The organism is Aeromicrobium sp. Root495 (assembly GCF_001426755.1).
GTDB lineage: Bacteria > Actinomycetota > Actinomycetes > Propionibacteriales > Nocardioidaceae > Aeromicrobium.
On the sequence record NZ_LMFJ01000002.1, the window covers coordinates 348,038 to 403,932 of the forward strand.

Genomic DNA, 55,895 nt, shown 5'->3' on the forward strand with positions numbered 1-55,895 from the left:
TCGAGAGCGACGGCATGAGTCCCTCATGGTTCGCTCGCTGGCGCTCGCTCATGCGCAGCTCTCCCTAGCCTCGGCGCTTCATGTATAGCGTGAACGCGCGGTGCAGCACGCGGTTGAGCGGGAGGTCCCACTCCCCGAGGTACTCCACCGCCTCGCCGCCCGTTCCCACCTTGAACTGGATGAGACCCACGTGCGAGTCGTCGGCGTCGAGGGTGTCGGTGATGCCGCGCAGGTCGTAGACGGTGGCACCGGCCGCAAGGGCGTCGCGCATCATCTGCCACTGCACGGCGTTGGAGCCGCGGACGTCGCGCTTGGCCGTCGTGGACGCGCCGTACGAGTACCAGGCGTGCTGCCCCACGCGCACGAGCGTGGTGGCGGCGACGAGGTCGCCCTCGTGGTGCGCGAGGTAGAGCGCCATGCGACTCGGGTCCTCGCCGTTGAGCGCGTCCCACATCGTCTCGAAGTAGTGGAGCGGTCGCGGCGTGAAGTGGTCGCGCTCGGCGGTCTCGGTGTAGACGCGGTGGAAGTCGGCCAGCTGCTCGCGGCTGCCGAGGGTGACCTCGACGCCGGCCTTGGCCGCCTTCTTGATGTTGCGGCGCCAGAGCTGGTTCATCCCGGCGAGGACCTCGTCCTCGGTCTTGGGGGTTCCGTCGTCGTGCGCCAGCGGTAGCTGGAAGTTGTACTTGGGCTGGCCGGCGGAGAACCCACCCTCAGTGGGGAGCTCGGACCAGCCCAGGCTGCTCAGACGGCCGGCCACGGCGAGGGCATCCTCGTCGAGGACGTCGGCGGGGACGTCGGAGAGCGTGCCGAGCGCAGGGTCGGCGACAGCCTGCTTGACCGTGCCGGCGTGCCACCGACGTGTGACGACGGGCGGGCCGATGCGGATGCCGAAAGCGCCCTGCTTCGTGAGGTGCTGGGCGAGCGGGCTCAGCCACGCGCCGAGGTCGGGGTCGGTCCAGTCGATGTCGGGACCCTCGGGCAGGTAGGCCAGGTAGCGCTTCACCTTGGGCACCTGGCGGTAGAGGACGAGCGCGGAGCCGACCAGGCGATCACCCTGGAACCAGCCCACGGACTCGCCCCGCCACTCCCGCTTCACCTCGGCCCACGCGGGAGTCTGGAGGAAGCTGACCGACGGCCGCGAGTCGACGAAGCGTCGGTGCTCGGCGGCGTCGATGGTCCGGACCACGAGCTGGGCTGACGTCACCACCCGAGGCTACCAACGGACCTGTGCTGCGCCCGCCGGCCATCAGTTAGGCTGTCCTAACACGGTGCAGGACGCCGATGCCACCACGCAGTCGAGGGAAGGTCTCCCGTGAACACGTACGCCGCCACGGTCCGCAGCCGCAAGCAGCTGTCGCCGCACCTGGTCACCATCACGCTGGGTCTGGACGCGTTCCCCACCACCGGCATCCCCGACGAGTACGTCCGGATCCTCATCCCGGCTGCCGGAGAGGAGCTCGTGCTCCCCCAGATCGGCGACGACTACTCCTGGACCTATCCCGAAGGAACGGTGGAGCCGGCGGCGCGGGTGTACACGATCTCCGACCACCGGATGGTCGAGGGACGGGTCGAGGTCGACCTCGACGTCGCGCTCCACGACGAGGGTGTCGGCTCGGACTGGGCCCGCACCTGCGCCGCGGGTCAGCGGGTGGGCATCGTCGAGCCGCACGGGCTGTACAAGGCCGCCGCCGACGTCGCCTGGCAGCTCCTGGTCTGCGACATCACGGGTCTCCCGGCCCTGGCGCGCATCCTGCGGTGCCTCGGTCCCGACCAGCGGGCCGACGTCGTCGTGGTGCTGACCGACGCCGCCGACCAGATCGCCCTGCCGAGCCTCGCCGACGTCTCCGTGCGGTGGGTGGTGGTGGACCGCGTGGTCGACGTCTCCGACGCCCTGGCCGCCGCCGTGCTCGAGGCCGAGCTGCCCGCCGAGGGCCCACGCTACGTCTGGCTCGCGGGCGAGGCCCGCTCCAGCCGCACCGTGCGCCGCCACCTGCGCCGCACGCTCGGCTGGCCGCAGTCCGACTTCTACACGTGCGGCTACTGGCAGGTCGACGCCGAGAAGTGGCTCGCCCGCTACGAGGAGGTGGCCGACGAGGTCATTGCCGAGGCGGCCGAGGTGCAGCGGTCCGTGGGCGACGACGAGGGCGCCTACCTCGATGCCCTCGACGACATCTACGAGCGCGTCGGCCTCTAGGGCGCATGGTCCGTGCGCTGCGGGGTACGTGCCTGGCATGACTGCTCAGCCCGAAGAAGCGCCCGCGCCCGATCCCGACACCGGCACCTCCCAGGAGGAGGCGGACCCGCCCACCGAGTCCACGCAGCCGCTGGACCGGGCTGTCGAGCCCGGCACCGAAGTGATCGAGGCAGGCGCCCATGCCTGACGTCGAGCGCACGGTCACCACGACGGCGCCCCTCTCCACCGTGTTCACCTACCTCTCGGACTTCACGAACACCGAGGAGTGGGACCCACCCACCGTCAGGACGACGCGTGAGAGCGGCGACGGCGGACCCGGCACCGTGTACCGCAACGTCTCCAAGATCCTGGGTCACGAGACCGAGGTGGAGTACACGGTGGAGCAGGTCGTCCCCGACCAGCTCTTCCAGCTGCGCGGCAAGGCCACGGGCGTCGAGCTCCTCGACACCATGACGTTCGAGTCTGTGCCCGAGGGCACCAAGGTCACCTATCACGCGGAGTTCATGCCGCAGGGCGCCGCCAAGCTGGGCGAGTTCCTCCTGCCGCCCGCACTCAAGAAGCTGGGCGACGACACGGCCGAGAGCCTCGAGAAGGCGCTCGCGAAGCTCGGCTGACCGGTGATGTGGCCGGCCCTCTGACCTGGCTCAGCCCGCTGGCTGCGTGAGCGCCGGGGGCAGCCAGGCCAGTCCGGGCGAGGGGGGAGCCGGCACGAACCGCAGCACCATGCCCGCCTCCTCCGGGGTCCGGTCGGCCTTGCGATGGTTGCAGCGCAGGCACGCCGCCACGGCGTTCTCCCACGTGAGACCGCCTCCGCGGCTCCGCGGCACCACGTGGTCGACGGTCTCGGCCGACCCGCCGCAGTAGGCGCACGACCGGTCGCGAGCCTTGATGGCCGACTTGGTGCACAGGTGTCCGCGGCGGTGGATCCACCGCGCCACGACGTACTTCACGAGCCGCAGGACCCGCGGACGCGGGAACGGCCCGAACGACTCGTCGTCGCTCTCCTCGACGACGGCCACCTCGCGCACCAGCATCTTGATGGCGTGGCGCAGCGACACGCGTTGCAGGGGTTCATAGCTGGCATTGAGGACCAGCACGGAGCCATCAGTCATCGCTACGACCTTTCGGCGTACTGGAGCCAGGCTAGCCGTTGAAGCCTCAGAACTCGCGGGAGTCGGCGCGATTGGATATCAAGGGACGAGCGCGAAACATCCAGGAGACATCGCCGACCTAAGGTGAAGACGTGACTGAGACGCACCTGTTCGACGACTACGGTCCGGTGTCGGGGTTCGACGAGATGTACGGCGGTGCGGAGGTCAGGTCGGAGTACCAGGCCGTCCACGCGGCGTTCTCGGCCATGGGTGACGACGAGATCCGGCTGCGCGCCGACTCGCTCGCCTCGGCCTACCTCGAGCAGGGGGTCACGTTCGGCGTCGGCGGCGAGGAGCGGCCCTTCCCGCTCGACATCGTGCCGCGCATCATCGAGGCCGCCGACTGGCGGCACGTCGACACCGGTGTCCGGCAGCGGGTCAAGGCCCTCGAGGCCTTCCTGGCCGACGTCTACGGACCGGGCGAGGTGTTCGCCGACGGCGTGGTCCCGCGGGAGACCGTCCTCACCTCGCCGCACTACCACCGGGTCGTGAGCGGCATCGAGCCTCCCAACGGCGTGCGCGTGCACATCTCGGGCATCGACCTCATCCGCGACGGCAACGGTGAGTTCCGGGTGCTCGAGGACAACTGCCGCGTCCCCTCCGGCGTCTCCTACGTCATGACCAACCGGCCGGCCATGTCGGCCGCGCTCCCCGAGGTCTTCGCCGACCACCGCATCCGGCCGGTCCAGCAGTACTCGCGCAACCTGCTCGCGGCCCTGCGCGCCGCAGCGCCGTCGGGCGTGAGCGACCCCACCGTCGTGGTCCTCACCCCCGGCGTCTTCAACTCCGCCTACTTCGAGCACACGCTGCTCGCGCGCACGATGGGCGTCGAGCTCGTCGAGGGGCGCGACCTCGTGTGCCGGCAGGGCCGGGTGCTCATGCGCACCACGCGTGGCCTGGAGCCGGTGCACGTCATCTACCGCCGCATCGACGACGAGTTCCTCGACCCGATGCAGTTCTTCCCCGAGTCGGTGCTCGGCGTGCCGGGACTCATCAACGCGGCGCGGGCCGGCACGGTCACCATCGCCAACGCGGTGGGCAACGGTGTCGCCGACGACAAGCTCATCTACACGTACGTGCCCGACCTCATCCGGTACTACCTCAACGAGGAGCCCATCCTCCAGAACGTCGACACCTGGCGCCTGGGCGAGGCGGAGCAGCGCGAGGAGGTGCTCGACCGGCTCGACGAGCTGGTCCTCAAGCCGGTCGACGGGTCCGGAGGCAAGGGCATCGTGATCGGCCCCGCCGCCTCCCGCGAGGAGCTCGACGAGCTGCGCGGCAAGATCCACGCGGACCCCCGCGCCTGGATCGCCCAGCCGGTCATCTCGCTCTCCACGGTCCCCACGCTCGTGGAGAAGGGCATCCGCCCGCGCCACGTCGACCTCCGTCCGTTCGCCGTCAACGACGGCGACGACGTCTACGTCCTGCCCGGCGGTCTGACCCGCGTGGCGCTCCCGGAGGGCGAGCTCATCGTGAACTCCAGCCGCGGCGGAGGGTCCAAGGACACCTGGGTGCTGGCCGACCCGTTCGTCCCGGCCGACCCCAAGGACACCGTCGACGAGGACGAGGAGGCCGAGAAGGCCAAGCGCGCCCGCAGCGCCTCCGACGAGACCGGCGAGATCCCGCGCGTCACCCAGACCCAGAGCCAGGCACAGGGCCGGACGCAGGAGCAGACGCGCCAGAGCCAGACCCAGCAGCAGTCCCAGAGCCAGGACGGGGAGGTGGCCTGATGCTGAGCCGCATCGGTGAGTCGCTCTTCTGGATCGGCCGCTACCTCGAGCGGGCCGACGACACCGCCCGCATCCTCGACGTCCAGCTGCAGGTCCTCGTCGAGGACCCCTCCATCGACGAGGCCACCTCGTGCGAGCAGCTGCTCCAGGTCATGGGGGTCGACGACTACTCCGGCACCGTGAACCGCTGGACCATCCTCGACCTCCTGGCTCACAACCCCGACTCGGGCACCTCCATCGCTGCGGCCATCGACGCCGCCCGCGAGAGCGCCCGCGGCGCCCGAGAGACGCTCTCCACCGACATGTGGACGGCCATCAACACCACGTGGCGCGGTCTGCCGGCCGCCCGCTCCAAGCGTGCGCCCGACCTCTTCGCCTGGGTGCGCAACCGGGCCGCCATGATCAACGGCATCGCCGACTCCACCATGACGCGCGACGAGGGCTGGAACTTCTTCATGCTGGGGCGGAGCATCGAGCGGGTCGACATGACCGCCCGCCTGCTCTCCACGGCGGCCCTCGCGGCGGGTGCCCAGCTGGCCTGGCCCACCACGCTGCGGGCCTGCGGAGCTTACGAGGCCTTCATCCGCGCCTACCGCGGGCTCGACGGCGACCGCCAGGCCGCGGAGTTCCTGCTCCTCGACCGCTGGTTCCCGCGCTCGGTCGTCAGCTCGCTCCTCGAGGCCGAGCGTGCGCTGGGCCGGCTGGAGGCGCGCGGCCAGCGGTCGGGCTTCACGGACGAGGCCCAGCGACTCCTGGGCCGGGCCCGCACCGAGCTCGAGTACCGCCCCCTCACCGAGATCATCGAGGAGATGCCCACCGAGATGGAACGCATCCAGCGCAGCTGCGCCGCCGCGAGCGACGCCGTGAGCACCCGGTACTTCTCCCGCGCGGAGTCCCACGCCTGGACCGGCGGGGTGCTCCTGTGAACCAGGCGAGCACCGGGACCGGACGGCCCGAGTCGATGCAGCTCCGCATCCGTCACACCACGGGGTACCAGTACGCCGAGGGGGCGGCGGCGTCGTACAACGAGGCGCGTATGACGCCCCTCACCACGAGCGACCAGTACGTGCTGCGCTCACGGCTCGACGTCACGCCCACGGCCTGGTCCGTGGAGTACCGCGACTACTGGGGCAGCACCGTCACGAGCTTCGAGGTGCACGAGCCGCACGAGACCCTCTCGGTCGTCTCCACCAGCACGGTCGAGACGTCGGCCCACACGCAGGAGCCCGGGGAGGTGGCGTGGGACGACCTCGCCGCGGTGCAGGACGAGTGGTGCGAGTACCTCGTCGCGTCGCGTTGGGTCGAGCCGCCGGCCGACCTCGTCCCCGAGCTGGAGCGCCTCCGGGCAGCGTCCGGGACGCCCGGTGCCTACGCCACCGCTGTCTCCGACCTGGTCCACGAGCGCATCACCTACCTGCCGGGTGCCACCGAGGTGTCCTCCACGGCGAGCGACGCCTGGGCCGCAGGAGCCGGCGTCTGCCAGGACATGGCCCACCTCGTGGTGGGCGCCCTGCGCTGGGCGCGCATCCCGGCCCGCTACGTCTCGGGCTACCTGCACCCGTCCACCGACCCCGTCGTCGGGGAGACGGTGGAGGGCGAGTCGCACGCGTGGGTCGAGTGGTGGGACGGCGACTGGGTCGCCCACGACCCGACCAACGCCATCACCCCCGGGGCGCGGCACGTCATCGTCGGACGCGGTCGCGACTACGCCGACATCCCGCCCCTGCGCGGCATCTACTCCACGCAGGGCGAGTCCGAGCTCTTCGTGAACGTCGAGATCACGCGCCTGCGCTGACGCTGCGGCCACGACGCCGGGGAAGCTCCTCGGGGCTCAGCGGCACGACGTCGAGCAGACGGACGGGACCGACCTCCAGCACCCCGTCGTCGAGCGGCTCGGTGCGGATGCCCGCGTGCCGACGCAGGCCGCGGTGCGAGCCCTCGGCGTACACGACGTCCATCCAGGCGCAGGGGTTGGCGCGGGTGAGCGAGCGGAACCGGGCGGGACCGTGTCCTGCGTCGATCGTGAAGGTCGTGTGGAGCAGCGACTCCACGTCCACGCCGGAGAGCACCACGTTGCGCCGGGCCAGGCGGGTGTCCACGGTCTCCACACCCAGGGGCACGAGCACGGACTCCAGCTCCTCACGGCTGACGAAGGTCACCGCCGCCCGGCGGTGCCGGGCGCCGAAGTACCGGTCGCCGACGATCCCGCGGTGCGCCCGGACGTCGACCCGGGTGGGCGCCTCGTCGACGCCCTCGCCCATGGGCGCGACGCCATCGGTCGGGCGGCCGGCGTACCGGTGGCCCGGCGAGACGACGAGCTCGAGGATCTCCACGCCGCCAGGCTACGGACGAGGCCCTTCGGCCAGCACGGCCACCTGGGTGGCCTCGGCGCGCCCGCGCAGGGTGACCGGCTCCGAGGCGACCCAGTGGCCGGCCTCGTCGTCGCCGGCCTTGTCGACCGTCTCCTGCATCACGAGGAGCTGCCCGGGCACCTTCTTGGCCAGGTCGGTGAGGCGCGACGCGGAGTTCACGGCGTCGCCGATCACGGTGTACTCGAATCGTGTGGTGTCGCCGATGTTCCCGGCCACGACCTCGCCGGTGGCCACTCCGATGCCGGCTCCCACCTCGGGCACCTCGGCGGCCAGGCGGGTCGCCATGGTCCGGGCCGCGGACAGCGCGCGCTCGGCGTGATCGGGCAGGTCGACGGGGGCACCGAAGATGGCCAGCACGGCGTCGCCCATGAACTTGTTGACGAGCCCTTGGTGCGCCGCCACCTCCTCCACCACGACCCCGAAGAACCGGTTGAGCACGCCCACGACCTCGGTGGGCGAGTGCTCCGTGGCGTAGGTCGTGGACGAGACGAGGTCGACGAAGAGGACGGAGACGAAGCGCGTCTCCCCGCCCAGCTCGACGTCGCCGCGCGAGGCGGCCTCGGCCACCTCGCGACCGACGTGACGTCCGAACATGTCACGGATGGCCTCGCGCTCACGGAGCCCCGCGACCATGTCGTTGAAGCCGGCCTGGAGCATGCCGAGCTCCGTGCCGTCGTAGACCACGACCTCGGTGTCGTAGCTGCCGTCGCGCACCTGCGGGAGCGCGTCGGTGACCGAGCGCAGCGGGTTGACGACGGAGCGGGCGGTGAGCGCGGTGACGAGCAGGCCGAACAGCAGGATGACGCCGGCGAGCCCGAGGACGACGATCGCGAACTGGTTGGACGACGCCTCGGGGAACGTGAGGACCACGAGCGCACCCACGACGAGCCCGAGGACGGGTGCCGCGGTGCCGAGGCCCCAGAAGATGAGCAGGCGACGCTGCACGCCCATGCCGGAGGGCCGCACGTGCTCGTGACCCTCGAGGGCCTGGGCCGCGACGGGGCGCAGGACGAACTCGGCGATGAGGTAGGCGATGGTGCTCACCACGAGACCGGCGATGACCACCGCGAAGGCGACGCTCAGGACGGCCTTGGGCTGGAGCAGCAGCGCGAGGACGGTGTAGAGCACCGCCGCGACGCCCCACAAGGAGGCCTGCATGACGCTGAGACGCCACGGGAGCCGGAGCGCGGCGCGGCGCTCCGCGTCCGTCGGGTCCTCCTCGGCGATGGCCCAGCGCAGGCCGCGGATGGCGCTCACGGTGCCGTAGGTGGCGCCGAACAGCACGGCCACGAGGACGTAGGTGGGCGTCGCGATGGTCATCGCGATGCCGAACTCGTGGTTGATCTCCTCGCCGGGGATGATCACCACGGTGAGCGCGGCCACCACGACGGCGCCCACCACGTTGGTCACGATGAGGAGCACGGTCAGGAGCACCTGGACCCGGACGCGGAGCCGGCGGGTGCCCTGGTCGGCCGTCCCGAGCAGCAGGGACCCGAAGGCCGAGGACTGCTGTTCCGTCATGGCGTCCCGTCTGTTCGTGCGAGGTGTGGCCCCCGACGCTAGCGTCGATCCTATGAGCGAAGAGCGCTATTACGCCGATCCCGTGCCCGAGACCCACCGTCCGTACGTCGCCGCGGAGGATCGTTACACCCACCTGGACTACCGGCGAGTGGGCACGAGCGGCCTGCTCCTGCCCCCCATCTCGCTGGGCCTGTGGTGGAACTTCGGCGACGACCGGCCGTTCGAGACCCAGCGCGAGGTCCTGCGTCACGCGTTCGACCGAGGCATCACGCACTTCGACCTCGCCAACAACTACGGCCCGCCCTACGGCTCGGCCGAGGAGAACTTCGGCCGCATGATGCGGACCGACTTCAAGCCCTACCGTCACGAGCTCGTGCTGTCGTCCAAGGCCGGCTGGGACATGTACCCCGGTCCCTACGGCAAGCTCGGCAGCCGCAAGTACCTCCTGAACAGCCTCGACGAGTCGCTCCAGCGGATGAGCGTCGACCACGTCGACATCTTCTACTCGCACCGGGCCGACTCCGGCACGCCCGTCGAGGAGACCATCGGCGCGCTCGACACCGCCGTCCGCCAGGGCAAGGCCCTCTACGTCGGCATCTCCTCCTACTCGCCCGAGCGCACCGCCCGCGCCGTGGCGGTGGCCAAGGAGCTCGGCACGCCGCTCGTCATCCACCAGCCCTCCTACGCGATGGTGAACCGCTGGATCGAGGACGGTCTCCTCACGGTGCTCGACGAGCACGGGCTGGGATCCATCGGGTTCTCGCCCCTCGCGCAGGGCCTGCTCACGAGCAAGTACCTCGGCGAGGAGCCCGGTGAGCGCTCCGGCCGTCGGGGCTCCTTCACCGACGACGTGCTCACGCCCGAGAACGTCGAGCGGCTGCGCGGACTCAACGCCATCGCCGAGGAGCGCGGGCAGTCGCTCGCCCAGATGGCGCTGTCGTGGACCCTGCGTCCCGGTGGGGTCACGTCGGCCCTCATCGGCGCCTCCTCGGTGGAGCAGCTCGACGAGAACCTCGCGGCCGCGGCCAACGTCGAGTTCAGCGACGATGAGCTCGCGCGCATCGACGAGCTGTCGGGCACCACGGAGGGCGTCGACATCTGGAAGGTCTCCTCGGTCGTCGAGTGAGGCCGGGGGGCGGGGATTGGCCTTTCGCCCTGGCATCCCCGTAGACTTGTCCGGTTGCCACTCGGCAGCACCTCCTGTTGCAGAGAGAAGTCTGCAGCCGCTTCAGTCCGAAGGAGGACGCACCTTGTCGTTGCGTCAGTACGAAGTCATGGTCATCCTGGATCCCGATCTCGATGAGCGCACGGTCGCTCCGAGCCTCGAGACCTTCCTCAACGTGGTCCGTCAGGACGGCGGAACCGTCGACGAGGTCGACGTCTGGGGCAAGCGTCGCCTGTCCTACGAGATCAACAAGAAGAACGAAGGCATCTACGCCGTGCTGCAGCTCTCCGCCGAGCCCGCCACGGTCAAGGAGCTCGATCGTCAGCTGGGTCTCAACGAGTCCGTCGTGCGCACCAAGGTGACGCGCCCGGACGTCAAGTAGTCCTCTGACCTGATTCAAGGCCCGCTTGTGGACGACGTCGCCCGCGACGTCTGAACCGTGCGGTTCACTGGCATCGACCACCACCCACCTCTCGAAAGGCCCCGACATGGCAGGCGAGACCGTCATCACCGTCGTCGGCAACATCACGGACGACCCCGAGCTCAAGTTCACCCCGTCCGGTGCGGCCGTCGCCAACTTCACCGTGGCGTCGACCCCGCGTTCCTTCGACCGCCAGACCAACGAGTGGAAGGACGGCAACCCGCTGTTCATCCGCTGCTCGGTGTGGCGCCAGATGGCTGAGAACGTCGCAGAGTCGCTGCAGAAGGGCCAGCACGTCATCGTGCAGGGCGCACTCAACGTGCGTCAGTACGAGCGCCAGGACGGCGGACGTGGCACGAGCGTCGAGATGAACGTCTACGAGGTGGGTGCGTCCCTGCGCTTCGCCACGGCCAAGGTCACCAAGGCCAACCGCTCCGGCGGTGGCGGTGGCGGCGGCTTCGGTGGCGGCAGCGGTGGCGGCGGCGGCGACTTCGGTGGGGGCAGCGCTCCCTCCGGTGGCGGCGCGGCAGCCAACCCGTGGTCCACGCAGCCCGCGGCCGGCGGCAACGCCGGTGGGAACGATGCCTGGGGCGGCTCGCCCGAAGAGCCCCCCTTCTGATCACCACCCGTTTTTTGAGCAAGATCCTCAAGGAGAACCATGGCTAAGCCCGTTGTCCGGAAGCCGAAGAAGAAGAGCAACCCGCTCGCGGCCGCCGGCGTCACCACGATCAACTACAAGGACACCGCGCTCCTGCGCAAGTTCATCTCGGACCGCGGCAAGATCCGCGCGCGCCGGGTGACCGGTGTCAGCGTCCAGGAGCAGCGTCAGATCGCCAAGGCCATCAAGAACGCCCGCGAGATGGCGCTCCTGCCGTACACGTCCAGCAGCCGCTGAGAGAGGAAGAGATCATGGCAAAGCTCATCCTCACGAACGAGGTCACCAACCTCGGAGAGCCCGGCGACATCGTCGAGGTCAAGGACGGATACGCGCGCAACTATCTGCTGCCGCGTAACGTCGCCATCCGCTGGAGCAAGGGCGCGGCCAAGCAGGTCGAGTCCATCAAGGCTGCCCGCGAGGCGCACGCCGTGCACGACCTCGAGGACGCCAAGCAGATCAAGGGCCGCCTCGAGGCCGACGCCGTCAACGTCTCGGTCCGCGCCGGTGAGGGTGGCCGTCTCTTCGGCGCCGTCACGGTGACCGATGTCGCCGAGGCCCTCGCGGCCATCGGCGTCACGGTCGACAAGCGTCGCATCGAGACCGGCAACCCCATCAAGTCGCTCGGCTCGCACGAGGTCAGCGTCCGCGTCCACCCCGAGGTCGTCGCCCAGGTGCGCCTCAACGTGGTCGCCTCCAAGTAAGGCTCCGCAGAGCGGGGCCCGGATCCGTCCGGGCCCCGCTCGCGCCTTTTCCACCATGAGTGCCCCCCGCACCCGCCTCCACCGCTGCGTCGCCGCGGTGATGCTGGCGACCCTCGTGACCGGGTGCTCGCTGTTCGGCTCCGACGACGAGCCCGTCGCATCGGGGTCGCGTGACCGGGTCACGAAGCTGCCCGTCACCGACACCGACCGCACGAAGCTGTCGTCGGTCCGTGACGGCGGCACGCTTCGCCTGGCCGTGCGGTCGCTCCCGCAGAACTTCAACCCCGTCCAGGTCGACGGGCTGCTCGGCGACGCCGCCAGCGTGCTCGAGCCGACGGCCGGCAACGCCGTCCGTCTGGAGGACGACGGCTCCTGGTCGACCGACCCCGACTACGCGCGATCGGTCGAGGTCGTCGACGAGGACCCGCTCACCGTCGAGGTGAAGCTCAACCCCGAGGCCGTCTGGCAGGGCGGGTCTCCCATCACCTCCGCGGACATGGAGGCGTACTGGAAGGTCATGAGCGGCGCGGAGTCCAAGGCCGAGGTGGGGACCTCCGAGGGCTGGGACGACATCGAGGACGTCGACAAGGACGGCAAGCTCTCGTACCGCGTGGTGTTCGACGAGCCCCGATCCGACTGGCCCCTGTACGTCTACCCGCGCCTGGCCTCGGTCGTCTCCGAGGACCCCAAGATCTTCAACAACTACTTCAAGCGCCGTGCCGTGTCCTCCAACGGCCCGTTCGTCGTGCGCTCCATCGTCGAGAAGACCGGCACCATCACGCTCGTGCGCAACCCGCGCTGGTGGGGCGCCGCACCACGGCTGAACCGGATCGTGTTCCGCACCGCTGCGCCCGACGTCGCGGCCAAGGCCTTCGTGGCCGGCGAGCTCGACGCCGTCGACCTCACCGAGGAGACGGCGCGCTCCGTCCTGAAGGGGGCCCCTGACGACACCGTCGTGCGGCGCACCTCGGGCACGGGCACCGCGCAGCTGACGCTCAACGCCGGTCAGGGCGCCCTGCGCGACGACGAGGTCCGACGCGCCCTGCGGCTCGCGCTCGACCGCCCGGCTCTCGCCAAGGCCCAGGCCGCGCGGCTCGGGACGCTCGCCACCACGGCCGACAGCCTGCTCGTGGCGCCCGGCCAGCCCGGCTACCGCGCCCGCCAGGTGCCTTCGCCCGACGGGAGCCGGGCGAAGGCGGTGCTCGCCAAGGCCGGCTACTCGGCGTCGAAGCCGCTCACGCTCAGGCTTCGCATCCCGGCCGACGAGCCCACGGTCGCGAGTCGTGCTGCTGCCCTGGCGGCCCAGCTGAAGACGGTGGGTGTCGTCGTCGAGGTCTCCACCGTGCCGGCCGAGCGGTTCTACACCGACGTCCTGCTGCCCCTCGACTTCGACCTGACGCTTCTCACGTGGGACGGCACGCCACTCGGCGTCCGCCCCGCCGAGCTGCGCTTCCGTCCCAAGGACTCGCCGCTCAACTTCACCGGTGTCGCCGACGACCACGCCAAGCTCTGGGACGCCGCCTCGGAGGAGCTCGACACCGCCGCCCGGTCCAGGGCGGTCCAGAAGCTCGATGACGCCCTCCTCGACGACGACGTCAGCATCCCCTTGCTCGCGGTCCCGCAGGTCATGGCGCTGCGCCCGCAGGTGGCCAACCTCGGCGCCCACGCCCTCGCCCCCGTCGACTGGACCCGCGTCGGCCTGCGCACGACGAAGAAGGACTGAGTCGGAGCTCAGAAGCAGGTGCATTAGGGTTGCCTTACCTTAAGAAGGAGGCGACCGTGGCCAAGGCCAGCAAGCTCGTGAAGCCGGACCGCACGCGACTCATCAAGCTGCAGGTGCTCCGCACCGAGCGGATCTCCACCCACTTCCAGCGGGTGACCGTGGGTGGCGGCTCCATCGAGCACTTCGTGCCGATGGGCTACGACCAGTGGTTCCGGCTCTTCATCCCCACGACCGACGACGCGGCGCTCGACCGGCTGCCCGACAAGGTCAGCACGATCGGCTACCTCAAGTACCTGCGCATCAACGCGGAGATTCGGCCCGTCCTGCGCAACTACACGGTCCGGGCGTACCGGGCCGAGGGTCCGCAGGGCCCGGAGATCGACATCGACCTCGTCCTGCACGGAAGCGCCGCCGACGGCACGGCGGGACCGGGCTCCTCCTGGGCCGAGACGTGCGTCGAGGGCGACTGGATCGGGATCGTCGACGAAGGTCTCGTCTTCGACCCGGGTGTGGGTCAGGACGACGTGCTGCTCGTGGCCGACGAGACGGGCGTGCCGGCCGTCGCCGGTGTGCTCGCGTCTCTGCCCGACGACGCCCAGGGCCTCGCGGTCCTGGAGGTCCAGGCCGACGACGACGTGCTCGACCTGCCCGGTCCGCCCGGGGTGGAGCAGCGCTGGATCGTCCGTGGGCCCGATGCCGTACCGGGTGCCCAGGCCCTGGCCGAGGTGGAGAAGCTCGACGTCCGACCCACGTGGCACGCCTTCGCGGTGGGCGAGTCCGGACTCGCGACAGGAACCCGTCGCCACCTCGTGGCCCGGGGCCTGGCGAAGGACCGGGTCAACTTCTGCGGCTTCTGGAAGATCGGCGTCGCGGGCTAGCCAGACGAACCGCCCTACTAGGGTCGTCCTGTGCCCAGGCTGCGACGAGAGACCACGACGCACGTCGCCGTCCTTCGGGCCCTCACCGTGGCGGCGGTCCGTGACCTGACGCCGGGCATGCGACGCATCACGCTGGCCGGTGAAGAGCTCCGCGAGCGCGAGCACGACGGGGTGGTCCTTCCGGCGTTGAGCTCGCCGGGCTTCGACGACCACGTCAAGGTCTTCGTGCCGTTGCACGGTGCCGAGCTCCCGGTCCTGCCCCACCAGCGGGTCGACGGGCTCGACTGGACCACCGAGGGCACCCGGCCGACGGCGTCGGACTACACACCGCGCCGGATCGACCTGCCGGCCGGCGAGATCGACCTCGACTTCGTGCGGCACGGCCACGGGAACGCAGCCGGGTGGGCCGAGCGGGCCACCGTGGGTGCACCGGCCTGGATCGCGGGCCCGACCATCGGGCAGGCGCTTCCACACGACGTGGACTGGTTCATGGTGGCGGGCGACGAGACGGCCCTCCCGGCCATCGGGCGGCTGCTCGAGGAGCTCCCGGCCGGCGCCCGGGTGCAGGCCGTCATCGAGGTGTCCGACGCGGGCGACGAGCAGGAGCTCCCGACACGGGCCGACGCCCACGTCACCTGGTTGCACCGCGACGGCGCGGAGGCCGGTGCCACGACCTTGCTCGCCGATGCCGTGCGCGACGCCACCTGGTGGGACGGCGAGGTCTACGCCTGGATGGCGGGCGAGTCCTCGGCCGCCCGCGCCGTGCGCACGTTCTGGCGCACCGAGCGTCACGTCCCGCGCGACTGCCTCGACGTCTCCGGCTACTGGCGCCGCTGACGGTCTGCCACGGTCCCACGGCACGCTGGGGTGTCGGCGCGACGCCCCACGGCAAGTATCGACTCCGCACGGCTTGCAGGCCGTGGGGAGTCAAGTTCTCCGTGGGACCGTGGTGAACCGGTCAGGAGCCGGTGACGAGCCACGCGTCGGAGCGCTGGCGGAGCCACAGGGTGACCAGCCGCGCCGCGATGTAGCCGCCGTAGGCCACCCACAGCCAGGTGAAGCTCGCCCCGAGGTGTCCGACCAGAAGGGCCAGCGGGACGTAGGGGACGAGGGCGAGGAGGCCGGCCCACGCGAGGTACACCGCGTCGCCGGCCCCGATGAGGATGCCGTCCAGCACGTAGACCACGCCGGCCGGCACCTGCACGAGAGCCGCCACGAGGAGGGCCGGCGCCAGGACGTCGGCCACGGCCCCGTCCCCCGGAGCGAAGACCGACCCGGCGAAGGGCACGAGGCCGGCCATGACCACGGCGGCCACCGCGCCGCAGCCGAGCCCCCAGCCGACCATGCGACGGGTCAGGTCGCGGGCCAGCGTGCGGTCCCCCGCCCCCAGCGCATGACCCACGAGGGTCTGCGCCGCGATGGCTATGGCGTCGAGGGCGAAGGCGAAGAACGTCACGAGCGCGGTCACCACCTGCTGCGCCGCCAAGGGCGCGTCGCCGAGCCCCGCGGCGACGGCCGTCCCCAGCACGAGACCGGCCCGCAGCGCCAGGGTCCGCACGAACAGCGGCACCCCGTCGAGGCCCGCGCGCAGGACGGCGCCGGCCCGGACCCGCAGCGGTGCGCCCGAACGACGGGCGCCGCGGACCACCACCGCGGTCAGCCACAGCGCTCCGAACCACTGCGCGAGCACCGTGCCCACGGCGGAGCCGGTGATCCCCCAGCCGGGCCGGTCGGCGACGCCGTGGACGAGCGCGAGGTTGAGGACGACGTTCAGGAGGTTGGCCACCACCGTGACGACGACCGGGGTGCGTAGGTCCATCACGCCGCGCAGGGCCCCCGTGGCGGCCAGCGCCACCAGGAGCGCCGGCACTGCGAGGGAGGACACGACGAGGTAGCGCTCGGCCCGGTCGGCGACGGCCGAGGAGCTCGAGAGGGCCTGGGCGAGCGGGCCGGCCGACGCCGCCAGCGCCCCACCCAGGACGACGCCCAGCCCGCCCGCCAGCCAGATGCCGCTCACGGCGTAGGAGTACGCGCCGGCGGTGTCGCCCGCTCCCCGCCTCCGGGCGACCGTCGCGGTGCTGCCATAGGCGAGGAAGACACACAGACCCACGACGGTGGACAGGACGACCGACGCGGCGCTGAGGCCGCCGAGCGAGGAACGCCCGAGGTGCCCCACGATCGCCGTGTCCGCCAGCAGCATGAGCGGCTCGCTCACGAGGGCGAAGAAGGCAGGGACCGCGACGGCCACGATCTGGCGGTCCGTGCTCCGAGGACTAGGCACCTCGGACCACCTCGACCTGTGGATGACCGGGCTTCCGGGCGTGTCGTGTCGACATGTCGATGCCGCCGACGGGGTCGAGCCGGAAGATGTGAATCTTTCTTCGCTCCACATGCTGTGTGCGACGTCTGCGCAGGTCAGAGGGGGTAGACGATCGTCCAGCTCTCCTTCGTCCACAGGTTGGTCCACCAGGTGTGCACAGGCCCCACGGCGTTTTCCACAGAACCACGCCAACTGTCCACAGGGGGTGTGCGAACCGGGCTTTCATCGCTCTCCGCACCCGCCTAGTGTGACGCGTCGGAGGCGATCTCCGCGCGGGGGCGCGAGAGTGTCCGAAGTCCTCCGTACCGTGCTGAGCAGGTGCCGTGCACGGGTCCCGGTCCGGGCCAGCCCGGACCACTGTCGATGAGGAGCTGTCTGCCTGTGAGCGTGTCCGACCTCTACCCCGAGGCCCCCGAGCAGGAGGAGCGCGGAGCACCGAGTCGCGTGCCCCCGCAGGACATCCCCGCGGAGCAGAGCGTGCTGGGCGCCATGCTCATGAGCAAGCAGGCCATCGACCCCGCTGCCGACGTGCTCCAGGGTCGCGACTTCTACCGCCCGGCCCACGAGCTGGTCTTCGAGGTCATCACCGACCTCGCCGGTCGGGGCGAGCCCGCCGACGCCATCACCGTGGCTGCCGAGCTCCAGCGTCGTGGCGAGATCGTCCGGGTGGGTGGCGCCCCGTACCTCCACACGCTCGTGGCCTCCGTGCCCATCGCCTCCAACGTCGACTACTACGCCCAGATCGTCCGCGAGAAGGCCGTGCTCCGCCGCCTCATCGAGGTCGGCCAGAAGATCGCCGGCCTGGGCTGGGCCGAGGAGGGCGAGGTCGAGCACCTCGTCAGCACGGCGCAGGCCGAGGTGCTCGACGTCGACGGCGGCAGCGGCACCGACGACTACCGCGCCATCGCCGACCTCATGCCGCGCACCGTCCAGGAGATCGAGGACATCCAGGGTCGCGACGGCGAGATGGCCGGCCTGCCCTCGGGCTTCCCCGACCTCGACAAGCTCACCACCGGCTTCCGCGGCGGCCAGATGATCGTGGTCGCGGCGCGTCCCGGTGTCGGCAAGTCCACCCTCGGGCTCGACTTCTGTCGCGCGGCCTCCATCAAGCACGGCATCCCGTCGGCCATCTTCAGCCTGGAGATGACGGGCGAGGAGATCGCCATGCGCCTGCTCTCCGCCGAGGCGAGGGTCGCCATCCACCACATGCGTGGCGGCGGCATGACCGACCCCGACTGGGATCGCATCGGCCAGGTCATGACCCGCGTGCAGAGCGCCCCCATCACCATCGACGACTCGCCCAACATGACCATGCCCGAGATCCGTTCCAAGGCCCGACGCATCGCCAAGACCGTCGACGGCAAGCTCGGTCTCATCGTCCTCGACTACCTGCAGCTCATGACGTCGGGCAAGCGGGTCGAGAACCGTCAGGTCGAGGTCTCGGAGTTCAGCCGTCAGATCAAGCTCCTGGCCAAGGAGCTCGACGTGCCCATCGTGGCCATCAGCCAGCTGAACCGAGGCGCCGAGCAGCGCACCGACAAGACCCCGCAGCTCTCCGACCTGCGTGAGTCGGGCTCCATCGAGCAGGACGCCGACATCGTCATCCTGCTCAACCGGCCCGACACCCACGGTCACGGCGAGTCCGAGCGCCCCGGCGAGGCCGACGTGATCGTGGCCAAGAACCGTTCCGGACCCGTCAACAAGGTCGCCGTGAGCTTCCAGGGCCACTACTCGCGCTTCACCCCCATGGCCCGCGAGGCCGAGGTCCCCGGCGCCGCCGCCGGCGAGTTCTACTGATCGACCGTCCGGTCACGGCCCGGAGGCCGGGGTTCCCACCCGGCCGAACGCCCGCGCGCTGACGAGCACGAAGGGCACGAGGACGAGCGGCACGAGGAACGCCCAACGCAGTGCGCCGCCCTCGGCCACCGCGCCGATGACCCCGCCGCCGAGGATCGCTCCCACGTAGTTGGCGATGTTCATCCGGGCGATGGCCACGTCGAGCGACGGCGCCGGCACCGAGGCTGCCAGTGCGGCGAAGGCCAGGGGGGCCAGCACGGCGGTGCCGAGAGCCGCGAGGAAGAACGCCGCGATCGCCACAGCGGGGTCCTGCGCCAGCACGACCGCGAGGTAGCCGAGCGTGCCCACCGCGGTGCCACCCACGACGACGCGGACGAGTCCCAGCCTCTGCACCAGGTGGTCGCCCGAGAACCGGGAGACGAGGGCCCCCACCTGGTAGGCCGCGTACGCGAGAGGCGCCACCGTGGTGGAGGCGTCGAGCGCGTCCTCGAGGTAGACGCTGCTCCACGTGAGCGAGCCGGTGTCGGCGGCGTAGAACAGCAGGATCACGAGCCCGAAGACGAGGACCGGGCGCCACGGCAGCTGCAGGCCCTGGGCGGACAGGCCCGGGTCGTGCTCCTGGCTCCGGATGAAGTGCGGCCCGCTCACCGCCACGACGGCGAGCACGACGACGCCGACGACCGGGAGGTTGGCGGCCAGCGGGACGTCGAGGGCCGCGGCGAGCGAGGCGTACCCGGCGCCCACGATGCCGCCCACGCTCCACATGCCGTGCAGGCCCGTCATGAGGCTCCGGCCGTAGGCGGCCTGGACCCGGACGCCCTGCATGTTCATGGTGGCGTCCACGCCGCCGAGTCCGAGGCCGTAGACCACGAACCCGAGATACAGCACGGCCATGGACGGCGCGAGGCCGATGACGGCGGCACCCAGGGCGATGGTCCCGAGCGCGAGCCGGAAGGCCACGGCACTGTCGCGTCGCTCCGCCACGACGCCGGCCAGCACGCTGCCCACCCCGGACACCACGGCGACGAGCACGAGGATCACGGTCACGAGGCCCTCGTCGAACCCGAACCGGTCCTGCTGACGGGGAGTCTGCGTCACGATCGCGGCGAACACGAAGCCCTGCAGGAAGAACCCCGCCGAGATCGCAGCCCGCGTCCGTGTCACCTGCGCAGCGTAGGACGCCGGGAGGCCAACGGCGACGTCACAGGCGACAGCCGTCTGGTTCATGCCGGAGTCATGGCTTCCTTCGTTAGGCTCCACCCGTGAGCATGCTGATGACCCTGGCCCTGGAGACCACCACGGTCCCCGACTCGGGCCTGACGGGGTTCGTGGCCGACCTCATCAACGACATGGGGCTCCTCGGCGCCGGTCTCGTGCTCGCGATCGAGACGATCTTCCCGTTCCTGCCCAGCGAGGTGGCGCTCCCGCTCGCCGGCTTCACCGCGAGCGTCCCGGGGAACTTCAGCTACGTCGGCGTCATCGTGGCCACGACCATCGGGTCCGTCGTCGGCGCGTGGGTCCTGTACGGCCTGTCGCGCGCCTTCGGCCGCGACCGCACCCGCGCCTGGATGCTCAAGGTCCCCCTCGTGACGGCCAAGGACATCGACAAGGGCGAGGCGTGGTTCGAGCGCAACGACTCGCGCGCCGTCTTCTTCGGCCGGATGGTGCCGGGCGTCCGCAGCCTCGTCTCGGTCCCGGCCGGCGTCGAGAAGATGGACTTCTGGCGGTTCACCGTCTACACCACCGCGGGCAGCCTCATCTGGAACCTCATCTGGGTGACCGCCGGGTACCAGCTGGGCAGCAACTGGACCGAGGTCGAGAAGTACGCCGGCTACCTCAAGTACGCGCTCGTCGTCGCCGTCGCGGCCGGTCTGGGCTGGTTCCTCTGGACCCACCTCAAGTCCCGTCGCGGTGCTGCCGAGGGCCCGGTCGAGCCCACCGAGTGAGCTCGCCCCGGCGCATCGCGTCGCTCCTGCCGTCGGCCACCGAGATCGTCTACGCGCTGGGGCTCGAGGACCGGCTCGTCGCCGTCACCTTCGAGTGCGACGAGCCGGAGCGGGCCCGGCTCGACCACACGGTCGTCGTCTCCGGTGCCGACACCTCGCAGATGACTCCGGCCGAGATCGACGCCTACGTGCGGGATCAGCGTGCCGCCGGCGCCGACCTCTACACCCTCGACGAGGGAGCGTTCGGCGCCCTCGCGCCCGACCTCGTGCTCACCCAGGACCTGTGCCGGGTGTGCGCCCTCCCCACGGGCCAGGTCGACGCCGCCCTCGACCACCTGGGCTGCAAGGCCGACGTGGTCACGCTCGACCCACACACGCTCGAGGAGGTGCTGGCGAGCATCGGTGACGTCGCTGTCGCTGCCGGCGTCCCGCAGCGCGGGCACGAGCTCGTCGCGACGCTGCGTGGCAGGCTCGACGCGGTGGCGCAGGCGGTGGCCGGCCGGCCGCGGCGTCGCGTCGCGGTGGTGGAGTGGGTGGACCCGCTGTTCTGCGGCGGGCACTGGATCTCCGACATGCTCGCCGCTGCGGGCGGCGAGCCCGTGGCAGGTCATCCCGGCGCGGCCTCCGGCCCCACGTCGTGGGAGCGCCTGCGCGAGTCCCGGCCTGAGGTCGTGGTCGTGGCGCCGTGCGGCTTCGGTCTCGAGGGCGCCGCGGAACAGGCGCGCAGCGTGCTGGCGCAGGTTCCGGGCGCGGAGGTCTGGGCCATCGACGGCGACGGGCTGGTGGTCCGTCCGGGCCCGCGGCTGGTCGACGGCGTCGAGGCCATGGCGAGCATCGTGCACCCGGGAGTCGTGCCGGCCGCTGCGGGTGTGCGTCGCGTCGTCCCGGACTAGCCTCGGGAGCATGAGCAACCCCACTGAAGAGAGCGTCCTGCAGTCCGTCCACCCGCAGCTGTTCATCGGCGGTCAGTGGCGTGACGCCGAGGGCGGCAAGACCTTCTCGGTCGAGGACCCCTCCACCGGGCGCGAGCTCGTGCAGGTGGCTGACGCGAGCGTGGCCGACGGCAAGGCGGCCATCGACGCCGCCGTGGCCGCGCAGGCCGGCTGGGCCGCCACCCCACCGCGTGACCGCGGCGAGATCCTGCGGAAGGCGTTCGAGACCGTCACCGAGCGCACCGACGAGCTGGCGCTGCTGATGACCCTCGAGATGGGCAAGCCCCTCAAGGAGAGCAAGGCCGAGATCGCCTACGGCTCGGAGTTCTTCCGCTGGTTCTCGGAGGAGGCCGTGCGCATCTCGGGCCGTTACTCGGTGGCCCCCAACGGCGCCACGCGCCTGCTCACCCTCAAGCAGCCCGTCGGGCCGTGCCTCATGATCACGCCCTGGAACTTCCCGCTCGCCATGGGCACGCGCAAGATCGGCCCGGCCGTCGCGGCCGGCTGCACCATGGTGGTCAAGCCGGCGGGACTCACGCCGCTGACCATGCTGTGGCTCGCGCAGGTGCTGGCCGACTCCGGCCTGCCCGACGGGGTCCTCAACGTCGTCACCACCACGACCACGGGCGACGTCATGGAGCCGATCATCCGCGACCCGCGGTTGCGCAAGCTCACCTTCACCGGCTCCACCGAGGTGGGTCGTTCGCTCGTCGAGCAGAGCGCCGAGGGCCTGCTGCGGGTCTCCATGGAGCTGGGCGGCAACGCCCCGTTCCTGGTGTTCGACGACGCCGACCTCGACGCTGCGGTGGACGGGGCGATGCTCGCCAAGATGCGCAACATCGGCGAGGCCTGCACGGCCGCCAACCGCTTCATCGTCCACGCCGACGTCGCCGACGAGTTCGGCCGCAGGCTCACCGAGCGCATGGAGGCGCTCAGCGTGGGACGCGGCGTGAGCGAGAGCGTCGACGTCGGACCGCTCGTGGAGGAGAAGCAGCGCACCAAGGTGGCCGAGCTCGTCGACGACGCGGTGTCGGCCGGGGCGACCGTGCTCACCGGCGGCCAGGTGCCGGACGGGGAGGGCTGGTTCTACCCGCCCACCGTCCTCACCGACGTCCCCGACACTGCGCGGCTGCGCCAGGAGGAGATCTTCGGCCCGGTGGCCCCCATCTTCACGTTCACCGAGGAGGCCGAGGCGCTGCGCATGGCCAACGACACCGAGTTCGGGCTCGTGGCCTACGCGTTCACCCGCGACCACGCCCGCGTCGTCCGGGTGTACGAGGGGCTCGAGACCGGAATGGTCGGCATCAACCAGGGCATCGTCTCCAACCCGGCCGCCCCCTTCGGCGGCGTCAAGGCCTCCGGCTTCGGCCGCGAAGGCGGAGCCGAGGGCATCGAGGAGTACCTCGAGACCAAGTACGTCGGCCTCGGCGGCCTCTGACCCCTACCGGCCGGGTCAGAGGGGGACGTCGGCGCGGCGGTCGTCGCGGTTCCGCACGGTGGAGCCGTCGACGAGCCGGACGCCGTCGGTGAAACGCTGCTCGATCTGGCCCGACCCGAACTGCTCCACGTACAGACGCGCGTAGAGCCCACCCGCCGCCAGCAGCTCGTCGTGCGTGCCGTGCTCGACGAGCCGACCGTCCTGCAGCCCGAAGATCACGTCGGCCGAGCGGATGGTGGAGAGCCGGTGCGCGATCGCGATGGTGGTGCGTGAGTGGGTGGCGCGCTCGAGCGCCTCCTGCACGAGCCGCTCGGTCTCGGAGTCGAGCGCCGACGTGGCCTCGTCGAGGATCAGGATCCGGGGGTCGGCGAGGAGCACCCGCGCGATGGCGATGCGCTGCTTCTCACCGCCCGAGAGCCGGAAGCCGCGCTCCCCGGTGATCGTCTCGTAGCCCGTGGGGAAGCTCATGATGCGCTCGTGGATGTTGGCGTCGCGCGCGGCCTGCTCGATCTCCTCGGCCGTGGCGCCCGGCTTGGCGTACGCCAGGTTGTCGCGGATGCTGCCGTGGAAGAGGTACGGCTCCTGCGTGACCATCCCGACCGCACCGGTCACCGAGTCGAGCGTCAGGTCGCGCACGTCGTGACCGTCGACCAGCACGGCACCGCGCGTGACGTCGTAGAAGCGCGGCACGAGGTAGGTGGTGGTGGTCTTGCCCGACCCCGACGGTCCGACGATCGCCGCCAGCTGGCCGGGCTCGATCATCATCGAGACCTGCTGCAACGCCCACCCGGGCTCGTCCTGCGGAGCGGGGGTGGGCATCACGGCGCCGTCCTCGGCGAAGCGGTCGCCGGAGCGCCCGCCGGACAGCTCGCGCGGCTCGGGGTAGCGGAACCACACGTCACGCAGCTCCACCCGACCCTCCACGCGCTCGGAGGGGAGCACCTGGGCACCGGGCTTCTCCACGATGGCCGGCTCGAGGTCGAGGTACTCGAAGATCCGGCGGAACAGGGCGAGCGACGTCTGCACGTCGAGCGTGACCCGCATGAGCTGCAGGAGCGGCATCTGCAGCCGCGCCTGGAGCGTCGTGAAGGCCACGATGGTGCCCGCCGAGAGCGACGTGGTCCCGCCGCTGATCATGAGTCCCGCGGCCAGGTAGATGAGGGCGGGCGTGATGGCGAAGAACGTCTGCACGGTGGCGAAGAAGGTGCGACCCGTCATGGCCTGGTCGACCTGCAGACGCACCTGCTCCCGGTTGGCGTCGCGGTACCGCTCCGTCTCGGACTCGGCCCGGCCGAAGACCTTGGACAGCAGGATGCCCGAGACGCTGAGCGCCTCCTCGGTGATGGCTGTCATCTCCGACAGCGACTCCTGCGTACGGCGGGCCAGGCGTTGGCGCCGGCGCCCCACGCGCAGCTGCACGGCGATGAAGACGGGCATGAGCACGAGCGTCAGGATCGTGAGCTGCCACGAGAGCAGCAGCATCGAGACGAAGGCCGCGGCGACGGTCACCGAGTTCTGCAGGATCGACGTCGCCGTGTCGGTCAGGACCGTCCGCACGCCCGCGACGTCGTTGGCCAGCCTCGACTGGATGGCACCGGTCTTGGTGGCGGTGAAGAACGCGAGCTCCATCTTCTGCAGGTGCTCGAACAGCTCGCTGCGCAGGTCGGCCATGGCCGAGTTGCCGATGGTGGAGGTGAGCCAGTTCTGGCCCACGGAGATGAGCGCGGTGATGACCGGGATGAGGCACATGAAGCCCACGAGCCACGCGAGCAGGTCGAGGCGCGGCTCGCGGTCGGGCGGGAAGAGCGCGTCGTCGAACACGGCCTTCGTGAGGAACGGCAGGACCGACGTGAGGGCCGCCGCCACCACGACGGCGAGGCCGACGAGCACGAGCCGACCTCGGTAGGGCCGCAGGAGCCGGGCGATGCGCCCGAGCACGGGGGAGCCGGCCGCTGTGAGGTCGGCGTCGCTCAGGTGCGTGACCTGGGCCCCGCGGGGCATCAGTCGTCGACCCGGCGCAGGATGAGGTCCTCGCGGATGGAGACGAGCTCGGGGGTGCCCCACACGCCGACGTCGGTGCGCAGCATGGCCCACAGCCGCAGCGTCTCGGGCTGGGGGGCGAGCACGGCATCGACGACGAGCTCGAACGGCGTCTCGCCGGCGTTGGCCAGCACGGCGGTGGCCGCGAGGACCTCGCCGTCGTTGGTCACGAGCTTCACGGTGAGCACGGAGCCGTCGGGCAGGGCGATCTTCTCGCGGATGCCTGCCGTGCCGGAGAGGGTGAGGAGGGTGCTCATGGCGTCGATGCTAGGTCCTGGCCGCACGCAGCGCGTCCTCGAGCGACCGGGCCGGTCGACCGAGGACGGCCTCGACGGCGCCGGACACACCCTCGAGCTCGCCGTCGCGGATCGCGGTGTAGGTGCTCACCCACGCCTCCACCTGCCAGTCGGGCGCGCCGAAGTGGGCGCGGCTCGCGTGCGCCTCCTCCTCGGTCTCGTCGTGGAAGGTGACGGTGGAGCCCAGGACCTGGCTGAGGGTCTGTGCCGCCTCGGCGAGGGTGAAGGCCTGCGGCCCGGTGAGGTCGTGGACCGCACCCAGGTGGGAGCCCGGGTCGACGAGGACGGCCGCGGCCACCTCGGCGACGTCGCGCTGGGACACGGCGGCCACCCGGCCCTGGCCCGCGGGGCCGCGGATCACGCCGTTCTCGTCGGCGAAGTGCGGGAAGATCTCGCTGTAGAAGTTGTCGCGCAGGAACGTGAAGTCGAGCCCCGCGTCGCGGATGATCTCCTCGGTGGCGCCGTGGTCGCGGCCCAGCGTGAAGGTGGAGTCGCCGCCGGCGCCCACGAACGAGGTGTAGACGACGTGCTTCACGCCGGAGTCGGCAGCGGCTTCCACGACGGTCCGGTGGTCCTCCACACGGTGGTCGCTCTCGTGGGCCGACACGAGCAGCAGGACGTCGACCCCGGCCAACGCCTCGCGCAGGGCGGCGCCCTGGTCGTACGCGCACTCCCAGAGGCTGAAGCCCAGGTCGGGGGCCCGCGACGGGTCGCGCACGAGCAGCCTCGCCTCGTGCCCGGCCTCGGCCAGGTGGCGCGCGGCGAGTCCGCCGATCGTTCCGGTCGCGCCCGTGAGCGCCAAGGTGGTCATGCCAGCACAACTCCGCGCAGGCCCCGCAGCATTCCCGGGCTCAGCGTCCGAACCGGCGCAGCCGCAGGCTGTTCGTCACCACGAACACCGAGCTGAACGCCATGGCCAGGCCGGCCACCATGGGGTTGAGGTAGCCCGACATCGCGAGCGGGATGGCGGCCACGTTGTACGCGAAGGCCCAGAACAGGTTGAGCCGGATGGTGCGCAGCGTGGCCCGCGAGAGCCGCACGGCGGTGGCCGCGGCCCGGAGGTCGCCCGACGTGAGGGTCAGGTCGGAGGCAGCCATCGCCACGTCGGTCCCGGTGCCCATCGCGATGCCGAGGTCGGCGGCGGCAAGGGCGGCCGCGTCGTTCACGCCGTCGCCCACCATGGCCACCACATGACCCTCGGCCTGCAGGCGCTGCACGGTGCGCAGCTTGTCGTCGGGGGTCACCTCGGCCTCCACCCGGTCGATGCCGACCTGGCGGGCCACGTCGTTCGCCACCTGGGCGTTGTCGCCCGTGAGCAGCACCGGCTCGAGGCCGAGCTCGCGGAGCTCCTGGACGGCGCGGGCCGACGACTCCTTCACGGCGTCCGCGACCGAGATGGTCCCGATCGCCCGACCCTGGGACTCGACGGCCACCACGGTGCCGAGGTCGCCCTCGGGGACGGTCACGCCCAGCCAGGAGGGCCGCCCGACCCGGACGTTCGCTCCGTCGACGACGCCGCTCACGCCCTGGCCCGGGTGGTTCTGGAAGTCGCTCACCGGGGCGAGGTCCTCGGCCGCAGCCGTGATGGCGCGGGCGACGGGGTGCTCGGAGCCGTGCTCCAGGCTCGCCGCCACGCGCAAGAGCTCGTCGCGCGAGACACCGTCGGCGGGAGAGACCTCGGCGACGGTCATGACGCCGGTGGTGACGGTGCCGGTCTTGTCGAGGACGACGGTGTCGACGGTGCGCGTGGACTCGAGCACCTGCGGACCCTTGATGAGGATGCCCAGCTGGGCGCCGCGACCCGTGCCCACCATGAGGGCCGTGGGCGTCGCGAGCCCCAGGGCGCAGGGGCACGCGATGATGAGCACGGCGATCCCTGCGGTGAAGGCCTGCAGCAGGCTGCCGCCCAGCAGGAGCCAGGCCCCGAACGTGGCGAGGGCGAGCCCGATGACGACGGGCACGAACCAGGCCGAGACCCGGTCGGCCAGGCGCTGGACGTCGGCCTTGCCCTCCTGCGCCTCCTCGACGAGACGCGCCATCTGCGCGAGCCGGGTGTCCGAGCCGACGGCGGTGGCGCGCACCACGAGCAGCCCGTCGGTGTTGACCGTGCCGCCGGTGACCTCGTCGCCGGCGGTCTTGTCGACCGGGAGCGACTCCCCGGTGATCATCGACTCGTCCACGCTGGAGGCGCCGGAGACGACGACGCCGTCCGTCGCGATGCGCTCGCCCGGGCGGACCGTGATCTCCTCGCCGACCTCCACGTCGACGGACGGCTGCAGCTCCATGAGCGCCCGCAGCGCCGCGCTCGAGCGGTGCTTGGCGTCGGCCTCGAGGTAGTGGCCGGCGAGCACGAAGACCGTGACGGCCGACGCGACCTCGAGGTAGATCTCGTGCGTGCCGCTGCCCTGCGCCAGCCAGCTCCAGTGCATCGTCATGCCGGTCATGCCGGCGTCGCCGAGGAAGAGCGCCCAGAGCGACCACAGGTACGCGGCGCCCACGCCCACGCTGACGAGGGTGTCCATCGTGGCGGCGCCGTGGCGCGCGTTGAGCGCGGCTGACCAGTGGAAGGGGTAGGCGCCCCACGTGACCACGGGGGTGGCCAGGGCGAGCGCGATCCACTGCCAGTAGTCGACCTGCAGGGCCGGGACCATGGAGAGCAGCACGACCGGGACGGTCAGCACCACGGAGACCCGGAGGCGGTCACGCATGGACTCGGCGCCGTGCAGGCCGGCGTGGCCGGCCCCGTGCTCGTCGTGCTGCTTGCCCTCCTCGTGGAGGTGCGCGGTGTACCCGGTCTTCTCGACGGTCTCGACGAGGAGAGCGGGATCGACGGTGCCGTCGGTGGTGACGATCGCCTTCTCCGTGGCGTAGTTGACCGACGCCTCCACACCCTCGAGGCGGTTGAGCTTCTTCTCGATGCGCAGTGCGCACGAGGTGCAGCTCATCCCGCCGATGTCGATGCGGTGCTGGGTGTCGGTGCTGTGGGTGCTGCTCATGGTGGCTCCTAGGCGAGCGGCAGGTCGCGGTCGCCGGCGAGCGCGTAGCCCGCCTCGTCGACCGCGGCCGCGACGGCCTCGCGGCTCAGGGTGGTGTCGCTGGTGACGTGGACGGTGGAGGTGCCGCCGGCGACGAGGTCGACGGTGACGTCCTGCACGCCGTCGAGGGCGGAGACCTCCTCGGTGACCGCGCCGACGCAGTGCGCGCACGTCAGTCCGGTGACCTTCCAGGTGCTGGTGCTCATGGTGGTTCCTCTCGTGGGTGGACGCTCAGGACCGCACGAGGCGGGCTATGGCGTCGGTGGCTTCCTTGACCTTGATCTCCGCCTCCGGACCGCCGGCCCGGGCGGCGTCGACGACGCAGTGCGCCAGGTGCTCCTCCAGGAGCTTGAGCGCCACGGCCTCGAGGGCCTTGGTGGTGGCGCTGACCTGGGTGAGGACGTCGATGCAGTACGTGTCCTCCTCGACCATGCGCGTGATGCCCTTGACCTGCCCCTGCACGCGCGCGAGGCGCTTGAGGACGGCGGCCTTGTCGTCGCTGTAGCCGGGGTGGGCGCTGTGGTCGTGCGTCTCGGTCATGCCTCAACCATACCCCTGGGGGGTATCCCCTTCAAGTCGCGACCGGGGACCCCGGGTCTAGGCTCGCGGCATGAGTGAAGTTCCTGGACTGGACGGAGTGCTCGGCGTCGAGCACGTGAAGGTGACCGCGGACGAGGTGGTGGTCCGGTTCACGATCACCGACCAGCACCTGCAGCCCTTCGGCATCCCGCACGGCGGCATCTACTGCGCGGTGCACGAGTCGACGGCCTCCGTCGCCGGCCAGGTGTGGCTCGGCACGAAGGGCGTGGTGGTGGGAACCAACAACTCCACCGACTTCATCCGCCAGGCCAAGCCGGGCGACACGATCACCGTCACCGCGACCCCCATCCACCGCGGCCGCTCGCAGCAGCTGTGGCACCTGGACTCGGTGAACCAGGACGACAAGCTCATCGCCCAGGGGCAGGTGCGCCTGGCCAACCTCGACCAGGAGATCCCGCCCGAGGCGCTCGCCAAGTTCACCGGCGCGATCCCCGAGTGACCCGCTGGGTGTGACGTTCCGGGGGTCGGATCACCGATTCCACCCCTCAAACGTCACACCCACGGGGTCGGCGAGGGCGAGTAGACTGAGCGTGTCGTCGCGACTGGCGCTGAGGTGGACACCCACCAGGGAGCGACGACGAGCACGACGTCGGGACCGTCCGCCTGGGCCCCGTGTCAGCCCGCTATCCATGCTGACCGGAGGAACAGAGATGATGATGTCCATGACCCGCACGACGCCGCTCACCCCGCCCGTGGCCGATGCCGACGTGAAGGTTCTCCTGCTCGAGAACATCCACACCGACGGCGCCGACCTGCTCCGCGACAAGGGCTACCAGGTCGAGACCCGCGACGGCGCCCTCGGCGAGGACGACCTGATCGAGGCCATCCAGGGCGTGCACCTGCTCGGGATTCGCTCCACCACGTACATCACCCCCAAGGTGCTCGACGCCGCGCAAGACCTCCTGGCCATCGGCGCGTTCTGCATCGGCACCAACCAGATCGACCTCGAGGCCACCAGCGAGCGTGGCATCGCCGTGTTCAACGCGCCCTACTCCAACACGCGCTCCGTCGTGGAGCTGGCCATCGCCGAGATCATCTCCCTCGCGCGCCGCCTCCACGAGAAGACCACCGACATGCACGCCGGCGTGTGGAACAAGTCGGCCGCAGGGAGCCACGAGGTCCGCGGCCGCACGCTCGGCATCGTCGGCTACGGCAACATCGGCAGCCAGCTCTCCGTCATCGCCGAGGCGCTCGGCCTCAAGGTCATCTTCTTCGACATCGACGACAAGCTGGCGCTCGGCAACGCGCGCCGCTGCGCCTCCATCGAGGAGCTGCTGAGCGAGGCCGACGTCGTCTCGCTCCACGTCGACGGACGACCCGGCAACGCCGGCCTGTTCGGTGCCGAGCAGATCAAGCTCATGAAGCCGCGCTCGCTCTTCCTCAACCTGTCCCGCGGCATCGCGGTCGACACGGTGGCCCTGCGCGAGGCCATCGAGTCCGGCCACATCGCCGGCGCTGCCATCGACGTCTTCCCCATCGAGCCCAAGCGGCAGGGCGACGAGTTCGAGTCCGAGCTGCGTGGCCTCAAGAACGTCATCCTCACGCCGCACGTCGGCGGCTCCACCGAGGAGGCCCAGCAGGACATCGGCCGGTTCGTCGCCTCCAAGCTCAAGGGGTATGCGGCCTTCGGGTCCACGTCGCTCAGCGTCACGTTCCCCGAGCTCACGCTGCCGGCCGGCGTCGACGTCCATCGCCTCGCGCTCGTGCACCAGAACGCGCCCGGCGTGCTGGCCAGCATCAACGCGGTGCTCGGCGAGCACGCCGTCAACATCGAGAAGCAGTCCCTGGCCACGCGCGGCCAGATCGGCTACGTCGTCACCGACGTCGCGCAGACCGTCCCCGACGCGGTCCTCACCGAGCTGGCCGGCCTGCCGGAGACGATCAGCCTGCGCCAGATCAGCTGACCCGGCTGAGCCGGCACGGTCGGCTGCCGGGTCGTCCGGTCAGTGCTTCTTCTTGATCGGGAGGAAGTGCAGGACGGTCACGACGACCGCTCCGACCACGGCCCCCACCACGGCGGAGGCCGCGGTGTTGGTGAGCCAGGCCAGGGCGCTGCCGAGCGTGCCGTGCACGGCGTGGTGCACCTCCTCCTCGAGGTGGTGCACCAGGTCGTACGGTCCGTTCCAGCCCAGGTCGTCGGCCCCGACGAGCAGGATGTGCCCGCCCACCCAGAGCATCGCCACGATGCCGACGGTGGCCAGGGTGGCCAAGACCTTGGGCATCGCCTTCACCAGTCCGCGGCCGACGGTCTGGGTGAACGTCGACTTCTTCTGCGCCAGGGCGAGGCCGATGTCGTCCATCTTCACGATGATCGCCACGACGCCGTAGACGAGCGCGGTGATGGCTGCTGCCACCACGAGCAGGATGGCCGCGCGGGTCAGGAAGGGCTCGCCGGAGACCTCGTTGAGCGAGATGACCATGATCTCGGCCGACAGGATGAAGTCGGTACGCACGGCGCCGGCCACGACGGTGTCCTCGTCGACGGCCTCGCCCGAGGCGGCCTCCTCCTCGTGGCCGGAGATCTTCTCCCAGATCTTCTCGGCGCCCTCGAACGCGAGGTACGTGCCGCCGACCATGAGGATGGGCGTCAGCAGCCACTCCGCGAACTGGCTGAGGACGAGCGCCGCCGGGAGGATGAAGAAGATCTTGTTGCGCAGCGACCCCTTGGCGATGCGGGCGATGACCGAGAGCTCGCGCTTGGGGTCGAGGCCCTGCACGTACCGGGGTGTCACGGCGGTGTCGTCGACCACCACGCCTGCGGCCTTGGCGCTGGCGCGGCCGGCCGCCGCACCCACGTCGTCGACCGAGGCCGCGGCGAGCCGAGCCAGTGCCGCGACGTCGTCCAGCAGCGCGACGAGCCCGCCGCTCATCGGATGCTCCGGTGGGCGGCGGGCTCGGTCGGCAGGCTGCTGGTCATGCGACCAGCGTAGAGGTTTTGACTACTTGAACGAGAACGGCGGGTACTCGTCGGTCGCGAGGAACATGTAGGCGTTGAGGCGGTTGATCCACCGCGTGAAGCCCAGCAGGTACGACAGCAGACCGGCGGGCCACCGGCCCAGGATGATGACGGCGAACCAGCCGATGAACAGCACGACGTAGAGCACCAGGATCAGCACGTAGAGCACGATGATGTGCGGGATCACGAGCAGACCGCGGAAGAAGATGCTGATCCGGCTGCGGTTCTCCAGCTGCGGCACGAAGTCGACGCGGACGTCGGGGTCCTTGCCGTTGTCGGCGAAGGTCAGGTCGAAGTCGAAGGGCGGGTAGCTCTCGCGCGTGAAGAACAGGAACGTCGAGACCCTAGTGGAGTAGCGCGTGTTGAGGGCCACGAACTGGACCACGAACTCCGGGACCTTGCCGGTGATGATGCCGGCGAACCAGCCCACCACGACGACGACGGTCGTGACGAGGTTGATGAAGTACAGGACGATGAAGTGCGGGATGGCGAGGAGCCAGTGCACGAGGGGGCGCCAGCGCGCGACGCGCTCCGGCAGGTTGAACGTGGTGGTGACGGGATAGGCCGAGCCGGCGGACGGCGGCTGCAGCGGGTCATTCGATGACATGGGTCCTCCGATGGATGCGGGTCGGGCGCAGGCTATCGGCCCGAGGCCGCCTGCGCGAGGGGCACGGCGACCTGATTCGCGCAATCGGCCGTGGCAGCGCAGGTTCGGGCCTAGTGTTGGCCCGTGAATGTCTCGGGAGTCACAGGTCGTCGTTCCATCTTCGCCGCGCTGCTCGCCGGCGTCCTGGTGACGGGGCTGCTCGCGGCCTCGCCCGCCGAGGCGGCCGAGTACGGCATCAAGACTGCGCCGTCGAGCTTCCAGGTGGCGAGCAAGTCGCCCACGCGGATGACGTTCAGCTGGAAGCGACCCATCTCCAAGGGTGTCCAGCGCGTCAAGTACACGGTCACGATCGCCGGCAACCGCGACATGAATCGCGACGCCAACTACGAGGTGAAGACGAGCTACGGCTACACCCGGACCTCCACCCGGACGACGACCCGGGACAAGTCCCCCATCTTCGGCATCAACCAGCCGACGCTCTACGGCTACGGCGCCCGCATCTGGGTCAACGTCGTCACGAGCACTCTCGGCCCGAAGAAGTACCGCAAGGCCGACCCGCAGAAGGCCAGCAACCGCTACAGCGCGGGACTCCAGCCCGCCAACCCGAAGGACCCGGCGAGCGACCTCAAGGTCACGCCCACGTGCAAGGGCTTCACGGCTCGCTGGAACAGCATGCCCGCCGGCGCGCGAGGCATGAAGGTCGAGGTCACCGACCTCAAGACGCTCGCCAAGCAGTCCTTCGTGGGGTACGAGCCCGCCCGGTCGCTCGCCGTCTCCAGCCTGCCCTCGTCCACCACCTACTCCGTCCGGGCCCAGGCCACGAGCGTCAAGCAGCGCAGCGGGTGGACCGCTGCCCAGACGATCACCACCACGACGTGCGCGTCCGACGTGGTGCGGGTCGGCAGCTACAACGCCCTGGTGTGGCGCGAGGGCAAGGCGGCAGCCTGGGGCACCCGGGCGCCGCTCGTGGCCGCCGGCATCACGTCGGCCAACCTGGACCTCGTCGGTCTGCAGGAGACGTCGGCGAGCAGCGGACCCTCGGGTCCCCAGCTCGACACGCTCATGTCGAAGCTCGGCCGGTCCACGTGGCGGGTCGCCGACGACACCCTCGGCGGCGTGCACCTCATCTACAACAAGGACCGGCTCTCCACCGTCGGCGCCTCGCAGACCGACGACCGGCTGGACGGCGTCGCCGTCGCCCAGGCCTTCCGCGCCGGACCCCGGGAGCCGGCCTTCGTCGCGGTCAGCCTTCACAGCACGGCCGGACTGAAGAGCCAGGTGGTCATGGCCAAGGGCCTGGCCGAGAGCGTGAAGACAGCGGAGAAGCTCCCCGCCGACACCCCGGTGGTCTTCGTGGGCGACGTGCTCCTGCGCGACAAGGAGGAGACGCGGACGGTGGTCCGCGCCGAGCTCAGCAAGACCATGTCCGACGCGGAGTACTACAAGCCGGGACGGGCCCTCGACCTCTACAACTCGCGCAACGCGCTGATCCGGTGCCCGCGTCCCATCTCGGGCATCAAGGTCGACGGGATCTTCAGCAGCGACGCGGTCGCGGTCACCTCCTGGTCCATGCCCAAGTACGGGTTCTCGAGTGGCTGCTTCCGCGGGGTGTTCCCATCGGACCACAACCTCCTGACCGCGAACGTGTGGCTCGGGCGCTGACTGCCTGAGCCCCTCAGCGGGTGCGGCGTCGATGTGAGCGACGTAACGTCGAAGGATGACGCGCACTCGGGCGAGCCGTCTTGTCGGCTCCATCACCTCAGCACTGATCGCTGCCAGCCTGCTCGTGGCCACGCCCGCGCAGGCCGCGGAGTACGGACTGAGCGAGCCGGCCACGGGCTTCCGGACCGACTTCTCCACGTCGTCGCGCATCCAGTTCTCCTGGGAGCGAGCGGTGTCGCGCGTCAAGCAGCGCGTCGACTACCAGGTCTCGATCGCCGGGAACCGTGAGATGCGCAAGGACTCCAACTACCAGTACAAGCTCATCAAGGGCTACTCCAAGACGTCGACCCGCAGCTCGAGCCGTCAGTCGGCGATCTTCGCGATCAAGGTGCCGCGCCTCCATGCGATGGGCGCTCGGATCTGGGTCCGCGTGCGCGCGGTGACGCCGTCGGGCAAGTACCACCGCGAGGACCCGCAGAAGGCCAGCAACCGCTACAGCGACGGCCTCCTGCCCAGCACCCCGTCGGCCGCCGGTCTGCAGGTGACGCCGTCGTGCAAGGGCTTCGCCGCTCGCTGGAGCGGCACCCCGCCGACCAACTCTCGCGGTGTGGCCGTGGGGTACCGCGAGGTGCTGGCCACGGGCGCCCTGGGCACGGAGAAGTACTACACGGGCCTGGAGCCGTCGGAGTCGGCGACGCTGTCAGGGCTCAAGGAGAACACCACGTATGTCGTGCGGGCCAAGGCCACGGCTGTCCGCCAGCGCAGTGGCTGGACGTCGGGCGAGCAGCGGGTGCGCACCAGCAGCTGCAGCGATCCCTTGCGCATCGGCTCCTACAACTCCCTCGTGGACACCGCCACGGGCGTGGCGTCCTGGACGTCCAAGCGCGCGGCGCAGTCTGCGGCGGTCATCCGCGACAACGTCGACCTCGTGGGCGTGCAGGAGACCCGTCGCGTGAGCGGTCAGCTCAGCACGCTCCTCGACAAGCTGGGCCGAAGCACGTGGTCCCTCGCCGACGGCTCCCTCGGGGGCGTCCACGTGCTGTATCGCAGCGACAAGGTCGAGAAGATCAGTGAGCCGCTCTACAACGCGGTCGACCGCTCGTACCTCTCCAGCTCGTACAACGCGATCGCCGTGGCGCAGGCCTTCCGCACGAAGGACGGCAGCCGGGCGCCCTTCGTGCTCGTGAGCCTGCACGCCTCCACCAGCACGAGCGACGCCAACCAGGCGGCGCAGGCGGAGAAGGCCACGCTCCTGGCCAAGGTGCTGAAGGAGCGGCGCAACCTCGATGCCGCCACTCCGGTGGTGGTGGTGGGCGACGTCAGCCTGGCCACGGGCGACGACCGGCGGACGGCCGTGCGCCGAGCCCTGGGCGAGTACCTGGGCAACGCCGAGTTCTTCTACTCGGGCCGGTCCCTCGACCTCTACAACTCCCGCAACGCCCTCATCAGGTGCCCCCCGCGCGTCTCCGGGGTGAAGGTCGACGGGATCTTCGGGAGCGATCGGGCCGCGATGAGCGCCTGGTGGATGCCCAAGTACGGATTCTCGAGCGGCTGCTTCCAGCGGGGCTTCCCGTCGGACCACAACCTCATCGCCGGGAAGTTCTGGTTCCCGGGATCCTAGGAAGACAATCCCGGGATTCGGGGGACCTTTGACCCGGGTGGGCGTACGCTGACGAGGCTGGGTCCACCCTCGGGAGGACGGGTCCCGGCCTGCATCGTCCTCCGTACCTTGAGAGTTCGCGATGTCGCTCCGTACCCTGTTCCGCCGCACCGCCGTCCCGGTCGCGGCCGCCGTCATCCTCGGTGCGGTCGCCGCCGTCCCGGCCGAGGCGGCGGTCGGTACGGTCGCCAAGCCCACCCTGTACCAGGCGACCGTGGCCTCACCGGGCATCAAGGTCAGCTGGAAGGCCGTCTCCAGGGCCACCTCGTACCAGGTGCAGTACTCGACCTCGAGCGCCTTCCGCGGAGCGGTCACCAAGTCCCCCGGCAAGGTCACGAGCTACGTCGTGAAGGGCCTGACGCCCAAGAAGAAGTACTACTTCCGGGTGCGGGCCAAGACCACTGCCTCGGTCGGCCGCTGGTCCCTGGCCGTGGCCAAGACGCGTCAGACCAACAAGCTGCTGGGCACCCCGACGGGCTACGCCGTCGTCGGCGACGGCGCGGACCTGATCGTGAAGTGGGTTCGCCCCAAGTCGTCGAACACCGACACCCCGATCTCCTACCGCCTCGCGCTCGGTGACTACCGCCAGGTGGACGACAAGATCCTGACCGATCCCGAGGACGGACGGACCCGGTACTACCGATCGGGCTCGCTCAGGACCTCGAGCGCGGCCCCCAAGCTCCGGGTGAAGGGCGCGCCCGCGCTCACGCTGAACGGCTTCGGTCGGGCGGTGTACGTGCAGATCCTCTCGCAGAACTCCGACGGCAGCTGGAAGAGCGACGGCGGCAAGGCCGCGACCCGCACGGCGTTCGGCGTCGTGCCTGCAGAACCCGACACGACGGCCGGCATCACGGCGACGGCCGGTTGCACCAACGTGGTCGTCCGCTGGAACAAGGGCATCCCGGCGAACGCCACCGGCCTCGAGGCCCGCGTCTACGACGCCGTCGGCGCTCTCGTGACGACCGTCCGCGGGAACGCGGTGTCCGAGTCGGTCAACGTCCCGGGGCTCAAGGCCGGCAGCTCCTACCTCGTCGAGGCCCGAGCCACCAACGCCGACAAGTCGAGCGTGGGCTGGTCGAACCGCGTGGCCGTCACCACGGCGAGCGCGTGCGCCGCGGCGATCAAGGTCGGCACGTACAACATCGTGAAGAACGACATCGCAGGCGTGCCGAGCTGGAGCTCGCGCCGCGCCCGGGTGGCCCAGATGATCAAGGACAGCGGCGCCGCCGTGGTCGGCCTCCAGGAGACGCGGTTCGGCGACAAGTGTGACCCGGCGGACCAGCAGCTGAACCAGCTGCTCAGCTCGCTCGGCGGCACGTGGCGGTCGGAGAACAACGGCAGGAACGTCGACGGCTGCAACCGCGTGGGCAAGATCAATGCCTTCCGCGCCGGTGTCCACCTCGTCTACGACACCACGAAGGTCGCGCCGGTCGACGGCCTCGTGGCCAAGGGCGTCAATCCCGACGGTCAGACCGACAAGGAGTACGCGGTCGGTCAGGTCTTCCAGACCCTGGACGCGGCCCCGACGAAGTTCGTCGCGGTGACGCTGCACACCGACTCCACCCTGGGCTCCTCCTACACGCAGGCGCAGAAGGAGGCGTACTGGAAGATGCAGGCGGGCAAGGCGCTCGGCCTGGCCGCGGAGCTTCGCTCCGACGCCGGTCTGCCGGCCACGGCCCCCACGCTGATGGTCGGGGACTTCAACCTGCAGCGCTCGGAGTGGAACGACACCCCCGTCCGTGCCGGTCTCGGCGCCCAGCTCACCGACGCTCGCAGCTGGAACCCGGCGGTGCCGTTCACCCGGCTCAACTCCCAGAACGACTTCCAGCAGTGCGGCCACGCGGGAGAGGTCGGCGTCAACGTGGACGGCATCTTCTCCCAGGGCAGGGCCAGCGCCACCGGCTGGAAGATGATGCTTCCCGGGGACGGCTCCTTCGCGCAGGGCTGCTACGACGAGGTGCCGCCGTCCGACCACAACATGCTCGTGGGGACGTTCGTCCTCGGGTCCTGATCAGGTTCCGACCAGGTCCGTCCACGCGGCGAGGGTCTCGGCGCACCCCGCGTCGAGCTTGACGGTCGCGAGGTCGTCGCCGCGGGTCGTGCCGCGGTTGACGATCACGACCGGGATGCGGAGGGCGTGCGCGCGACGCACGAACCGCAGACCGCTCATGACGTGGAGCGACGAGCCGAGCACCAGCAGCGCGCGGGCGGACTCGGTGAGGTCGAAGCAGTGCTGCACGAGTGGCTTGGGCACGCTCTCGCCGAAGAACACCACGTCGGGCTTGAGCCGTCCACCGCACGCCTCGCACGGAGCCACCACGAAGCCGGCGGTCTCGTCGAGCTCGGCGTCGCCGTCGGGGGCGAAGTCGGCCGCGTGCTCGGTCCAGCCGGGGTTCAGCGCGTCGAGTCGGGCCTGCACGTCGGCCCGACGGGTCCGCGCGTCGCAGTCGATGCAGCGCACCCGGTCGATCCGGCCGTGGAGGTCGATCACGTCCTGGTGGCCGGCCGACTCGTGCAGACCGTCGATGTTCTGGGTGATGAGTCCGTGGAGCCGACCCTCGCGCTGCATCGCCACGAGCGCGTGGTGGGTGGCGTTGGGCTCGGCCGTGCCCATCTTGCTCCAGCCCACGTGGGCCCGGGCCCAGTACCGCTGGTGGGCCTCCGGCGTCGCGATGAATTCCTGGTACGTCATGGGGCTGCGGGGCACCGAGCCCGGACCGCGGTAGTCGGGGATGCCCGAGTCGGTGGACACGCCGGCGCCCGTCAGCACCAGCACCCCCGTCTCGGGCAGGACGTCGTTCACCCCTCCAGGGTAGGTCGCGACGTGTGACCGTTCCGCTCGAACCGAGCACGTTCCAGGTGCATCGCCACTGACCGGGCGGCGGGCTACTGCGCCAGCTCGATGAGCTTCTTGACCGTCGTGAGGTTGCGGCCGGTGCCCTGGACGCCCAGCATCTTGGCGATGCGGGGAGCCGTGAGCTTGGACTGGGCGGCGCCCTCGCGGTACCGGATGTGCAGGTCCTGTCCGATGACCTTCACGTCCTCGTGCTCCCAGCCGTGGGACTCGAACGCCTCCACCGCCTCGGGGAGGGGGATGCCGGTGAGGGCGTAGACGTAGGAGAACCTGGCCTCCACCACCTCGAACGGGTGCGCGTCGAGCGCACGGCGAAGGTCGTCCGCGGAGCGCGAGACGACCTCGCGGAAGTAGCCGAACCGGTCCTCGATGGCCTTCTCCAGGGCGCGGTCGAACGCGTCGGTGTCGACCGGCGGCGTGCAGATCAGGTTGCCGGACGCGATGTACGTGCTCACGTCGGCGGCCCCGAGCGACTCGGCGATCTCTCGCAGCTCGGCCATGGGCAGCTTGGCGCCGCCGACGTTGACGGCGCGGATCAGGACGACGCGACGGGACACGGGCACCTCAGCGGGTCATGAGGAAGACGAACAGGACGGTGACCGCGGCCAGGGCCGCCAGGCCCAGCAGGGCCCATGGCCAGGAGGCCCGGTCGCGGTGGGTCGTGCGGACGATGACGAGGGGGACGACGACCACGAGGACCACCAGCAGGACCCAGTAGCCGACGAGCGTCGAGCCGAAGTAGCCCATGTCGCACACGCGCGGCTCGTCGTCGACCGAGCCGCACGAGTCGGTCATGAAGACCGAGGTCACGGCGAGGAGGGCGAGGACCGCACTGGCCAACAGCTGCACGACGTAGAGCGACCACGACACCGTCCGGTCGACGGGTCGTGGCCGATGCTCCACGTTCTGGTTCATCCGGCGAGCCTAGGGGCTGCACCGGGGCGGCGTCAGGCCCTTCGGGCGACCTGACGGTAGATGAGCAGCGCCACGATGGCGCCGATGATGGACAGGATGAGTCCCGCGGCGTTGAAGTCGAGGATCTTGCCGTCGTTGAAGAGTGCCGCGATGGCGCCTCCGACGAACGATCCGACGATGCCGAGGATGGTGGTCGCGACGATTCCCATGGAGTCGTCACCCGGCACGAGCGCGCGAGCGAGCAGTCCGGCGATGAATCCGACGACGATGAAGATGATGATTCCCATCCCGCCAACGTAGGGGTGATCCGCCCGGTCCGCCTGTCGGCGACCGGTGCCGGCTACCGGACGCGGTGCGGGTGCTCCGTCTCGCGGTCCTGGAACGTCAGGATCGCCGGGTTGAGCACGTGTCCGCCGCGGATCTCGGTGGCCCGACGCAGGGTCTCGTCGCCCTCGCACGCCTCGGGTCCGCTGAGCACGGTGCGCAGGAACGGCAGGAGCGCCGCGCTGTTCTCCCAGGTGGCCGACGCCCACAGGTAGGACGGGCTGTGGTCGACCGCGTAGTAGAGGACGTGGTCGCCCACGGTGAAGGCCGGGTCGTCGAAGCCGGTGGGCCGGGCCCAGCTGAAGCCCATCCCCTCGTCGCACGAGACGTCGACGATGAGGCTGCCGCGGCGGAAGGCGGCGAGGTCGTCCTCGACGAGGTAGGTGACGGGGTCGAGCGGGTCCTGCAGGGTGCAGTTGACGATGATGTCGTTCTCGGCGAGGTAGGCGGCCAGCGGCTCGCGCCCGCGCTCGGTGATGACGCTCATGGAGGTCTGGTCGGGCGCAGGGTCGATCTGGCGGATCCGCACCGAGTGGATGGGCGATCCCACGGCGGCGACCTCACGGTTGGTGAGGACGGCCACCTCGTGCACGCCGTGTGCGTTGAGCGCGGTGACGGCCCCCCGGGCCGTGGCGCCGAAGCCGATGACGATGGCCGAGAGCCGGCGCCCGTAGTCGCCGGTGATGCCGGCCAGCTGCATGGCGTGGATGACCGAGCTGTAGCCGGCGAGCTCGTTGTTCTTGTGGAACACGTGCAGGCCCACGCCACCGGCGCTCGTCCAGTGGTTCATGACCTCGAAGGCCACGAGGGTGAGCTCGCGGTCGATCGCGACCTGGGTGAGGGCGGTGTCCTGCACGCAGTGCGGCCAGCCCCACAGCGTGGCACCCGGCCGCATCGCCTCGACGTCGGCGAGCTGCGGCTTGGGCAGCAGCACGACGTCGGACTCGGCGATGAGCTCCTCGCGGGAGGCCATGCCGGCCACCAGTCCGGACAGCTCGTCGTCAGGGAAGCCGAAGCGCTCGCCGTAGCCGTGCTCGAGGCGGATGACGGCGCGGACGTCGTCGTCGAGGTTGGCCAGGTGGTCCGGGTGGAGCGGGAGGCGGTGCTCGTTCTCCTTGGCGGAGGTTCCGATGACGCCGAGCGTGCGAAGCGACGAGCCGCTCATGGTGGTCCTTCAGGTGGAGCGCCTGGACGGCGCTGTGCTGCGACCCTACGCGCCCGGACCGCCCTCGGGATCAGAGCCGTGCCGCGAGCTCCGTGGCCTGCTTGATGGCGCGCTTGGCGTCGAGCTCGGCGGCGACGTCGGCGCCACCGATCACGTGGACCGGGGTGCCTGCGGCCTCGAGCGGCTCGACGAGCTCGCGGACCGACTCCTGACCCGTGCAGAGGACGATCGTGTCGGCCTTGATGAGCATCTCGAGCGGCTCGGACTTCTCGGTGTCGCGGACCGTGACGTGCAGGCCGTCGTCGTCGATCCGGTCGTACGAGACGCCCTTGATCATCTCCACGCCGGAGTCCTTGAGCGTGGCGCGGTGCACCCAGCCCGAGGTCTTGCCGAGGCCCTTGCCCAGCTCCGTGGTCTTGCGCTGCAGGAGGTAGACCCGGCGCCGCGCGGGCGCCCGCACCTTGGTGCCGAGGCCGCCCCGCTCACCGCCGTCGGCGAGGGAGGGGTCGACGACGCCCCAGCGCTCCATCCAGTGCTCCACGGTCTCGTCGGGGTCGTGCAGCAGGAACTCGCTCACGTCGAACCCGATGCCTCCGGCGCCCAGGACGGCCACGGTCTCGCCGACGGGGACCCGCTCGCCGACGACCTGCTGGTAGGTCACGACGGAGGGGTGGTCGACGCCGGGGATGGTGGGCACGCGCGGCTCCACGCCGGTGGCCAGGACCACCTCGTCGAAGCCGCGGAGCGTCTCGACGTCGGCACGGGTCTCGAGGTGCAGGCGGATGCCACGCACCTCGATCATCCGGGTGTAGTAGCGGATCGTCTCCTTGAACTCCTCCTTGCCGGGGATCTCCATGGCCAGCTTGAACTGACCACCGATCTCCGGGGCGGACTCGAAGAGGTCGACCTCGTGGCCGCGGCCGGCCAGCTCGACGGCGGCCGCGAGGCCGGCCGGGCCGGCACCCACGACGGCGATCTTCTTGGCCTGGCGCGTGGGCAGCAGGACCAGCTCGGTCTCGAAGGCCGCGCGGGGGTTCAGCATGCAGGTGGCGCGCTGGTTCTTGAACGTGTGGTCGAGGCACGCCTGGTTGCACGCGATGCACGTGATGATCTCGTCGGCGCGGCCCTCGGAGGCCTTCTTCACGAACTCGGGGTCGGCGAGGAGGGGGCGGGCCATGGAGATGAGGTCGGCCTGGCCGTCGGCCAGGATCTGCTCCGCGACCTCGGGGGTGTTGATGCGGTTGGACGCGACGACGGGCACGTTCACGGCCTCGCGCAGCCGTCCGGTGAGCGGCGCGAAGGCGGCGCGCGGCACCGACGTGACGATGGTGGGGATCCGCGCCTCGTGCCAGCCGATGCCGGTGTTGATGATCGAGACTCCGACCTCCTCCAGCCGGTGTGCGAGCTCGATCGTCTCCTCCCAGCTCTGGGCGTCGTCGACGAGGTCGAGGACGCTCATGCGGTAGAGCACGATGAAGTCGTCGCCCACGAGCTCGCGGGTGCGCTTCACGATCTCGACGGGGAACCGCATGCGTTTCTCGGCGGTGCCGCCCCAGGCGTCGGTGCGGTTGTTGGTGCGCGCCGTGATCATCTGGTTGATGAGGTAGCCCTCGGAGCCCATGATCTCGACGCCGTCGTAGCCGGCCCGCTTGGCCAGGGCCGACGCCTTGGCAAAGTCGGTGGCCGTGCGGTCGATCTCCTTGGCGCTGAACGCGCGTGGCTTGAAGGGCGAGATGGGCGACTTGCGGGTCGACGCGCTCTTCACGAACGGGTGGTAGCCGTACCGGCCGGCGTGCAGCACCTGCATCGCGATCTTGCCGTCGTGCTCGTGCACCGCGTCGGTGACCGTCTTGTGGCGGTCGGCGATCTTGGTGCTGTTCATCGTCCCGCCGAACGGCAGGAGCCAGCCCGTGCGGTTGGGGGAGATGCCGCCGGTGATGCTGAGCGCCACGCCGCCCTTGGCCCGCTCGGCGAAGTAGGCGGCCCACTTCTCGAGGTCCTTGGCCTTGTCCTCCAGCTTGGAGTGGATCGAGCCCATGATGACGCGGTTGCGCAGCGTCGTGTGGCCGAGGTCGAGGGGGCTGAGGAGGTGCGGGTACTGGGTCGACTGGTCGGTCATGAGGCGTGCTCCTGTTTCATGGGGGAGTGATCTCGAAGCTCTCGGCGCGGCTGCTCGTGGTGGCCGGTCTGTTCAACGTCGTCATCTGGCCGCGCTTCGCGAAGGCCGTCACCGACGACGACCGTGCGTGGGCGGGCGAGCACTGGCACAGCACGCCGCAGTCGTTCTTCTGGGTGCACGCCGTGCTGATCGTGACGGCCATGCTGCTCGGCGTCGTGGTGCTGGTGATCGGCGTGAAGGCTCTGCGTCATCGCTCGGCCCCCAAGGCCTGAAGGATTTCGTCGCACCACGCGAGCCCGGTCTCCTCGGCGAGGATCCCGCCGCGCAGCACGAGCCAGGACCCGAGCTGGTCCTGCGGCACGTGCTCGGCGTCGGGGTAGAACCGCTGGGAGCTCTCGGAGTAGTAGGCGAGCTTCTCCTCGTGCTGGACCCGGCGCGCCCGCACGCTGGCGACCACGGCGTCCCGGTCGCCGAACGGCAGGGCGCGAAGCTTCACCGCGAGCTCGCTGCGCAGGACCTCGGGCGGTGTGGGGGTGGCCGAGAAGCGGGCCAGCTCGAGGCGGCCGTCGGCGGTGATGGCGTAGACCTTCTTGTCGGGCCGGCCGTCCTGCTCGACGAGACTGGCCTCCACGAGCTGCTGGGCCTCCATGCGCCCGAGCACCTTGTAGATCTGCTGGTGGCTGGCCTTCCAGAAGTTGCCGATGGAGGCGTCGAAGCGGCGCGCCAGGTCGTAGCCGCTCGCGGAGCGTTCCGCGAGCGAGACGAGGATCGCGTGCTCGAGGGCCATGGCGGGAACCGTACTATGCATCGAGTTGCATCGCTACCTGTGCCGGACGTTGCCTGAACCCCGTTGGACGGTGGATGCGCCACCGAATGGGCAATCATACGGTGGAAGATCCACCGCCCGGCGGATCAGAGCAGGGAGACGAGGTGCTCGACGGTCTCCGGCACGCCGGCGACGACGAGGTCGTCCTGCCACTGCACCGCAGCACCGGCCTCCACGGCCAGGAGGAGTCCTGCCCCCAGGTCCCAGGCGCTCGCTCGGCTCGCCACGACGGCGTCCGTCCCGCCGGAGACGAGGAGGGCCCAGTCAGCGGTCGGCGCGCCGGTGAGGAGCATCCGCCCGGTCCGTCCCTCGACGAGGTCGCGGACCGGGACGTGCCCACCCAGCCAGGAGACCGTGGCCTCGGTCAGCGGCCGGGGCTCCCGGACGCGCAGCGCCACGCCTTCGCGCCACGCACCCTCACCGTCGACGGCGGAGCACGTGCGGCCGTTGACCGAGTCGTGCGCGACGCCCACGACGGTCCGTCCGCCGCGCTGCACCGCGAGGCTGACGCCGAAGAGCTCCAGGTCGATCGCGTAGTTGCCCGAGCCGACCAGGGGATCGACGATCCACACCACGTCGGCCTCGGCGGGTCCGTGAAGGCCGGACGCCTCGCTCAGGACCGCGTGCCCCGGGAACCGGGCCGCGACGGCGTGGACGATGCGTCGCTCGACGTCGACCTCGATGGGCGGGTCCGGGTCCCAGCCCTCGCCCTTGGCCCGGCGGGCCAGCTCGCCGGCGCCCCGCGCGAGCGACACGGCCAGGTCCCGCACGGCGGAGAGGTCGAGGGCCTCGGACTGGCTCATGGACCCATCGTGGCAGTCCGTCCCCGGCCCCACGGCCGTTCGTCGACCCGGACCGGACACCAGGAACGGGCGCGAGTCTGACGCGACTGGGTGGACAGCCCCAGACGTCGGTGACAAGATCACCGCGGGAGAGGGCACCACCGGCATCGCCGGAGACGAGAGGAACCAGCATGGCCAAGGCCGATCCAGAAGTTGTCGCGGCACTCAAGAAGGTCACCGATTTCGACGACGCCACCATCAAGGCGCTCGTTTCGCACGGTCGCCTCGTCAACGTGCCCGCGCGCTGGTCGCTGATGGCGGAGTACACGCCCGCAGACAAGGCGTACATCCTCCTCGAGGGCGAGGTCGTGATCCGCAAGGACAACCAGGACATCGCCGAGCTCGGCCCGGGAAGCTTCCTGGGCGAGATGGCGCTCGTGAACCACAAGCTCCGCAGTGCCTCCGTCTTCGCGCTCACGCCCATCCGGGCGCTGCACTTCACCGACGAGGCCATCGCCGAGCTCACAGCTGAGAACCCGCACTTCTCCTCGGCGCTGCAGAAGGCGGCCGAGGAGCGCGCCGCCCGCGACGCAGGTTGACCGAGACGCCGAAGGAGACCGGACCGTCCGACGACGGTCCGGCCTCCTTCGCGTTCGACCCCGCGCTGCTGATCGACGTCGCGGCCGAGTACCTGCTGGGTGAGGAGCCCTCGCTCACGCAGGCCGAGGTCGCCGAGAGCGCCGGCGTCGACCTCGAGACGGCCTGGGCCCTGTGGCGCTACCTCGGCTTCGCCCCGCTCGACGACGACCGGCCGGCGTTCACGCAGGCCGACGTCGAGGCCGTGCGCATCACGCAGCGCCTCACCGAGCTGCAGATCCTCGACCCCGAGGTCGTGCCGCAGTTCGTGCGCGCGATGGGCCGCACCTTCGCCCGGCTCGCCGACTGGCAGACCAGGCTCCTGCTCACGTCGCTCACCGACGCCACCAACGGAGAGCCGCCGCTGGAGGTCCTCACCGAGGTGATCCCCATGGTCCAGGAGGTGCAGGGCTACATCTGGCGCCGACACCTCATGGACCGTGCGAGCCGCCTCGTCATGCAGACCTCGAGCGACACCACCACGGCTCCCACGGCGGTCGGGTTCGTCGACATCGTCGGCTACACGTCGCAGAGCCGGCGCCTCGAGCCGCGCGACCTCGCCGAGATGGTCGAGTGGTTCGAGCGGGTCGTCACCGAGCTCGTGCTCGACCACGGTGGGCAGGTCATCAAGACCATCGGCGACGAGGTGCTCTATACCGTCGACGACCCCATCGCGGCCGCCCGCCTCGCGCTCGCCCTCGTGGAGCGCCACGACCAGGACGAGCGGTTCCCCGAGGTCCGCGTCGGCACCGCCTACGGCCCGGTCATCGCCCGGCTCGGCGACATCTTCGGCGCCACGGTGAACCTCGCCTCGCGCCTCACGTCCATCTCACGACCGGGCCGGGTCCTCATGGACACCGAGCTGTCGCAGCGGGTGCGCGAGCACGACGAGGAGTTCCGCGTGCGCCGCACCCGCCGCACGTCGGTCAAGGGGTACGAGCACCTCGAGCCCTGGGCGCTCAAGCGTCCGAAGGTGCGCTCGTCGCACGACCGTCATGGTCGGCACGACGACGAGCAGGACGAGGATCCAGACGACGACTGACCGCTCGTGCGGCCACCCGTCCGGCGCGGTTGGCGCCGATCGTGGAGGCCGAGGGTCCGTAGCCCACCATCTGCACGCGGGGGTCGGCCACCGCGGTGGTGGACGTGTCGAGGGTGCTGCCCAGCTGGATGCCGCCACGCTGGGAGCGCAGGTGAAGGGGCGCCAGGTGCTCCACGTCGGGTCGGAAGCCGGTGGCCCACAGGATCACGTCGACCCGTTCGAACGAGCCGTCGGCCCATCGCACGCCGTCGGGCTCGACGCGGGCGAACATGGCTCGGCGCTCGTACGCGCCGAGCCGCTCCGCCTCGGCCTCCTGGGGTCGCAGCATGAGACCGGTGACGCTCACGACGCTGCGGGGCGGATAGCCCGCCCGGACCCGCTCCTCCACGAGGGCGACGGCGCTGCGGCCCGCCTCGGGGTCGAAGGGTTCCTCCCGCCAGACCGGCTCGCGACGGGTGACCCACAGCGTGTCGGTGAGCGGCCGGAGGGCGCCGAGGAACTGGACGGCCGACGCACCCCCGCCCACCACCAGCACCCGCTTGCCACGGAAGTGCTCGGGTCCCGGGTACTCGACGGTGTGGAGCTGCTCGCCGCGGAACGTCTCCTGCCCGGGGTAGCGCGGGACGAACGGACGCCGCCAGGTGCCGGTGGCGTTGACGAGGGTCCGGGTGGTCCAGGTGCGGTCGTCGTCTGCGGTGACCACCAGGAGACCGTCCTGGTCGTGGACCCGCCGGACCCGGACCGGGCGGAGGACCGGTAGACGGTGGGCCGCCTCGTACGCGGCGAAGTACGACGGGACGAACCGGTTGGCCCGCTCGGTCCCCTCGGCCGGTGGCACCGGGGCGTCGGGGAGGTCGGCCACGCGGTGGACGTCGGCCATGGTCAGGGCGTCCCAGCGGTGTCGCCAGGCGCCGCCCGCGGTGGTGTCGGCGTCGAGCACGACGTGCTCGATCCCGCGCCGCGTGAGGTGGTACGACGACGACAGCCCGGCCTGGCCGGCACCGATCACGAGCGAGTCGAGGACGTCCACGCCCACGTCAACACCGACGGCACCCGCCCTATGCCCACCGGCTGGTTCAGGCGCGGCGGATGGTCTCGTCGATGACGCGGGTGACTAGCTCGGGGTCGTCGATGACCGGGACGTGGCCGCAGCCCGGCAGCGGCACGTGGTGGGCGCCGGGGAGGCGGTCCTTGGCCGTGGCCGACTGCGAGTACGGCAGGATCCGGTCCTTCGTGGCCCACGCGATGGTGGTGGGCACCGGGACCTGGCGGTCGAACTTGTACGTGACGCCCTGCTTGGCCGTGCGCTCGAAGGCCGTGGCGTGCTTGAGGCCCAGGGCGTCGCCGAGCGCGCCCTCGGCGCTCTGGCGCTCCGGGTGGGCGTAGAGCAGGAAGCCCGACGCCGAGCGGCCGAACGACGTCCCAGCCACGGCGCGCAGGACCGGCAACGGCGAGATGAACGCGACGATCCGCAGCACGAGCAGCGCGAACAGGGCCTGGAAGCGGCTGACGGGCCCGAAGAAGCCGGCCGGGCTGAGCGCCGTGACGGACGAGACCATCCCGCGCGAGCCCAGCTCGAGGGCGATCGCGCCGCCCAGCGAGTTGCCCACGACGTGCGGCTTCACGACGCCCCACTCGTCGAACTGGCCGGCGAGGTGCTCCACCGCGTTCTCCATGGAGTACGCGACACCGCCTGCGAAGGCCGGCGACTCGCCGAACCCGGAGAGGTCGGGCGCGATGACGTCGTACCGCGTGGCGAGGTCGTCGAGGATCGGGTCCCAGATCTGGCGGCGGTGGCCGATGCCGTGCAGCAGCACGAGGGGCGGGCCGGAGCCCTGGCGCGTGTAGGCGAGGTCGGGGTGCTTCATGACATCAGATGATGGCACGGATCCGCCGCTCGCATACCGCCGGTATGCGAACCCGGTTGACAACTGTGACACCAACACTGTCACAATGGAACTGTGACGATCGATTCCCCGACCCCCTCCAGCCCCTCTCGACCGGGCCCGCTCGCGGGCGTCCGCGTCGTGGAGCTGGCCGGCATCGGCCCCGGCCCCTTCGCCGCCATGATGCTCGCCGACCTCGGCGCCGAGGTCATCCGCGTCGACCGTCCGCAGGGCCCCGGGCTCAGCCTGGCCCCGGCCGAGCGCGACATCCTCGGCCGCGGCCGGCCCAGCGTCGCCATCGACCTCAAGGCCGAGGGCGGCATCGACCTCGTGCTCGACCTCGTGGCCAAGGCCGACATCCTCCTCGAGGGCTACCGGCCCGGCGTCACGGAGCGTCTCGGCCTCGGACCCGACGTCTGCCTGGAGCGCAATCCCGCCCTCGTCTACGGACGGATGACGGGCTGGGGCCAGGACGGTCCCCTCTCGCAGAGCGCGGGCCACGACATCAACTACATCTCCGTCGCCGGTGGCCTGGAGTCCCTGGGCCGCCGCGACGCCGGCCCAGCCTTCCCGCAGAACCTCCTGGGCGACTTCGGCGGCGGCTCGCTGTACCTCGTCGCGGGCTGTCTGGCAGCGCTCACGCACGCGCGCTCCACGGGCCAGGGCCAGGTCGTCGACGCCGCCATCACCGACGGCGTCGCGCACCTCATGGCGATGGCCGTCACGATGCAGCAGAACCAGGTGTGGGACGGTCGGCGCGGCACCAGCATCCTGGGCGGCGCCGCGCCGTTCTACGACGTGTACGAGACGTCGGACGGGCGTTGGATGTCGGTCGGCGGTCTCGAGCCCCAGTTCTGGGACGCCACCGAGAAGCTCCTGGCCGAGGCCGGGTTCGCCGACCTGCCCGACCGCAACGACCCCACGCAGTGGCGCGCGCTGCGCACGCGGCTGGCCGAGGTGTTCGCCGCGAGGACCCAGGCCGAGTGGGCCGAGATCTTCGAGGGCACCGACGCGTGCATCGCCCCGGTGGTCCCGCTCGTCGAGGCCTACGAGCACCCCCACAACGTCGCTCGCGGCACGTACGTGGAGCGCGACGGCCTCACCCAGCCCGCGCCGGCCCCCCGGTTCTCGGCCACGCCCGCCGAGCTCACCACCGCACCCTCGCGCACCGGGGCCGACACCCGCGCGGCCCTCAGCGCGTGGGGCATCGACGACGTCGACGGCCTCGTCGCGCGCGGCGTCGCCGTCCAGAACGACTGACCAGACCCGACCAGCCTCGATCCCGAGACGAAGGAACCATCATGAAGCGCACCATCTTCGACGCCGACCACGAGTCGTTCCGCGACACCGTCCGCACCTTCTGCGAGAAGGAGATCGCCCCGCACCACGACGAGTGGGAGAAGGAGGGCATCGTTCCGCGCGAGGTCTGGGAGAAGGCCGGCGCGCTCGGCCTGCTCGGCTTCATGATGCCGGAGGAGCACGGCGGAGGCGGAATCGACGACTTCCGCTACAACGCGATCCTCACCGAGGAGATCACGCGCATCGGCGCGAGCGGCGTCGGCTTCGTGATCCAGACCGACCTCGTCTCGGGCTACCTGCTCTCGTACGCCACCGAGGAGCAGAAGGAGCGTTGGTTCCCCACGTTCTGCTCGGGCGAGATGATCACGGCCATCGCCATGACCGAGCCGGGCACCGGCTCGGACCTCCAGGGCATCAAGACGACGGCGCGCCTCGAGGGCGACGAGTGGGTCATCAACGGCTCCAAGACCTTCATCACCAACGGCATCAACGCCGACCTGGTCCTCGTGGTCTGCCAGACCGACGCGTCGGCCGGCGCCATGGGCTTCTCGCTCATCGCCGTCGAGCGCGGCGCGGCCGGGTTCGAGCGTGGTCGCAACCTCGACAAGATCGGCCTCAAGGCCCAGGACACCGCCGAGCTGTACTTCGACGACGTCCGGGTGCCCGCCACCAACCTCATCGGCGAGCAGGGCCACGGCTTCATCTACCTCATGGAGAAGCTGCCGCAGGAGCGCCTCTCGATCTCCGTCGTGGCCGCGGCCGCGTGCCGCCGGGTCCTCGACCTCACGCTCGACTACGTGAAGGAGCGCAAGGCGTTCGGCAAGCCGATCGGCTCGTTCCAGAACTCGCGGTTCGTGCTGGCCGAGCTGGAGACCGAGGCGCAGATCGCCCAGGTCTTCGTCGACGAGTCCATCACGCGCCACAACGCCAAGGAGCTCACGGTGCAGGACGCCGCCATGGGCAAGTGGTGGACCACCGAGCTGCAGAAGAAGACCGTCGACCAGTGCCTCCAGCTGCACGGTGGCTACGGCTACATGAGCGAGTACCCCATCTCCAAGGCGTACCTCGACACCCGCATCCAGACGATCTACGGCGGCACGACCGAGATCATGAAGGAGATCATCGGCCGCGGCCTGGGTCTCTGACCCGCCGCTCCGAGGAGCTCACCGAGCACGCCCTGGCCCGACGGGTCAGGGCGTGCTGTCGTCCTGGCCCTGGATGCGTGCCTGGTGCTCGCCGTACGCGCGCTCGACGGAGGTCTCGAGCGCGCGGGCCAGCACCACGCCGATGCTCGTGCTGGCCAGCTCGCGCAGCCGCTCGATGAGCGCCGCGGTCTGGGCCACCTCGTCGCCGCGGGGCACCCAGGCATCGCCGTGCTCGGCGACGAGGTGCTCGACGGCAGTGTCGACGAAGAGGTCGGCGACGTGGTCGAGGGCCGGGGTGAGCCGGACCTGGAGGTCGATGATCTTCTCGGCGGGCCAGCCGAGGGCGACGGCCTCCTGGAAGGTGTCGAGCAGGGCCTGGCTGAGGAACGTGACCCGGTCGTCGTCGGCCACGGCCCAGCCGGAGGCCATGACGCGCTCCAGGTGGTCCTCGCTGCCGAGCAGCTCCACCGCCTCGTCGTGGGACATGACGACCGGCACCTCGTCGCGCCACGACCGCGTGATGGCCTGCTCCAGGTCGATGACCCCGCTCAGCCCGACGCCGCGATCCCACGCGCCCAGCAGCTCCTGGATCTGCGCCGACGCGTAGCCGCGGTTGAGGAGGGACAGCACACGTCGCAGTCGGCGCAGGTGCTGCTCGGAGTACATGCCCACGCGGCCCAGGACGCGCGGCGGGTGGAGCAGGCCGCGGTCCTGGTAGGCGCGGATGTTGCGCACCGTGGTTCCGGCGGCCCGGGCCAGCTCGTCGATCCGGTACTCGGTCACGGCCGACCTCCCGGGGGCTTGACGTGGCGCGTTCACGATGCGACTGTACCGGGAGAGCATGTGACATCGCTCGATGTCACATGAGCGATGACAAGGAGATCGTCATGACCGCCGAGCTGAGTGAAGACGTCGAGACGCCCGAGCTGCCGCAGGACATGGACCGTCAGGAGTACGCCGACGTCCTGCGCATGCTGTCGCAGGCCTCCGTCGACCGTCACTTCGACGCCTTCGTCGACGTCCCGTGGGACGACCCCGACTTCGCCGTCGACCCGCACGACCCGCGCTGGGTGCTGCCGCCCAACAGCGACCCGCTCGGCGCCCACCCCTGGTACCAGGCGCTCCCGCTCGAGCGTCAGATCGAGATCGGCCGCTGGCGCCAGGCCAACATCCTCAAGGTCGGGCTGCAGTTCGAGAACATCCTGATCCGCGGCATCATGCAGTACGTCTTCAGCCTGCGGAACGGCTCGCCCGAGTACCGGTACCTCACGCACGAGGCCACCGAGGAGTGCCACCACACGCAGATGTTCCAGGAGACCGTCAACCGCATCGGGATCGACGTCCCCGGCATGCCCGGCTACATGAAGATCGCCGCGCCACTCATCCCCATGCTGGCGTCGGTCGCACCCGTGGGCTTCTTCATCGCGGTCCTCGCCGGCGAGGAGCCCATCGACCACACGCAGAAGGCCATCCTGCGCGACGGCCACGAGATGCCGCCCGTCATGACCCGCATCATGCAGATCCACGTGGCCGAGGAGGCGCGTCACATCTCGTTCGCGCACGAGTACATCAAGCGCCGCGGACCGCGCATGGGCCGCCTCGACCGCTGGACCACGGCCATCATGTTCCCGGTCATCATGCGCGTCGCGTGCGACCTCATCATGGTGCCGCCGAAGTCGTTCCGGAAGGAGTTCGACATCCCGCGCTCGGTCATGAAGGACCTGTACTGGCGGGCGCCGGAGTCGCGCGTGCGTCTCTCCGAGCTCTTCTCCGACGTGCGGATGCTCGCCGAGGAGGCGGGCCTGATGAACAGGGTGTCGCGCCGCGTCTGGAAGCTCCTGCGCATCGACGGTCGCACGTCCACGTACCGCGGCGAGCCCGCTGCGGCGTTCGACGCGGCCGCCTGACGTGCCGCACGTCGTCACCCAGAGCTGCTGCGCCGACGCCTCGTGCGCCCACGCGTGCCCGGTCAACTGCATCCACCCCACGCCCGACGAGCCCGACTTCGGCCTGTCCGACATGGTCTACGTGGACCCGTCGTCGTGCGTCGACTGCGGCGCGTGCGTGACGGCGTGCCCCGTGGGCGCCATCTCGGCACACACCCGCCTCCTGCCGGGTGAGCTGCCGTTCATCGAGCTCAACGCCGCGTACCACCGCGAGGCCTCGGGACCGAGGCCGCTGCAGGCCCCCGTGCCGAGCATCCCGCGGCTGGAGCGGGCGGGGCGCGCGAGCGTCGTGGTGGTCGGTGCCGGCCCCGCAGCCCTCTACACCGCAGCCGAGCTCGTCAAGAACGAGCAGGTCGACGTCACGGTGCTCGAGCGGCTCGACGTCCCGCACGGTCTCGCCCGGTTCGGCATCTCGCCCGACCACACCCGCACGCGCCGCATCCGCGGCCAGCTCGACCGCATCCTCGACCACCCCCGCGTCACGCTGCGCACGGGTGTGGAGGTCGGCCGCGACGTCTCCCTCGACGACCTCCGGGCCGAGCACCACGCCGTCGTCCTGGCCACGGGCGCCACCCTGCCCCGTCGGCTCGCCGTCCCAGGGGCGGACCTGCCCCAGGTCACGACGGCGTTCGAGCTCGTCACGTGGTGGAACGGCCATCCCGAGGCCGTCCGTCCGGTGCTGGAGTCCGAGCGCGCCGTGGTGGTGGGCGCCGGCAACGTTGCCCTCGACGTCGCTCGGATGCTCACGGCCTCCCCGGAGGTGCTGCGGCGCGCGGAGCTCAGCAGCACGGCCCGTCAGGTGCTGGCCGAGTCGTCCGTCAGGCATGTCGACGTCGTCGCCCGCGGCACGGCCATGGATGCCGCGTTCACCACGCCGGAGCTCGTCGGTCTCGTGGCCCTCGAGCACGTGGTGGTCAGGGTCGACGGTCTGGAGGAACGTCCCGCCGGCCTCACCGGTCTCGCCGAGCAGCGGTGGAACCTCCTGGCGCAGCTGGCCGCGCGGCCCGAGGGCGGCGAGCGCACCATCACGCTGCGCTTCGGCCAGACCCCCGTGGAGGTCGTGGGCGACGGCCGTGTCGCCGGCGTGCGCGTGCGCGCGGCCGACGACACCGTGAGAGCGCTCCCGGCCGGCCTGGTCGTCGCTGCGATCGGTCAGGTGGCCCACGAGCCGGTGGAGCACAGCGCGGGACGCGTCCTCGCTCCCGAGAGCGGCACGGCCGAGCCGGGCCTGTACTGCGTGGGCTGGCTCAAGCGCGGCGGTCGCGGCTTCATCGGCAGCAACCGGGCCTGCGCCCGGGAGACCACCCGCTCGGTGCTCGACGACGTGAACGCCCTCGCCCGCACCGTGGCCTGAGCCTCAGCGGTCGGTCTTGCGCCGGATCGTCTCGCGCTTCTCGTCGTCGACGGCGCCCTCGTACGCGGTGACGAGCGCCTGCACCGTGAGGGGCTTGAAGCGCTCCACCATGGCGGTGAGCATCTCCGGCGGGTGGCCCGAGTCCCTGAGGTGCGGCCACACCATGGTGCGGAACAGCTCGGTGAGCTCGTGCGCGAGCGCCCGGCCGTGCTCCGTGATGACCCGGCGCGACGCGTGCGCGGCCTCCACCGGGAGCCCGGCCTCCAGGAAGCCGATGCCCACGGCGAGGTGGGCGGGGGAGACCCGGAAGACGTCCTCGGTGGGCGTGGGCTCCACGATGCCGATGGCCACGAGGATCTCGAGGGCGTCGTCGTCGAGGGTGCGTCCGGCGCGTGTCTCCAGCTCGGAGCGGTCGATCGTCTCGGGCAGCTCCGGCGTCCAGGGCGCGAGCAGCGTGCGGTGCAGCGCCACCTGCTCCGGCGAGGCCTCGGCCGGGATGCGCTCGAGGTAGCCCTCGATGGCCGACAGCGTGAAGCCGTGCGCCTGGAGCTCCCGCACCAGCTCGAGGCGGGCGATGTGGTCGGGCCCGTAGTAGCCGTTGCGCCCCTCGCGCCGCGGCGGCGGGATGAGCCCGCGGCCGGCATAGAAGCGCACGGTGCGCACCGTCATCCCGACGCGTGCGGCGAGCTGCTCCACGCTCATGGTCTCGGCGGGACGGTCCGCGTCGGCCGACGCGGTCGACTCGTGTGACGTCGTGGTCATCACGCACTCCTTTCCACCCCAGGCTGGAACTCTGACAGTCATGGTGTCACAATCGACTCACGCCGTCCCCACGGCGCACCGACTCACCTGTCTGCGAGGACTTCACATGACCGAGGCATTCGTCTACGACGCCATCCGTACGCCGCGCGGTCGCGGCAAGAAGACCGGCTCCCTGCACGAGGTCAAGCCGATCTCGCTGCTGACCGGCCTGCTCGACGAGCTCAAGACCCGCAACCCCGACCTCGCGCCCAACGAGATCGACGACGTCATCCTCGGCGTCGTCAGCCCCGTGGGCGACCAGGGCGCCGACATCGCGCGCACCGCCGTGCTGGCCGCCGGCTTCGGCGAGCAGGTCGCCGGCGTGCAGCTGAACCGCTTCTGCGGCTCGGGCCTGGAGTCCATCAACCAGGCCTCCGCCCGCGTGAAGTCGGGCTGGGAGGACCTCATCGTCGCCGGCGGCGTCGAGTCCATGAGCCGCGTGCCCATGGCCTCCGACGGCGGCGCGTGGGCCATGGACCCCAAGACCGCGCTCGAGACCGACTTCGTGCCCCAGGGCATCGGTGCCGACCTCATCGCCACGCTCGAGGGCTTCAGCCGCACCGACGTCGACACGTTCGCCGCCGAGTCGCAGGCGCGTGCCGCCAAGGCCATCGCCAACGGCTACTTCGACAAGTCGGTCATCCCCGTCAAGGACATCAACGGCCTGCCCGTCCTCGACCACGACGAGTTCGTGCGTGAGGGCACCACGGTCGAGAGCCTCTCGAGCCTGGGCGCCTCGTTCGCGGGTCTCGGCGACTTCGGCTTCGACGCGGTCGCGCTCGAGAAGTACATCACCGTGGAGAAGATCAACCACGTGCACCACGCGGGCAACAGCTCGGGCATCGTCGACGGCGCCTCGCTCGTCCTCATCGGCAACGAGAAGGCCGGCGAGCGTCACGGCCTCACCCCCCGCGCCCGCATCGTCTCCACCGCGGTCATCGGCTCCGAGCCCACCATCATGCTGACGGGCCCCGGCCCGGCCGCCCGCAAGGCGCTGG

57 protein-coding genes and 1 riboswitch (1 of these 58 cut by a window edge) are annotated in these 55,895 nt (G+C 70.7%); of the genes, 31 read left to right on the forward strand and 26 right to left on the reverse strand.

Annotation, left to right across the window (positions count from 1 at the left end; all coding sequences use genetic code 11):
* Positions 1-64 precede the first annotated feature (64 nt).
* Positions 65-1,204 carry a lipid II:glycine glycyltransferase FemX gene (locus tag ASD11_RS15775; protein ID WP_056290452.1) on the reverse strand — a complete coding sequence of 380 codons (1,140 nt, stop codon included), beginning with the start codon at positions 1,202-1,204 and terminating at the stop codon, positions 65-67.
* Positions 1,205-1,312: 108 nt separating this feature from the next.
* On the opposite strand from ASD11_RS15775, the gene ASD11_RS15780 reads away from it, so the two are divergent.
* The 3 genes from ASD11_RS15780 to ASD11_RS15785 are packed head-to-tail and all read left to right on the forward strand — an operon-like array spanning position 1,313 to position 2,808.
* On the forward strand, positions 1,313-2,194 hold the full coding sequence (locus ASD11_RS15780) for a siderophore-interacting protein (protein WP_056289761.1): 882 nt from the start codon (positions 1,313-1,315) through the stop codon (positions 2,192-2,194).
* 37 nt (positions 2,195-2,231) lie between these two features.
* Entirely contained in the window at positions 2,232-2,381 is a 150-nt protein-coding gene (locus ASD11_RS18305; RefSeq protein WP_156464845.1) for a hypothetical protein, read from the forward strand.
* Positions 2,374-2,808 carry an SRPBCC family protein gene (locus ASD11_RS15785; protein WP_056289764.1) on the forward strand — a complete coding sequence of 145 codons (435 nt, stop codon included), beginning with the start codon at positions 2,374-2,376 and terminating at the stop codon, positions 2,806-2,808. The genes ASD11_RS18305 and ASD11_RS15785 overlap by 8 nt, the downstream gene beginning before the upstream one ends.
* Positions 2,809-2,838: 30 nt before the next feature.
* Here the strand turns inward: ASD11_RS15785 and ASD11_RS15790 are convergent, their stop codons facing one another.
* Positions 2,839-3,306: an HNH endonuclease gene (locus tag ASD11_RS15790; protein ID WP_056289767.1), complete on the reverse strand. Its 468-nt coding sequence runs from the start codon at positions 3,304-3,306 to the stop codon at positions 2,839-2,841.
* A 131-nt stretch (positions 3,307-3,437) separates the two neighbouring features.
* On the opposite strand from ASD11_RS15790, the gene ASD11_RS15795 reads away from it, so the two are divergent.
* The 3 genes from ASD11_RS15795 to ASD11_RS15805 are packed head-to-tail and all read left to right on the forward strand — an operon-like array spanning position 3,438 to position 6,870.
* Positions 3,438-5,075, forward strand: a complete 1,638-nt coding sequence (locus ASD11_RS15795; protein ID WP_235503378.1) for a circularly permuted type 2 ATP-grasp protein — start codon at positions 3,438-3,440, stop codon at positions 5,073-5,075.
* On the forward strand, positions 5,075-6,001 hold the full coding sequence (locus tag ASD11_RS15800; protein WP_056289772.1) for an alpha-E domain-containing protein: 927 nt from the start codon (positions 5,075-5,077) through the stop codon (positions 5,999-6,001). The genes ASD11_RS15795 and ASD11_RS15800 overlap by 1 nt, the downstream gene beginning before the upstream one ends.
* Complete coding sequence (locus tag ASD11_RS15805; protein WP_200940193.1) at positions 5,998-6,870, forward strand: transglutaminase family protein; 873 nt, start codon at positions 5,998-6,000, stop codon at positions 6,868-6,870. Before ASD11_RS15800 ends, ASD11_RS15805 begins: the two co-directional genes overlap by 4 nt.
* Here the strand turns inward: ASD11_RS15805 and ASD11_RS15810 are convergent.
* Entirely contained in the window at positions 6,854-7,408 is a 555-nt protein-coding gene (locus tag ASD11_RS15810; protein WP_082554502.1) for a hypothetical protein, read from the reverse strand. The genes ASD11_RS15805 and ASD11_RS15810 overlap by 17 nt on opposite strands.
* Before the next feature lie 9 nt (positions 7,409-7,417).
* Complete coding sequence (locus ASD11_RS15815; protein ID WP_056289774.1) at positions 7,418-8,968, reverse strand: adenylate/guanylate cyclase domain-containing protein; 1,551 nt, start codon at positions 8,966-8,968, stop codon at positions 7,418-7,420.
* A 52-nt stretch (positions 8,969-9,020) separates the two neighbouring features.
* Between ASD11_RS15815 and ASD11_RS15820 the strand changes: the two genes are divergently transcribed.
* The 8 genes from ASD11_RS15820 to ASD11_RS15855 all read left to right on the forward strand — a co-directional run bounded on the left by ASD11_RS15820 (position 9,021) and on the right by ASD11_RS15855 (position 15,351).
* Entirely contained in the window at positions 9,021-10,094 is a 1,074-nt protein-coding gene (locus ASD11_RS15820) for an aldo/keto reductase (protein WP_056289777.1), read from the forward strand.
* Between the two features lie 130 nt (positions 10,095-10,224).
* A complete protein-coding gene (gene rpsF, locus ASD11_RS15825) occupies positions 10,225-10,515 on the forward strand; it encodes a 30S ribosomal protein S6 (RefSeq protein ID WP_056289779.1) in 291 nt (96 codons plus the stop codon).
* Between the two features lie 106 nt (positions 10,516-10,621).
* Positions 10,622-11,173 carry a single-stranded DNA-binding protein gene (locus ASD11_RS15830; protein ID WP_056289782.1) on the forward strand — a complete coding sequence of 184 codons (552 nt, stop codon included), beginning with the start codon at positions 10,622-10,624 and terminating at the stop codon, positions 11,171-11,173.
* Positions 11,174-11,212: 39 nt separating this feature from the next.
* Positions 11,213-11,449 (forward strand): 30S ribosomal protein S18, encoded by a 237-nt coding sequence (gene rpsR, locus ASD11_RS15835; protein WP_056289786.1) that lies wholly within the window; start codon positions 11,213-11,215, stop codon positions 11,447-11,449.
* A gap of 14 nt (positions 11,450-11,463) precedes the next feature.
* A complete protein-coding gene (gene rplI / locus ASD11_RS15840; protein ID WP_056289791.1) occupies positions 11,464-11,913 on the forward strand; it encodes a 50S ribosomal protein L9 in 450 nt (149 codons plus the stop codon).
* 55 nt (positions 11,914-11,968) lie between these two features.
* Positions 11,969-13,636, forward strand: coding sequence for an ABC transporter substrate-binding protein (locus ASD11_RS15845; protein WP_056289792.1), 1,668 nt, complete (start codon positions 11,969-11,971; stop codon positions 13,634-13,636).
* Positions 13,637-13,692: 56 nt separating this feature from the next.
* Entirely contained in the window at positions 13,693-14,514 is an 822-nt protein-coding gene (locus ASD11_RS15850; RefSeq protein ID WP_056289795.1) for a siderophore-interacting protein, read from the forward strand.
* Positions 14,515-14,544: 30 nt separating this feature from the next.
* Positions 14,545-15,351, forward strand: coding sequence for a siderophore-interacting protein (locus ASD11_RS15855; RefSeq protein ID WP_056289797.1), 807 nt, complete (start codon positions 14,545-14,547; stop codon positions 15,349-15,351).
* A 121-nt stretch (positions 15,352-15,472) separates the two neighbouring features.
* Here ASD11_RS15855 and ASD11_RS15860 read toward each other — a convergent pair whose 3' ends face one another.
* Complete coding sequence (locus ASD11_RS15860; protein ID WP_056289799.1) at positions 15,473-16,795, reverse strand: MATE family efflux transporter; 1,323 nt, start codon at positions 16,793-16,795, stop codon at positions 15,473-15,475.
* Between the two features lie 420 nt (positions 16,796-17,215).
* Here ASD11_RS15860 and dnaB point away from each other — a divergent pair, with 420 nt between their 5' ends.
* Entirely contained in the window at positions 17,216-18,631 is a 1,416-nt protein-coding gene (dnaB, locus tag ASD11_RS15865) for a replicative DNA helicase (RefSeq protein ID WP_056289802.1), read from the forward strand.
* 12 nt (positions 18,632-18,643) lie between these two features.
* Here dnaB and ASD11_RS15870 read toward each other — a convergent pair whose 3' ends face one another.
* Positions 18,644-19,795: an MFS transporter gene (locus ASD11_RS15870; RefSeq protein ID WP_056290461.1), complete on the reverse strand. Its 1,152-nt coding sequence runs from the start codon at positions 19,793-19,795 to the stop codon at positions 18,644-18,646.
* A 104-nt stretch (positions 19,796-19,899) separates the two neighbouring features.
* On the opposite strand from ASD11_RS15870, the gene ASD11_RS15875 reads away from it, so the two are divergent.
* Genes ASD11_RS15875 through ASD11_RS15885 form a run of 3 tightly spaced genes read left to right on the forward strand, consistent with a single transcriptional unit; the run spans position 19,900 to position 22,947 of the window.
* The gene (locus ASD11_RS15875) at positions 19,900-20,577 is read left to right on the forward strand and encodes a DedA family protein (RefSeq protein WP_235503392.1); all 678 of its coding nucleotides are present in this window, start codon (positions 19,900-19,902) and stop codon (positions 20,575-20,577) included.
* Complete coding sequence (locus tag ASD11_RS15880; RefSeq protein WP_056289805.1) at positions 20,574-21,470, forward strand: ABC transporter substrate-binding protein; 897 nt, start codon at positions 20,574-20,576, stop codon at positions 21,468-21,470. The genes ASD11_RS15875 and ASD11_RS15880 overlap by 4 nt, the downstream gene beginning before the upstream one ends.
* Positions 21,471-21,480: 10 nt before the next feature.
* Positions 21,481-22,947: an NAD-dependent succinate-semialdehyde dehydrogenase gene (locus ASD11_RS15885; protein ID WP_056289810.1), complete on the forward strand. Its 1,467-nt coding sequence runs from the start codon at positions 21,481-21,483 to the stop codon at positions 22,945-22,947.
* Positions 22,948-22,962: 15 nt separating this feature from the next.
* Here ASD11_RS15885 and ASD11_RS15890 read toward each other — a convergent pair whose 3' ends face one another.
* Genes ASD11_RS15890 through ASD11_RS15915 form a run of 6 tightly spaced genes read right to left on the reverse strand, consistent with a single transcriptional unit; the run spans position 22,963 to position 28,858 of the window.
* Positions 22,963-24,948, reverse strand: coding sequence for an ABC transporter ATP-binding protein (locus tag ASD11_RS15890; RefSeq protein WP_056289813.1), 1,986 nt, complete (start codon positions 24,946-24,948; stop codon positions 22,963-22,965).
* On the reverse strand, positions 24,948-25,244 hold the full coding sequence (locus tag ASD11_RS15895; protein WP_056289819.1) for a YbaY family lipoprotein: 297 nt from the start codon (positions 25,242-25,244) through the stop codon (positions 24,948-24,950). Before ASD11_RS15895 ends, ASD11_RS15890 begins: the two co-directional genes overlap by 1 nt.
* 10 nt (positions 25,245-25,254) lie before the next feature.
* Positions 25,255-26,094, reverse strand: a complete 840-nt coding sequence (locus ASD11_RS15900) for an SDR family oxidoreductase (protein WP_056289822.1) — start codon at positions 26,092-26,094, stop codon at positions 25,255-25,257.
* Positions 26,095-26,134: 40 nt separating this feature from the next.
* The gene (locus ASD11_RS15905; protein ID WP_056289825.1) at positions 26,135-28,279 is read right to left on the reverse strand and encodes a heavy metal translocating P-type ATPase; all 2,145 of its coding nucleotides are present in this window, start codon (positions 28,277-28,279) and stop codon (positions 26,135-26,137) included.
* Positions 28,280-28,287: 8 nt separating this feature from the next.
* Positions 28,288-28,524 (reverse strand): heavy-metal-associated domain-containing protein, encoded by a 237-nt coding sequence (locus ASD11_RS15910; RefSeq protein ID WP_056289826.1) that lies wholly within the window; start codon positions 28,522-28,524, stop codon positions 28,288-28,290.
* A gap of 25 nt (positions 28,525-28,549) precedes the next feature.
* Positions 28,550-28,858, reverse strand: coding sequence for a metal-sensitive transcriptional regulator (locus ASD11_RS15915; RefSeq protein ID WP_056289827.1), 309 nt, complete (start codon positions 28,856-28,858; stop codon positions 28,550-28,552).
* A gap of 70 nt (positions 28,859-28,928) precedes the next feature.
* Between ASD11_RS15915 and ASD11_RS15920 the strand changes: the two genes are divergently transcribed.
* Together ASD11_RS15920 and serA are read left to right on the forward strand one after the other, a co-directional pair.
* On the forward strand, positions 28,929-29,357 hold the full coding sequence (locus tag ASD11_RS15920) for a PaaI family thioesterase (RefSeq protein ID WP_056289830.1): 429 nt from the start codon (positions 28,929-28,931) through the stop codon (positions 29,355-29,357).
* A gap of 89 nt (positions 29,358-29,446) precedes the next feature.
* Positions 29,447-29,534: riboswitch (ZMP/ZTP riboswitch) on the forward strand.
* A gap of 46 nt (positions 29,535-29,580) precedes the next feature.
* Positions 29,581-30,822, forward strand: coding sequence for a phosphoglycerate dehydrogenase (gene serA, locus ASD11_RS15925; RefSeq protein ID WP_235503379.1), 1,242 nt, complete (start codon positions 29,581-29,583; stop codon positions 30,820-30,822).
* A gap of 39 nt (positions 30,823-30,861) precedes the next feature.
* On the opposite strand, the gene ASD11_RS15930 is transcribed toward serA, so the two are convergent.
* Both ASD11_RS15930 and ASD11_RS15935 read right to left on the reverse strand, forming a co-directional pair.
* Positions 30,862-31,788 carry a DUF808 domain-containing protein gene (locus ASD11_RS15930; protein ID WP_056289834.1) on the reverse strand — a complete coding sequence of 309 codons (927 nt, stop codon included), beginning with the start codon at positions 31,786-31,788 and terminating at the stop codon, positions 30,862-30,864.
* A 69-nt stretch (positions 31,789-31,857) separates the two neighbouring features.
* Positions 31,858-32,481, reverse strand: coding sequence for a DUF4389 domain-containing protein (locus ASD11_RS15935; protein ID WP_056289837.1), 624 nt, complete (start codon positions 32,479-32,481; stop codon positions 31,858-31,860).
* Positions 32,482-32,604: 123 nt separating this feature from the next.
* Between ASD11_RS15935 and ASD11_RS15940 the strand changes: the two genes are divergently transcribed.
* The 3 genes from ASD11_RS15940 (at position 32,605) to ASD11_RS15950 (ending at position 37,814) form a co-directional block, all read left to right on the forward strand.
* Entirely contained in the window at positions 32,605-34,143 is a 1,539-nt protein-coding gene (locus tag ASD11_RS15940) for an endonuclease/exonuclease/phosphatase family protein (protein ID WP_056289838.1), read from the forward strand.
* Positions 34,144-34,198: 55 nt separating this feature from the next.
* A complete protein-coding gene (locus ASD11_RS15945; protein ID WP_056289839.1) occupies positions 34,199-35,764 on the forward strand; it encodes a hypothetical protein in 1,566 nt (521 codons plus the stop codon).
* A 121-nt stretch (positions 35,765-35,885) separates the two neighbouring features.
* Positions 35,886-37,814, forward strand: a complete 1,929-nt coding sequence (locus ASD11_RS15950; RefSeq protein ID WP_056289841.1) for a fibronectin type III domain-containing protein — start codon at positions 35,886-35,888, stop codon at positions 37,812-37,814.
* Here ASD11_RS15950 and ASD11_RS15955 read toward each other — a convergent pair whose 3' ends face one another.
* From ASD11_RS15955 to ASD11_RS15980, 6 genes are all read right to left on the reverse strand, one after another.
* The gene (locus ASD11_RS15955; protein WP_056289844.1) at positions 37,815-38,606 is read right to left on the reverse strand and encodes an NAD-dependent protein deacetylase; all 792 of its coding nucleotides are present in this window, start codon (positions 38,604-38,606) and stop codon (positions 37,815-37,817) included.
* Positions 38,607-38,689: 83 nt separating this feature from the next.
* Positions 38,690-39,214 carry a DUF1697 domain-containing protein gene (locus ASD11_RS15960; RefSeq protein WP_056290468.1) on the reverse strand — a complete coding sequence of 175 codons (525 nt, stop codon included), beginning with the start codon at positions 39,212-39,214 and terminating at the stop codon, positions 38,690-38,692.
* A 7-nt stretch (positions 39,215-39,221) separates the two neighbouring features.
* Positions 39,222-39,572 carry a hypothetical protein gene (locus ASD11_RS15965; RefSeq protein WP_056289847.1) on the reverse strand — a complete coding sequence of 117 codons (351 nt, stop codon included), beginning with the start codon at positions 39,570-39,572 and terminating at the stop codon, positions 39,222-39,224.
* 32 nt (positions 39,573-39,604) lie between these two features.
* Positions 39,605-39,859, reverse strand: coding sequence for a GlsB/YeaQ/YmgE family stress response membrane protein (locus tag ASD11_RS15970; RefSeq protein ID WP_056289850.1), 255 nt, complete (start codon positions 39,857-39,859; stop codon positions 39,605-39,607).
* Between the two features lie 53 nt (positions 39,860-39,912).
* Positions 39,913-41,061 (reverse strand): N(5)-(carboxyethyl)ornithine synthase, encoded by a 1,149-nt coding sequence (locus ASD11_RS15975; protein ID WP_056289852.1) that lies wholly within the window; start codon positions 41,059-41,061, stop codon positions 39,913-39,915.
* A 70-nt stretch (positions 41,062-41,131) separates the two neighbouring features.
* The gene (locus ASD11_RS15980) at positions 41,132-43,180 is read right to left on the reverse strand and encodes an NADPH-dependent 2,4-dienoyl-CoA reductase (protein WP_056289854.1); all 2,049 of its coding nucleotides are present in this window, start codon (positions 43,178-43,180) and stop codon (positions 41,132-41,134) included.
* Positions 43,181-43,206: 26 nt separating this feature from the next.
* Between ASD11_RS15980 and ASD11_RS15985 the strand changes: the two genes are divergently transcribed.
* The gene (locus tag ASD11_RS15985) at positions 43,207-43,452 is read left to right on the forward strand and encodes an SCO4848 family membrane protein (RefSeq protein WP_056289856.1); all 246 of its coding nucleotides are present in this window, start codon (positions 43,207-43,209) and stop codon (positions 43,450-43,452) included.
* On the opposite strand, the gene ASD11_RS15990 is transcribed toward ASD11_RS15985, so the two are convergent.
* Both ASD11_RS15990 and ASD11_RS15995 read right to left on the reverse strand, forming a co-directional pair.
* On the reverse strand, positions 43,428-43,967 hold the full coding sequence (locus ASD11_RS15990; RefSeq protein ID WP_056289859.1) for a PadR family transcriptional regulator: 540 nt from the start codon (positions 43,965-43,967) through the stop codon (positions 43,428-43,430). The two genes, ASD11_RS15985 and ASD11_RS15990, sit on opposite strands and share 25 nt — an antisense overlap.
* A 125-nt stretch (positions 43,968-44,092) precedes the next feature.
* Positions 44,093-44,809, reverse strand: coding sequence for an inositol monophosphatase family protein (locus ASD11_RS15995; RefSeq protein ID WP_056289862.1), 717 nt, complete (start codon positions 44,807-44,809; stop codon positions 44,093-44,095).
* A gap of 170 nt (positions 44,810-44,979) precedes the next feature.
* Between ASD11_RS15995 and ASD11_RS16000 the strand changes: the two genes are divergently transcribed.
* On the forward strand, positions 44,980-45,387 hold the full coding sequence (locus tag ASD11_RS16000) for a Crp/Fnr family transcriptional regulator (RefSeq protein ID WP_082554507.1): 408 nt from the start codon (positions 44,980-44,982) through the stop codon (positions 45,385-45,387).
* Complete coding sequence (locus ASD11_RS16005) at positions 45,384-46,466, forward strand: adenylate/guanylate cyclase domain-containing protein (protein ID WP_056289865.1); 1,083 nt, start codon at positions 45,384-45,386, stop codon at positions 46,464-46,466. Before ASD11_RS16000 ends, ASD11_RS16005 begins: the two co-directional genes overlap by 4 nt.
* Here ASD11_RS16005 and ASD11_RS16010 read toward each other — a convergent pair.
* On the reverse strand, positions 46,384-47,496 hold the full coding sequence (locus ASD11_RS16010) for an NAD(P)-binding domain-containing protein (RefSeq protein WP_056289867.1): 1,113 nt from the start codon (positions 47,494-47,496) through the stop codon (positions 46,384-46,386). The two genes, ASD11_RS16005 and ASD11_RS16010, sit on opposite strands and share 83 nt — an antisense overlap.
* Before the next feature lie 46 nt (positions 47,497-47,542).
* Positions 47,543-48,334, reverse strand: coding sequence for an alpha/beta fold hydrolase (locus ASD11_RS16015; RefSeq protein WP_056289870.1), 792 nt, complete (start codon positions 48,332-48,334; stop codon positions 47,543-47,545).
* A 93-nt stretch (positions 48,335-48,427) separates the two neighbouring features.
* Between ASD11_RS16015 and ASD11_RS16020 the strand changes: the two genes are divergently transcribed.
* Together ASD11_RS16020 and ASD11_RS16025 are read left to right on the forward strand one after the other, a co-directional pair.
* A complete protein-coding gene (locus tag ASD11_RS16020) occupies positions 48,428-49,612 on the forward strand; it encodes a CaiB/BaiF CoA transferase family protein (protein ID WP_082554508.1) in 1,185 nt (394 codons plus the stop codon).
* Positions 49,613-49,653: 41 nt separating this feature from the next.
* On the forward strand, positions 49,654-50,796 hold the full coding sequence (locus tag ASD11_RS16025) for an acyl-CoA dehydrogenase family protein (protein ID WP_056289876.1): 1,143 nt from the start codon (positions 49,654-49,656) through the stop codon (positions 50,794-50,796).
* A gap of 45 nt (positions 50,797-50,841) precedes the next feature.
* On the opposite strand, the gene ASD11_RS16030 is transcribed toward ASD11_RS16025, so the two are convergent.
* Positions 50,842-51,579 (reverse strand): MerR family transcriptional regulator, encoded by a 738-nt coding sequence (locus ASD11_RS16030; RefSeq protein WP_056289878.1) that lies wholly within the window; start codon positions 51,577-51,579, stop codon positions 50,842-50,844.
* Between the two features lie 80 nt (positions 51,580-51,659).
* On the opposite strand from ASD11_RS16030, the gene ASD11_RS16035 reads away from it, so the two are divergent.
* Positions 51,660-52,703 carry an AurF N-oxygenase family protein gene (locus ASD11_RS16035; protein WP_235503380.1) on the forward strand — a complete coding sequence of 348 codons (1,044 nt, stop codon included), beginning with the start codon at positions 51,660-51,662 and terminating at the stop codon, positions 52,701-52,703.
* A gap of 1 nt (position 52,704) precedes the next feature.
* Positions 52,705-54,096, forward strand: coding sequence for an FAD-dependent oxidoreductase (locus tag ASD11_RS16040; protein WP_056289881.1), 1,392 nt, complete (start codon positions 52,705-52,707; stop codon positions 54,094-54,096).
* A gap of 3 nt (positions 54,097-54,099) precedes the next feature.
* Here ASD11_RS16040 and ASD11_RS16045 read toward each other — a convergent pair whose 3' ends face one another.
* Entirely contained in the window at positions 54,100-54,858 is a 759-nt protein-coding gene (locus ASD11_RS16045; RefSeq protein ID WP_056289884.1) for a MerR family transcriptional regulator, read from the reverse strand.
* 106 nt (positions 54,859-54,964) lie between these two features.
* Between ASD11_RS16045 and ASD11_RS16050 the strand changes: the two genes are divergently transcribed.
* Positions 54,965-55,895, forward strand: the 5' portion of a protein-coding gene (locus ASD11_RS16050; protein WP_056289887.1) for an acetyl-CoA C-acetyltransferase. The gene runs 281 nt beyond the window's last position; 931 of the gene's 1,212 nt are visible here — the first part of the coding sequence; the start codon lies at positions 54,965-54,967; the stop codon falls past the right edge of the window.

Excerpts from the sequence above, each read along its gene's own strand:
- ASD11_RS18305 (WP_156464845.1), top strand. The coding sequence starts at position 2,232 with ATGACTGCTCAGCCCGAAGAAGCGCCCGCGCCCGATCCCGACACCGGC.
- ASD11_RS15785 (WP_056289764.1), top strand. The coding sequence starts at position 2,374 with ATGCCTGACGTCGAGCGCACGGTCACCACGACGGCGCCCCTCTCCACC.
- ASD11_RS15790 (WP_056289767.1), bottom strand. The coding sequence starts at position 3,306 with ATGACTGATGGCTCCGTGCTGGTCCTCAATGCCAGCTATGAACCCCTG.
- ASD11_RS15800 (WP_056289772.1), top strand. The coding sequence starts at position 5,075 with ATGCTGAGCCGCATCGGTGAGTCGCTCTTCTGGATCGGCCGCTACCTC.
- ASD11_RS15815 (WP_056289774.1), bottom strand. The coding sequence starts at position 8,968 with ATGACGGAACAGCAGTCCTCGGCCTTCGGGTCCCTGCTGCTCGGGACG.
- ASD11_RS15820 (WP_056289777.1), top strand. The coding sequence starts at position 9,021 with ATGAGCGAAGAGCGCTATTACGCCGATCCCGTGCCCGAGACCCACCGT.
- ASD11_RS15830 (WP_056289782.1), top strand. The coding sequence starts at position 10,622 with ATGGCAGGCGAGACCGTCATCACCGTCGTCGGCAACATCACGGACGAC.
- rpsR (WP_056289786.1), top strand. The coding sequence starts at position 11,213 with ATGGCTAAGCCCGTTGTCCGGAAGCCGAAGAAGAAGAGCAACCCGCTC.
- rplI (WP_056289791.1), top strand. The coding sequence starts at position 11,464 with ATGGCAAAGCTCATCCTCACGAACGAGGTCACCAACCTCGGAGAGCCC.
- ASD11_RS15845 (WP_056289792.1), top strand. The coding sequence starts at position 11,969 with ATGAGTGCCCCCCGCACCCGCCTCCACCGCTGCGTCGCCGCGGTGATG.
- ASD11_RS15875 (WP_235503392.1), top strand. The coding sequence starts at position 19,900 with ATGCTGATGACCCTGGCCCTGGAGACCACCACGGTCCCCGACTCGGGC.
- ASD11_RS15885 (WP_056289810.1), top strand. The coding sequence starts at position 21,481 with ATGAGCAACCCCACTGAAGAGAGCGTCCTGCAGTCCGTCCACCCGCAG.
- ASD11_RS15890 (WP_056289813.1), bottom strand. The coding sequence starts at position 24,948 with ATGCCCCGCGGGGCCCAGGTCACGCACCTGAGCGACGCCGACCTCACA.
- ASD11_RS15895 (WP_056289819.1), bottom strand. The coding sequence starts at position 25,244 with ATGAGCACCCTCCTCACCCTCTCCGGCACGGCAGGCATCCGCGAGAAG.
- ASD11_RS15900 (WP_056289822.1), bottom strand. The coding sequence starts at position 26,094 with ATGACCACCTTGGCGCTCACGGGCGCGACCGGAACGATCGGCGGACTC.
- ASD11_RS15905 (WP_056289825.1), bottom strand. The coding sequence starts at position 28,279 with ATGAGCAGCACCCACAGCACCGACACCCAGCACCGCATCGACATCGGC.
- ASD11_RS15910 (WP_056289826.1), bottom strand. The coding sequence starts at position 28,524 with ATGAGCACCAGCACCTGGAAGGTCACCGGACTGACGTGCGCGCACTGC.
- ASD11_RS15915 (WP_056289827.1), bottom strand. The coding sequence starts at position 28,858 with ATGACCGAGACGCACGACCACAGCGCCCACCCCGGCTACAGCGACGAC.
- ASD11_RS15920 (WP_056289830.1), top strand. The coding sequence starts at position 28,929 with ATGAGTGAAGTTCCTGGACTGGACGGAGTGCTCGGCGTCGAGCACGTG.
- serA (WP_235503379.1), top strand. The coding sequence starts at position 29,581 with ATGACCCGCACGACGCCGCTCACCCCGCCCGTGGCCGATGCCGACGTG.
- ASD11_RS15930 (WP_056289834.1), bottom strand. The coding sequence starts at position 31,788 with ATGAGCGGCGGGCTCGTCGCGCTGCTGGACGACGTCGCGGCACTGGCT.
- ASD11_RS15935 (WP_056289837.1), bottom strand. The coding sequence starts at position 32,481 with ATGTCATCGAATGACCCGCTGCAGCCGCCGTCCGCCGGCTCGGCCTAT.
- ASD11_RS15945 (WP_056289839.1), top strand. The coding sequence starts at position 34,199 with ATGACGCGCACTCGGGCGAGCCGTCTTGTCGGCTCCATCACCTCAGCA.
- ASD11_RS15950 (WP_056289841.1), top strand. The coding sequence starts at position 35,886 with ATGTCGCTCCGTACCCTGTTCCGCCGCACCGCCGTCCCGGTCGCGGCC.
- ASD11_RS15965 (WP_056289847.1), bottom strand. The coding sequence starts at position 39,572 with ATGAACCAGAACGTGGAGCATCGGCCACGACCCGTCGACCGGACGGTG.
- ASD11_RS15970 (WP_056289850.1), bottom strand. The coding sequence starts at position 39,859 with ATGGGAATCATCATCTTCATCGTCGTCGGATTCATCGCCGGACTGCTC.
- ASD11_RS15975 (WP_056289852.1), bottom strand. The coding sequence starts at position 41,061 with ATGAGCGGCTCGTCGCTTCGCACGCTCGGCGTCATCGGAACCTCCGCC.
- ASD11_RS15980 (WP_056289854.1), bottom strand. The coding sequence starts at position 43,180 with ATGACCGACCAGTCGACCCAGTACCCGCACCTCCTCAGCCCCCTCGAC.
- ASD11_RS15990 (WP_056289859.1), bottom strand. The coding sequence starts at position 43,967 with ATGGCCCTCGAGCACGCGATCCTCGTCTCGCTCGCGGAACGCTCCGCG.
- ASD11_RS15995 (WP_056289862.1), bottom strand. The coding sequence starts at position 44,809 with ATGAGCCAGTCCGAGGCCCTCGACCTCTCCGCCGTGCGGGACCTGGCC.
- ASD11_RS16000 (WP_082554507.1), top strand. The coding sequence starts at position 44,980 with ATGGCCAAGGCCGATCCAGAAGTTGTCGCGGCACTCAAGAAGGTCACC.
- ASD11_RS16015 (WP_056289870.1), bottom strand. The coding sequence starts at position 48,334 with ATGAAGCACCCCGACCTCGCCTACACGCGCCAGGGCTCCGGCCCGCCC.
- ASD11_RS16025 (WP_056289876.1), top strand. The coding sequence starts at position 49,654 with ATGAAGCGCACCATCTTCGACGCCGACCACGAGTCGTTCCGCGACACC.
- ASD11_RS16035 (WP_235503380.1), top strand. The coding sequence starts at position 51,660 with ATGAGCGATGACAAGGAGATCGTCATGACCGCCGAGCTGAGTGAAGAC.
- ASD11_RS16045 (WP_056289884.1), bottom strand. The coding sequence starts at position 54,858 with ATGACCACGACGTCACACGAGTCGACCGCGTCGGCCGACGCGGACCGT.